Raw genomic sequence first — 56,948 nt, forward strand, 5'->3', positions numbered from 1 at the left:
GATGCCGTCGGGCTGGCGGCCTTCTGCGTGATCGGTACCCAGATCGCGCTGTCGATGGATGCCAACCCCATGATCGCGGTGATGATGGGCATCATGACCGCCGCCTTCGGCGGGCTGATCCGCGACGTGCTCGCCGGCGAGCCGCCGCTGCTGCTGCACCGCGAAATCTATGCCTCGGCCGCGTTGGCTGGCGGCATCGTCTATGTTCTGTTCGCCCATTGGCTGGAGTGGTCGATTGCCGCGGTGATCCTCGGGTTCACCGTCACCCTGGCCGTGCGCGGGCTGGGTATTCGCTATCACTGGCACCTGCCGTCGGCTAACCGCTGAGGGCCGTGCCGGATTCACTACACGCTTGACCAATCACGAGTGCTTCATGAGCAACGCCGTCGAGATCTACGAACTCGAGAAGACTTACGAAGGGGGCACGCATGCCCTCAAGGGCATCGAGCTTGCCATTGCCGAAGGTGACTTCTTCGCCCTGCTGGGGCCCAACGGGGCGGGCAAGTCGACCACCATCGGCATCCTCTGTTCACTGGTGAACAAGACCGCCGGCAGCGTGCGGGTGTTCGGCCACGACCTCGACCGGGATCGGGCCTGGGTGAAATCCCAGATCGGTGTGGTGCCGCAGGAATTCAACTTCAACCAGTTCGAGCCGGTCGAGGAAGTCGTCATCAACCAGGGTGGCTTCTACGGCATGACCCGCAAGGCGGCCAAGAAGCGCGCCCACGAGCTGTTGAAGCAGCTTGGTCTCTTTGAGAAGCGCGAGGGTATGGCCCGAGCGCTGTCGGGCGGCATGAAGCGTCGGCTGATGATCGCCCGCGCGTTGGTGCATGGCCCGCGCATGCTGATCCTCGACGAGCCCACGGCCGGCGTGGACATTGAACTGCGCCGCGGCATGTGGGACTTCCTCACCCAGATCAACAAGCAGGGCACCACCATCATCCTGACCACGCACTACCTCGAGGAAGCCGAGGCACTGTGCCGGAATATCGCGATTATCAACGAGGGCCGGATCGTCGAGCACTCCTCGATGAGGAACCTCTTGGCCAAGCTCTCGCAGGAGACCTTCGTGCTTTATGCCCGCGAGCCGGTCGAATCGCTGCCGGAGATGCCGGTGGTCGGTTCGCGACTGGTCGACGAGGAGACTATCGAGGTCGATCTCACCCGCGGTCAGGAACTGACCGGCGTGTTCGACGTGCTGCGCGGTCACGGCATCGTGATCGAACGCATGAAGAACAAGACCAACCGTCTCGAGGAGCTGTTCCTGCGCCTGGTGCAGGACGACGATGCCGCCATCAACGCCGAGGAACGTCCATGAGTATCCGTTCGCAAAGCGATGCATTCGACCACCAGGGGCCGGGTGAGAAGGCGGTCGGCCTGACGCCGCGCGGGGCGTGGAATGCCTTCATGATGCTGCTCACCCGCGAGATCCTGCGCTTCGGCCGGATCTGGGTGCAAACGGTGCTGCCGCCGATGATCATGACCGCGCTGTACTTCGTTGTCTTCGGTCACCTGATCGGCCCGCGCATCGGCGAGATCGACGGGGTGCCCTACATCCAGTACCTGGTGCCCGGCCTGATCCTGATGTCGGTGATCACCCAGAGCTACGCCAACTCGGTCTCGTCGTTCTTCGGCGCGAAGTTCGCGCGTCACGTCGAGGAACTGCTGGTCTCGCCGATGCCCAACTGGCTGATCATCGTCGGCTACGTCGCCGGCGGCGTGGCGCGCGGGCTGACCGTCGGTGGGGCGGTGACGCTGGTCGCGCTGCTGTTCGCCGAGCTCTCGGTGCACAGCGTGCTGAACCTGTTTGGCGTGGCGTTGATGACCTCGATCCTGTTCGCCCTGGGCGGGCTGATCAACGCGGTCTACGCCACGCATTTCGATCACATCTCGATCGTGCCGACCTTCGTGCTCACGCCGTTGACCTATCTGGGCGGGGTGTTCTACTCGATCAACATGCTGTCGGAATTCTGGCAGCAGGCCTCGCTCTACAACCCGATCCTCTACATCATCAACGGCTTTCGCTACGCAATGCTGGGCATCTCGGACGTGCCGGTGTGGAGCACCTACGCCATCCTCGCCGTAGGGATCGTGATCGCCTACCTCTACGTGCTGCGCCTGTTCCGCAATGGGATTGGTCTGCGGGGGTGAGGTAGCAGCACCATCAGCCCCACCCCTCGAAGGCGGCGGGGCAATCCAACGCCACAGGATCGTCATTCCCGCGAAAGCGGGAATCCAGCCAACGAAGCCGCGACATTCTTGGCTGTCAGTAACCCAGGAAGACGCACGGTGGCCCCAAAGGAGGGGGCGGGAGGATTGGTCTCGCTGCCTTCGAGGCGACAACATGATGGATTCCCGCGTCCGCGGGAATGACGGGGCGGTGTGGTTCGGGTGTGAATATCGCGGGCATCCCAGCGTGAGCGATTCGCCAGATTCATTGGCCCGGCGACTTCCCCAGAATCGTCATTCCCGCGCATGCGGGAATCTAGCGAAAGAAGCCGCGACATCCTTGGCTGTCAGTAACGCATGAAGACGCATGGTGGCCCCAGAGGAGGGGCAGGGAGAGCGGGATTGACCTCGCTGCCATCGAGGCGACTCCGTTATGGATTCCCGCGTCCGCGGGAATGACGGGGTGGGGTGAGGTGGTTTGGGTGTGAATGCCGCGCGCATCCCAGCCTGACCGAGTCGCCAGATTCATTGGCCCGACGCCTCCCGCAGAATCGTCATTCCCGCTTAAGCGGGAATCTAGCGATCGAAGCCACGACATGCTCGGCAGACAGCAGCTCAGCCAAGGCCCACGGTGCCCATGCTAGAGGCGGTTGGCCGTATTGGCTGCGTAGGCGTCTGCTATGGATTCCCGCATCCGCGGGAATGACGGGTGCTGAGTATGCGTCATCGGGAATGAGGCGGCTTGTCGGCCCATTTGCAGAGCATTCGCCGCCGCGATGTCGGTTCAACTCTGTCCCAAACGCCCCTCGATGGTGCCGGCCAACACCCGCGCATGGTTATGCTCACGGTCCTTGGCGGCATAGAGGAGGGTGACGGGTCGCTCGGCGGCAATCTCGGCCAGTCTCTCGACTTCCTCGTTGCCTTCAAGCTCTTGCCGATAGCGCTCGGTGAATGCCTCGAACCGGTCCGGGTCATGCCCGAACCAGCGGCGCAGGGCGCCGGACGGGGCGACATTCTTGAGCCACTCGTCGTGGTCAAGATCCTGCTTTTTTACGCCTCGTGGCCAGAGCCGATCGACCAGTACCCGATAGCCGTCGTCGCGCTCGGGCGGATCAAAGACCCGTTTGGTTTGCAGGCGGCCCATCGCTTGATCACTTAGGGCCGAACAGCCACCAGAGGATCAGGCCGAGGATCGGCAGGAACAGGATGATCACGATCCACAGCGCCTTCATGCCGGCCGAGGCCGAGCTCTGCGCAACCTTGATGATCGCGTAGATATCCAGGAAGAGGATGATCAGGCCAAGCAGGCCACCGTAGGGAAAATCGAGCATCGCTATCTCCTTGTGTCGTCTAAGGGATGATCAGAGTACGCCGGCGCGGCGCTTCTCCAGGTAACGTTGATGGTAGTCCTCGGCGGGCCAGAAGGCCGAGGCCGGCACGATCTCGGTCACGATTGGGCGACCCAGCGTGGCCTGGTGTTCGTCGCGCACTCGTTCGGCAATTTCGCGCTGGTTGTCGCCACGCGTGAAGATCGCCGAGCGATATTGCGTGCCCACGTCCGGGCCCTGTCGATTGGGCGTGGTCGGGTCGTGCATCGAGAAAAATGCCCGGGTCAGCGTTTCGAAGTCGATCCGGTCGGGATCGAATCTCACCTCGACTGCCTCGGCGTGCCCGGTGCTGCCAGTACAGACCTGTCGGTAACCCGGGTGATCGACCTGCCCGCCGATATACCCCGAGATCACATCGATCACGCCGGGCAGCTGACGGAAGCGATCCTCCACGCCCCAGAAGCATCCCGCGGCAAAGGTGGCGATTTCGGTTTCCTGGATCACGGTCGGACCTCCGGTTTGTTTACCATCCGGTGACAATAGCGCATCCGCCGTCGATTCGAGCCAACCGTGGAGTACACCCCGTGACCAACGCCGACAACGGCATCCCTCATCCATCGTCCTTCGTCTCTCTGGCCGACTGCCTCGACTGGGTCGAGCCGCGGTTGCTCGAGGCCCACCAGCACCATCTCGAGCGTGGCGAGCCGGCCGAAATGCCGTGGTGGCCGGCCGGCTACGCGCACGATGCCGAAGGGCGTGCCTTCGAGATCGCCGTCGGTGCCGTGCTCACCCAGAACACCAACTGGAACAACGTCGAGAAGGCGTTGGCCAACCTGCATGCTGCCGAGGTGCTGGCCGCAGATCGCATCCTGGCCCTCGATGACGAAACCCTGGCCGAACTGATTCGTCCTTCCGGCTTTTTTCGCATCAAGACCCGGCGCCTGCGCGCCATGACCGAGGCCTGGCAGGGCGCCGGGGGCCTCGATGGCCTGCAGGCGCGTCCCACCGACGAACTGCGCGAGTGGCTACTCGGCATCCACGGCGTGGGCCATGAAACCGCCGACGACATCCTCCTCTACGCGCTGGAACGCCCCGTCTGGGTAATCGACACCTACACTCGCCGGTTGTTCCATCGTCTCGGCTTCCCCGACACCGCGGCGCGAAAATATGACTTGCTGGCCGACGACCTGCTCACACACACCCGCGAACCTACCGCCACGCGTCTTGCTCGCTGGCACGGCCTGATCGTCGAGCACGCCAAGGCGCATTGCCGGGTAAAACCGGCCTGTGGTGAGTGTCCGTTGCTTGAGCAATGTGCTCATGGGAATAGGTTGGAAGAGGGCGGATGACTGTCAGAGGGGCGGATTGACTCGGGTTGGCTTGGTGCCGCTATTTAGAAAAGCTGGCGTGCGTAGTGTTTGGTGCAATCTTTGAACTCCCTGGATTCCCGCTTCCGCGGGAATGACGGCGTGGGGGCTGTCGGGATGCGGGGCTTTCGATTCTTCAGCGGGGCCGGGGCCATTAAAACGGGGCCCTCAGTCGGAACAACGACGCATGACGGTTGAGGGGGAGCGCTCGTCCTCTGCCGCTCGTCGCCTAACGATGCCCCAAACATCGTCATTCCCGCGCAAGCGGGAATCCAGAGAACGAAGCCACCAAAACGCTGAAGCCAGCCCAACGTCACTCGCGTGGGCGCAGTAAGACCAACCCCACTACAACCAAACCATCCGCCCCAACTCGTACGGATGCAGCAACGCCTCATGGGCCGGGACAATCCGTAGTCGATAATCGACTTCTCCCGCGAGGTCGGCGGGCAACTCAATCCGATGTCGCCCGCGCGCCTGCTCATCCACCGACTCGACCAGCTCGCTCACGACTACTCGCCGAGAGGCCCCATCACCCAACACCGCCTCACAACGAAGCGAGTGGGGCGGCAGGCCCGGGCTGGCGGTCTCGATGTGAATGCTCAAGGATTCGCCTTGCTGCATGACCGAGTCGGGTGCGCTGATCACCTTCCCCTCGACACCCGCCCAGTTGTCGGCAAGCGCCTGCTCGAACTCGGCCCGCGCTCGAGCGGCGCGATAGTTATCCTGTGCAAGCAAGCGGCCCCCATCGATCGCCCGCCGGTAATGACGTTCGGCGTAATCGCGCACCATGCGCGAGGCATTGAACCGCGGCAGGATGGTGGCGATGGCATGTCGCTGCCAGGCAATCCATTCAAGCGGCAGTCCTTCGGGGGCATTATCGGCAGGCGCCTCTCGGCGATCGAACAGCGGGATCACCTCGGTCTCGAGCAGCGTCAAGAGGTCATCGGCCTCGCGCACGTCGCGGTCGGCCGCCCCCGGCGTCGGTGAAATGGACCAGCCATTGGCGACCCCCTCGCGGTGATCATGTCCCTCGGCCCACCAACCATCGGCCACGGACAGGTTCAGCACGCCGTTGATACCCGCCTTCTGCCCGGAGGTGCCGGAGGCCTCCATGGGAAACTCCGGCGTGTTCAGCCAGACATCGCAACCGGCTACCAACCGGCGCGCAAGCCCCATGTCGTAGCCCTCGATCAACAGCACGTGCCCGGCAAAGCGCGGGTCAGCGCTCAGGTCATGGATCTCCTTCAACAGCGCCTGGCCCGGCTCGTCGGCGGGGTGGGCCTTGCCGGCAAAGACGAAGACCAGCGGCCGCGGGCTGGTCTCGATCAGGCGGGCAAGCCGTTCGCGTTGCCGAAAGAGCAGGCTGGCCCGCTTGTAGGTGGCGAACCGCCGCGCGAATCCCACCATCAGGAAGTCGTCTACCGGCTGATCCAGTACGCGGCAACGTTGCTTGAGGCGCACATGAGCCTCGCCGAACCGCTCCGATTGGCGCTGCAGGCGTGCCTTCAGGTCATCGACCAGATGCGCCTTGGCCGACAGGTGCATGGACCAGAGGCGCGCAGGATCGATGCGCTCGACCAGCTCACCGATGCCCGCCTCGTGCAGATGGTCTCGCCAGTCGCGGCGAGTGGCGTCGAACAGCCGGGTCAGGTCCCGGTTGAGGAAGGTCTCGACATGAACGCCATTGGTCACGTGCGTGAGCGGATTCTCCTCGGCTGGCACCTCGGGCCAGAACGCTTGGCTCATCTGCGCGGCAACCGTGCCGTGCACCCGGGAAACGCCGTTGTGCTGACGTGAGCCACGCAGGGCCAGGGCGGTCATGTTGAAGTGCTTGCCATCATGGGCCGGATCGGTGCCCAACGACAGCACGTCCGATGCATCGACACCCAGATCGGTCAGAAACGGCTGGACATGCGCCTCGATCAGATCCGGGGCGAATGTGTCGTGCCCGGCAGGTACTGGCGTGTGGGTGGTGAACAGGGTCGCGGCGGCCACGGCGTGACGGGCCGGTTCGAACGCCAATCCGTCCCTGGTGAGCTCCCGCATCCGCTCGAGAATCGAGAAGGCCGCATGCCCCTCGTTGATATGCCAGGCCGACGGCGTGATGCCCAGCGCCCGTAAGGCGCGCACGCCGCCCACACCCAGCAGCATCTCCTGCTCGAGCCGACGGCGGCGGTCTCCGCCGTAGAGTCGATGGGTGATCTCCCGGTCCGCGGCCGTGTTATCGGCCACATCGGTATCCAGCAGGTACACGATCACCCGCCCGACCCGCACCTCCCAGACCTTCGCCGTCACCATCCGTCCCGGGAATTCCACGCGCACCTCGACGGGCGCGCTGCCCCGAGTGGCTGGCCGAATCGGCAGGTGGGAGAACTCCAGATCCTCGAAGCGCGGGTGCTGGCGGCCCTCGGCATCGATGCACTGCTGGAAATAGCCCTGCCGGTACAAGAGCCCCACGCCGACCAATGGTACGCCCAGGTCCGACGCCGCCTTGCAGTGATCCCCCGCCAGAATCCCCAGTCCGCCCGAATAGATGGGCAACGACTCGTGAAAGCCGAATTCCGCGCAGAAATACGCCACCGCCTCGTCCGTGCCGATCACCGAGTCCAGCGCACCGACCCGCTGATCGGCGCAGTGCTCCTCGAACCCCCGCCAGGCCGCCGCCAATTCCGCCAGAAACGCCGAATCGTCCGCCGCTCGATCCAGAGAGGCTTGCGGCACCAATTGCAGGAACCGCACCGGATTACCTTCCACCTGCGCCCAGGTGACCGCATCTACGCGATCGAACAGGTCTCGCACCGCCCGTGAGCGGCTGTAGTGGAGATTGCCTGCCAACTCGTTCAAATGCGTGAGCGCAGGCGGAAGGGAAGGACGAACTTCCATGTGGCGAATGGTGGGCACGGCACGCGTTCTCGATGTGGTGGTTGGCAGAGTGTAGTGCGGCTTTATGACGCCTCGGTAGCGGTCGTCGACGTGGTCGCGGCAAGGAGGGAGAGGTCGGCTGGATGACGAAGCTAAAGTTTCCGCGAGTGGCGCCGATACCTTCCACGGATGCCAGATCCGGGAGTCGAGACCAACCGGCCCGAAGCCCGAGAAAAGCCGAAAAGGCATCCAGCGAAGATCGGATGAAAATCGAGGCTAAAGTTTCTCGCAACTCAGCCGATAAGCTCAGCAAGGCGACCTGAAAGGCGTCTTGTCCAACAAAGGCCAAGGGCCGGAATTTACGCAACGTCGTAAGGGGTTATCATCATGGCAAGTGTCATTAACACCAACATCTTCTCGCTGCAGGGTCAGAACGCACTGCGCGACACCAACAACCAGCTGCAGACTTCCCTGGAGCGTCTGTCCACCGGCCTGCGTATCAACAGCGCCAAGGACGACGCGGCCGGCCTGGCGATCACCAACCGATTGACCACTCAGATCCGCGGCTCCGAAGTGGCGGCTCGCAACGCCAACGACGGTATCTCCATGGCACAGACCGCCGAAGGCGCGATGGGCGCGTTGACCGACACCATGCAACGCATGCGTGACCTCGCAGTTCAAGCAGCCAACGCTACCAACAGCAGCAGTGATCGGGAAAATCTCAACACCGAATTCCAGCAGTTGAAGGATGAGCTCGGTCGGATCATCAACAACACCGAGTTCAATGGCCAGAAGATCTTGGCAGGTTCACTTCAGAGTGGGGCAAAGTTCCAGGTTGGGGCAAACACTACTGCCGATAACCAGATCAGCTTCGCTATCGGGAGTCTCGGAGGCTTGGGCTCAGGGATCGGTAGTGTCCTAGCCGATGCTGTTAGCATCGGGAGCGGTGCCACGTTTACAAACATCATGAGCGCCATCGACAACCTTGACACCCAAATCACCACGGTGGACACCACGCGGGCGAAACTGGGTGCGGTGCAGAACCGCTTCGAGGTGACCATCGACAACCTGAACAACTTTATTGTCAATGAGTCGGCTGCCCGCTCGCGGATCCAAGACGCGGACTTCGCCAAGGAGACCGCCAATCTGTCCAAGGCCCAGATCCTGCAACAGGCCGGCACTTCGGTCCTGACTCAGGCCAACCAGGCGCCGCAGTCGGTGCTTGGTCTCCTGGGCTAACATCCCCAAAGGGAATTAGATGAGCCGGTGATCTGAGTATCCCGGCTCATCATTAGAGCGGTTGGGATGGACCCCGCCAGTCACACACTTGAACCCAAGTCGTAAAAATTTGAGTTTGTGTATGCTGTAGCCGCTTGATGCTTGAGGACGAACCCATGAGTTCGATCAACCAGATTTCCATGACGGGCATCCCGTCCGCGATGAGCGGACCGGATGCCTTTTTGTCTTCAGAAAGGGGAAAATCGACCCTGATGGAGTCGAAGGTTCCGACGGCCGCTCCAGCGGAGCTGCCGCCGAAGCCCTCGTCCGCCCCGTCACCTGTCGAGGTTGCGCGCTCTAAAGGCGCCGATGCCCAGGCAGATGGGGAAAGAGACAAGTTAAGAGAAGCCATCGAGGCCATCCAGGAGAAGTTGAAGCCCGGTCCCAGGGCACTCGACTTTTCCGTCAATGACAAACTGGGGGACGTGGTGGTCAAGGTGGTTGACCCGTCCAACAAGCAGGTGATCCGGGAAATCCCTCCCGAAGAGATCATCGCGATGCGTGAACGTCTTCGCGAGTTCAGCGAGTTGAATCTTTCGGACGTTCTGCCGGCAGGCAGCCTGCTGTCAGACATTTCTTGATTTGAGGTGCGACCATGGCAAGTTCCAGCGGTCTTTCCATTTCCGGCGTTGGTAGTGGCCTGGACATCCAGGGCATCGTCAGCCAGCTCGTTCAGGCAGAGGGTGCTCCTCGACGCAATTTGCTCGCCAGCCGCGAGGCGTCCTATGAGGCCACGCTGTCGGGGCTGTCGAAGCTGAAGAGTGCAGCCTCCGAGCTGAGCTCCGCTGCCTTCGATCTGCGCAGTCTGGACACCTTCCGCTCCCGCGCGGTGACGTCCGGCAACGAGGACATCCTGACGGCCACGGCCTCGCCGGGAACGGCGCTGGGGAAATACCAGGTCGAGGTAGGGCAGCTTGCGACGGCGCAGAAGCAGGCCTCGGCCGGCTTTGTCGATTCGACCGCAACGGTGGGTTCGGGGCAGCTGACATTCGATACCAGCAGCAGCTCGTTCAGCGTGGCCGTGGCGGCAGGCGACTCTCTGGCCACCATTCGCGACAAGATCAACGGCGCGAGTGGCAATGACTCGGTGCAGGCCTCGATCCTGAATGTCGACGACGGTGCCGGCGGCACCGAGGCTCGGCTGGTGTTCTCCGCGCGGGAGACGGGTACGGCCAATGCGGTGACCGTGACGGCGACCGATGACGACGGCAACAACACCGATGCCGCCGGTCTCTCGCGGCTGGCATCGGCCAACCTGACCGAGCTTACCGCTGCGCAGGATGCTCAGGTGACGATCGACGGGCTGTCGGTCACCAGCTCCACCAACCAGGTGGACGGGGTAATCGAGGGCATGACCCTGAACCTCAACCAAGCCCAGCCCGGCACCAAGGTGGAAGTGGCCGTCGAGGGCGATAATGGCCCGGTGCTCGAGGCGTTGAATGGCTTCGTCGAGAAGTACAACTCCCTGAACAGCACCTATCGGAACCTGACCGCCTACAATGCGGAGACCGAGCAGGGCGGCGTGCTGCAGGGCGATGCGACCGCGAATGGCATCAATCGCGGTCTACGCTCGCTGCTGGGGGGCAATATCGGCACGGGCACTATCGACAACCTGTCCAAAATCGGCATCCAGATCGATTCCGAGGGTAAGATGACCCTGGACGAGTCGGTGGCCGAGAACGCCCTCAACAATGACAGTCAGGCCGTGAAAGACTTTCTTGCGGACCCGGCCGACGGCGTGTCGCAGCAGGTGGACGAGCTGCTCAAGCCGTACCTGAGCTTCGACGGTATCTTCGACAACCGCACGGACAGCTTGAACCGCTCGATCGACCGCATCGATGACCAGCGGGCGGCGCTGGATCGGCGGATGGAGAATTACCAGGAAAGCCTGACCAAGCAGTTCACCGCCATGGACAAAATCGTGCAGAACATTCAGTCCTCCGCGAGCTATCTGAGCCGGATTGGCATCGATGTGGGCTCCTGAATCCTGAGAAAATCCGGGGAATGATGGCCTCAAGTTTTTACTCGACTGGCCGATCAACTTGAGTAGAGCGAAGAACGTGGATCAACGCTTCTCTCGCTCAGTGCGACAAGCCAGATAAAAGAGATTTCAGGAGACAACCATGCGAGCGAATCCCTATGCGCAGTACCAGTCCATCGACCTTGAGGCGAAGGTCGAGTCGGCATCGCCGCACGGTCTGATCGGGATGCTGTACGAGGGCTTTCTTACGCGGGTGGCTCAGGCCAAGGTGGCCATGCTCGCGGGTAACTTCGAACAGAAGGGCATCAACGTGACCAAGGCGCACAACATCCTTGGTGGACTGAAGGATGGCTTGAACCCGGAGCAAAGCCCGGAACTCGCCGAGCGTCTGGGCGAGTTGTACGATTACTGCCAGCGTCGTCTGCTTGATGCGAGCGCGCAGCGTGATGCCGCGGGCTTCGACGAGGTTTCATCGCTGATCCGCGAGATCAAGGAAGCCTGGGATGCCATCGAGCCAGAAGTGTCCCAGATGGCCCAGGCGAGCTGAAAGGATCGTGCCGACTAGTCGGGGTTGACCTCCGCCGGGCGCGGGTTGACGTTGGGGTCCACGCCGACCGGAGGAAGGCAACTGATGGCAAACGCATTGTCGATTGAATCATCCATCGAGGAGCTCGACGGGTTGGGGGACTCCCTCGACCAGATCGCGTCGAGGATCGAGGCGGGTGATCAGGACGAGACTCTGAGCGAGATGGCCGAGGGCCTCGATCAGGCTGAGGCGCAGATCGCGGAGCTCGTGGTCGAAGCGGAGTCGCGTCAGCAGCTCGGGGACCCTAGGCTGGTGGCACTCAAATCGGACTGGCTCAATCGGTTCGAGCGTTTTTTCGGGCTTGTCGAACGTACGCGCCGCCAATTGAACGGTGAGGCGGAATTGCGCCTATCCCGACATCGGGCCTCGGATGCCTATCTGAAGAATCAGGCATCCTGATCTGCAGAGACACCATGCTGTTCAGAACACAGAAAGGGCCGCCGTCCATCGAGGATGGCGGCCCTTTTCGTATTAGGTTGGGGCCGCAGGGGTGTCGAAGGCTAGCCGCGCTTCCTGAAGAAAAGCCTCAAGCTCGTCTCGGGCCGCCGGGGCGCAGTAGTTCAGGTATTGCTCGCAGAACGGGATACCGTCCGGGATCTCTAGTGCCACGAACAGCCGTACCATCTGTTTGATGCGTTTGACATCACCAGGGAACTGCTCAAGGTGGCGGGTCAGGGCGGTAATGCCGGCTTCCGCGTCATTCTCCAGTAGTGCTAGCCGCGCGGCCATTCGCCAGTGGGTGGGATTGATGCTTGCAGCGGTCTGTAAGGTCGCTAAAGCATCAGTTGGTCTGTGTGCTTCGATGTTGATATGTGTAAGGCGCAGCAGCGTGTGTTCGATTAGCACCGCATCGTGTTCCGGATCGGCCCACTCGAGTGCGATGGCATGCATGTCTGCAGCGGTGAGCAGATCTTGGCTAAGTTCTGCCGCAAGCCCTCTTGCATAACCGGCGTAAGGACGGGCGACGTCGCTCTCTCGATGGTGTTCCAACGCCTGTGCGAGAGAACCGAGGGCCTCCAAGTTGTTGGTTGAGAAGTGACGTTCAATCTGCCTCAGCGAGACGCGTGGGGAGCGCTTCTGTTGGTTTCGCTTCCGGTCTTTCTCTAGCAGGCGTTCGATGCGGTCGTCATAGGCGGTTCGGGCTTCTCTCATGGCCGGGGTATCTGCGCCATCGTGACGGCATTCCAGCCACCTGACGCGCTCCGGTTCGCCATGTTCCATGTAGCGTTGTGCTATTTCCTCTGCATTCGCTAAGTCGGATAGTTCGAGTTCCCGGGTAATTACCCGTTTTTGGGCCAGCTCCAATGGGACGATCAGGCGTCGCGCCTCTTCGCGAATGGCGTCGTAATAGCGACTGGCTAGTTCCTCTGCTTGCTGTCGGTCGAGTGCAAAGAAATCGTGCGGTAGATCGGTCCGCATGATGGCCCGAGTCGCAGCCCGTTGGGCCAAGTGTGCCGCCCTTTTAAAGCGTCCTTTGAACAGCCGGTCGATGGCCTGCATGCGGCGCTTGTGGCGCTTCTGACGGCCGGGGTGGATCAAATTGAAATATGCCTGATTGGATTCCAGACCTAGTTGCGCGAGATTGCCAACCTTTTGCAATTCATCGCGGATATTGGACAGGCTGTGGTTAAGAGCCTGGAGCGTCGCCTTACGAGCCTCTTTTGTCACGCCCTCACGTATCTGATCTAGCGGTTTCCGGTCGAAGGCCTGCTCGGGAATTGCGATGGTGTCGAGCGGTTGATGATTGACGTCTTTGATGACCGCTGCATTTGGACTTGGATTTATGAAGTCCACGGTGGTGGCTTGCTGGGCTATTTCGGCCATTGCTCGAATGCCGGCATAGTAGTCTGGAGTGGTCCAGGTGGCCTCTCCGGAGTTGGTCGTTACTGGCACAGCGCTGAAGTCCATCAGCGGGCCGGCGGCCGCCTCACTGCTGCCGCTGGCATGTGTCTGTCCGTCTGGTGCGTGGCACAGATCGAGGCCACAAAAGATCAACTCGCTGAATCCCATGAAGACGGCGAGCTGAGCTGCCATGTGAGTCACTGTCGGGCCGCTCATCGAGATCGACCGCCCGGTGTTGATCGAGTCGTCCGCCCACGGGACGATCGGGCCAACGCAAAAAAGGCTGTGAGGCCAGCGATTGACTATGGCTGGGTATGGATGGCTGCTGGTCACAAGGATCGTGCGGTCGGAGAAGTCAAACATTTGACGACTGACTGTCAGACTTATCGGGAATGGGTCAACGGTGACCACGAGGTCCGGGTTGATGTCTGCCTCGAGTAGCCGCGCGCTCACTCGCGAAACCGCGATCAAGAATAGGGCGTCTCGGTTTTTGAGGAGCCACTCGATTTGGCTGTCAAGTGACGGGCCGCCAGCGATAATGACCGCCCGTCGTCCGACGAAGAGCTTCTCAAAGGAGTCGATGCCACCTTGGAAATTGGGTGCTGAGAGGATGTGGGGCTCAATGAACGGCGCCACGTTGAGTTGGGCTGTTGTGCGAAAACGCTCGGCCGTCAGGTGTGCATCGAAGTGGGCTGTGAGCTCGACGTATTGTGGGTCGGTGCCGTCGAGCGCGCCAAGCGAGCGTTCCAGTATCACTCCATCGATTCTGAAATAGGCAGGCAGCTGCAGCAGGGCGGCTTGCTCCTGCCATTCGTCGAAACTCACCAGCTGGACGAAATCGTCACAGAGTGCGCTGATGGCTGGGTTTTGCCGCAGCGTCTGGAGGATGTCCTCGGGCTCGATGACGAGCCAGCGGCTGCCCCGCGGCATCGGGGCATGTTCGCGTATGTAGCGCAGCAGCTGGCCGGAATCACTACCGATGATGATGTACAGCCGATCTTCCTGGTGCAGCCGATCGCCGAAGTGCTCGGCAAGAACCGTCTGGGCACGGCTCTTGCTTTCCGAGCAAGCGGCCTCCGGCGCGGCATCTTGCTGCGTACCGAAGTGCCGCGCATTGATGGATGGCAATATCCAGTCGCCCTGCTGCGTCTGGAGCCATTCACGGGAAGACTTCAGGCTGTCCCGGTAGTCGGGAGTTGTTGTCGACGAGCGTTCGGCGGTCGTCATGTATGGTTGTCCCTGTGCTGATCGTTCAGTGCGGTCGGACGCCGGCCGGGACGGGCCATGTCCGCGGTCCGGTCCGAGGTCAAGGATACATAACCCGCCGTTGGGCAAGGGAACACTTAAGGAACACGACGAGCGATGTTTGAGGATAAATCGATTCTGATCACCGGGGGCACCGGATCCTTCGGCCAGCTCATGGTCTCCACGCTGCTGGAGCAGCACAGTCCGCGTCGAGTGATCGTCTATTCGCGGGACGAGCTCAAGCAGTTCGAGATGCAGCAGCGCTTTACCGACTCGCGCATGCGTTTCTTCCTCGGCGACGTGCGCGATCGCGAGCGCTTGCAGCAGGCGATGCAGGGGGTGGACTACGTCATCCATGCAGCCGCCCTCAAGCAGGTACCGGCGGCCGAGTACAACCCGACCGAGTGCATCAAGACCAACGTGCACGGCGCGGAGAACGTGATCCAGGCTGCCCTGCAGAACGATGTTCGCCGGGTGGTCGCCCTGTCGACCGACAAGGCGGCAAACCCGATCAACCTCTACGGAGCGACCAAGCTGGCCTCGGACAAGCTGTTCGTCGCCGCGAACAACATGGCCGGCGGCCACCCGACGCGCTTCTCGGTGGTCCGGTACGGCAATGTCGTGGGCTCGCGCGGTTCGGTGGTGCCGTTCTTCCGTCGCCTGATCGCCGAGGGTGCCGATCACCTGCCGATCACGCACGAGGACATGACCCGCTTCTGGATCACGCTGCAGGAGGGTGTCGATCTGGTCATCGATGCATTCCGCCGCATGCACGGTGGGGAGATCTACGTCCCCAAGCTGCCGTCGGTGCGCATCACCGACCTGGCTCGCGCGTTGGCACCCGACCTGCCGCAGCGAATCGTGGGCATTCGCCCCGGAGAGAAGCTCCACGAGATCATGTGCCCGGCGGACGACTCGCACCTGACCCTGGAGTTCGACGACCACTTCGTCATTCGGCCGACGATCACCTTCACCGGGCGTAACAACGACTTCGAAACCAATGCGGTAGGCGAGACCGGCCGCCCGGTCGAGATCGGCTTCGAGTACAACTCGGGCAGCAACGATCACTTTCTCGACGAGGACGAGATTCTCGCCTTCAACGAGAGGGCGGGCGTGTGATCCCCTACGGCCGTCAGGACATCCGCCAGGAGGACGTCGACGCGGTCGTGGAGGTGCTCCACTCGGATTTTCTCACTCAGGGGCCGGTGGTGCCGCGCTTCGAAGAGGCGGTGGCCCGGCGGGTGGACGCCCGTTACGGGGTGGCGGTCAACAGCGCCACCTCAGCGTTGCATGTCGCCTGCCTGGCGCTCGGGCTGGGCGAGGGCGACTGGCTGTGGACCACGCCCGTGACCTTCGTGGCCTCGGCCAACTGCGGTCTCTATTGCGGGGCGCAGGTCGACTTCGTCGACATCGACCCGGCCACCCACAACCTCTCTCCGCAAGCGCTGGCGGTCAAGCTCGAGGCCGCCGAGCGTGAGGGGTGCCTGCCGAAGGTGCTGGTGGCCGTGCACCTCAGCGGCCAGCCATGCGACATGGCGGCAATTCACGAGCTGTCCCGGCAGTACGGTTTCCGCATCATCGAGGATGCCTCGCATGCCATCGGCGGCCGGTACCGTGAAGAACCGATCGGCAACGGTCGTTACAGCGATGTCAGTGTGTTCAGTTTCCATCCGGTCAAGATCGTCACCACCGGCGAGGGCGGCATGGCCGTCACCAACGACGAGGCGCTTGCCGAGCGCATGGCCCTGCTGCGCAACCACGGCGTGACCCGGGATCCGGATCGCATGACGCACCCGCCGGACGGCCCCTGGTACTACCAGCAGGTCGAGCTGGGCTTCAACTACCGCATGACCGAAATGCAGGCCGCATTGGGACTGTCGCAGATGAAGCGGCTGGATGCGTACGTGGCCCGTCGTCACGAGCTGGCCGAACGCTACGACCGCCTGCTTGCCGGCCTGCCGGTGATCACGCCATGGCAGCACCCGGACGGTTATTCGGGTCGGCACCTGTACGTCATCCGTTTGGAGCTCGACCGCACCGAATTTGGTCATCGGGCGGTGTTCGACTCGCTGCGGGAGCAGGGCGTCGGCGTCAACCTGCACTACATCCCGATCCACCTACAGCCGTGGTATCGGCAGTTCGGCTTCGAGCTGGGCGATTTCCCGCAAGCCGAGCGTTATTACGCCGAAGCGATCAGTCTGCCGCTGTTCCCGACCATGACCGAGACGCAGCAGGACCAGGTGGTCGCTGCGCTCAAGGAGGCGCTCGCTGCATGAGAGTGGCCGTCATTCCCGCGCGCGGCGGCAGCAAGCGCATCCCGCGCAAGAACATCCGACCGTTCTGCGGCAGGCCGATGATTGCCTGGTCGATCGAGGCGGCGCTGTCCAGCGGCTGTTTCGATCGGGTGATTGTTTCCACCGACGATGACGAGATCACGGCGATGGCCGAGCGCCTTGGGGCGGAGGTGCCGTTCCGGCGTCCACAAGCCTTGGCCGACGACTACACCGGCACTGTTCCGGTGGTCGCTCACGCGGTCGAATGGCTGCAGGAAAACGGCTCGGCACCCGATGCGGTCTGCTGCCTTTATGCCACGGCTCCCTTTGTCCGTGCGACCGATCTGCGACGGGGGCAGGAGGCCCTGGAACAGTCGGGTGGCGATTACGCCTTTTCCGTGACCAGTTACGCTTTCCCCATCCAGCGCGCCCTGCGGATTACCGACGCCGGTCGAGTCGCCATGTTCCAGCCCGAATATGCCACGGCCCGTTCTCAGGACCTCGTGGAGGCCTGGCACGACGCCGGTCAGTTCTACTGGGGGCGAAGCGAGGCGTGGCTCGCTAACAGGGCGATCATGACAGCCGATGCCGTCCCGGTCGTCCTGCCGCGGGAGCGCGTGCAGGACATCGATACCCCCGAGGACTGGCGCCGGGCTGAATGGCTGTTCAACGCGATGCAGGCCGAGTCGGGCGAGGGGCGATGACCGATCGGGAGGCCATCGTCTTTCGCACCGATGCCTCGGTGCAGATCGGTACCGGACACGTGATGCGCTGCCTCACGCTGGCTGACGCACTCCGCGATCAGGGGCGGGAGTGCCACTTCATCTGTCGGGAACATCCCGGCCACCTGGTCGAGTCCATCCGATCACGTGATTTTCCGGTGCATGTCTTGCCGGTTCCCGACGAGACGCGTGAGCAAGACGTGACACTAGAACCTGCCCATGCCATGTGGCTGGGCGTCCCGTGGGGTATCGATGCCGAACAAACCGCCAACATCCTCCGTCGGCTCCATCCGCGCTGGGTGGTGGTTGACCACTATGCGCTCGACGCTCGTTGGGAGGCGTTGGTGGTCCCACAGGGCAGTCGGCTGATGGTACTGGACGACCTGGCCGACCGCTCTCACGAGGCTGATGTGCTGCTCGATCAGAACCTGGGCCGCCAAGCGGATGATTATGCCGCTCTCGTGCCCGAGCGTTGCCGGCCCCTGATCGGGCCGCGCTATGCGCTGCTGCGCCCGGAGTTTGCCCGTCTGCGCGAGGAAAGCCTGCAGCGCCGGCAGTCGCCGCGTCTGGAGCGGCTGCTGGTCAGCATGGGCGGCATGGACAAGGACAACGCCACCGGCAAGGTACTCGACGCGCTTCGCGCCGCGCCCCTGCCGCCTGATTTACAGATCGACGTGGTGATGGGCGGTAACGCCCCGTGGTTACGACAGGTTCGGGATCAGGCTACCGCCATGCAGCGGCCGACACGGGTGATGGTCGACATCCCCGACATAGCGCAGCGGATGGTCGAGGCGGACCTGGCCATCGGTGCGGCGGGCAGCACCTCCTGGGAGCGTTGTTGTCTTGGCCTGCCGGCCGTGATGGTGGTGCTGGCCGAAAATCAGCGGCGTATCGCCGCGGCATTGGCCGCGGCCGGTGCCTGCATCTGTCTGGACGATGCAGGCGCGTTGATGGAGCTTTCCGAGCGCTGGAGCGCATGGACCCAGCCGGGCACGCTGCGCGCCATGTCCCGGGCCAGTGCCTCGATTACCGACGGCGAGGGGGCGGGAAGAGTGTGTCAGCAGCTGAATCAGGAGGCGTGATGTCGAACGAATCGGTTTGCAGCCTGAGGCCCATGCATGCCGGGGATCTGGATCGGGTCCTCGCGTGGAGGAATCACCCCGAGGTCCGTCGATACATGTACACCCAGCATGTCATCGGCCGGGACGAGCACCAGGCGTGGTTCGAGCGTGCCCATGCCGACCCGAGCAAGCACCTGCTGGTCTTCGAACGAGAGGGGCAGCCCGGCGGGTTCGTCAACGTGACGATCGTGGACGAGGTCGCCCGGCGGGCGGAATGGGGTTTCTACTTGGCGCCGGACGCTCCCCGGGGGAGCGGTAGCCGGCTCGGAGAACAGACGTTGGCTTACGTGTTTGGTGACTTGAAGCTGCACAAGCTCTGTGGCGAGGCGCTGGCCTACAATGAGCGCTCGGTTCGCTTTCACGAACGCCTCGGCTTCCGGCAGGAGGCCCGGCTGCGTGATCACCATTTCGACGGCAGCCGCTATCACGATGTGATCGGTTTCGGGTTGCTGGCAGCGGAATGGTTACGGGAATCAGGATCTGAGGTCCGATGAGAATGCCAAGTATTGAAATCGCCGGTCGCCGCATTGCGGTGGACGAACCGCCCTATGTCATCGCCGAGCTCTCGGCGAACCACAACGGTCGCCTCGACACCGCCCTCCGGATCATCGACGAGGCCAAGGCGGCCGGGGTCGATGCGATCAAGTTGCAGACCTACCGCCCGGATACCATCACGCTCGATAGCGACAGTGCCGACTTTCGCATCGAGGGAGGTCTGTGGGACGGACGCACCCTCTACGAGCTGTACGAAGAGGCCCACATGCCCTGGGAGTGGCACCAGCCACTGTTCGAGCACGCTCGCAAGCTCGGGATTACCATTTTCAGTTCGCCATTCGACGCCACAGCGGTCGACCTGCTGGAGGATCTCGGTGCGCCGGCCTACAAGATCGCCTCGTTCGAGGCCGTTGATCTGCCGCTGATCGAGTACGTCGCGCGCACCGGCAAGCCGATGATCATTTCCACGGGCATGGCCGATGCAGAGGAAATCCGGGAGGCGATCGATGCCGCCCGTAGCGCGGGCTGCGAGCAGCTCGCCATCTTGCACTGCGTGAGCGGATATCCCGCCCCGCCGGGAGACTACAATCTGCGCACCATCCCCGACATGATCGAGCGTTTCGGTCTGGTCACTGGCCTGTCCGATCACACCATCGCCAATACCACCGCCATTACCAGCGTCGCACTTGGTGCCTCGATCATCGAAAAGCATTTCACCCTGGACAGGAACGGCGGTGGTCCGGATGACAGCTTCTCCTTGGAGCCTGCCGAGCTCAACGCCCTGTGTCGGGATGCCCGGATCGCGTGGGAAGCATTGGGAGAAATCGACTATGGCAGGAAGTCCAGCGAGCAGGGCAACGCGCAGTTCCGTCGGTCGCTTTACTTCACAAAGGACCTGCGTGCCGGGGATACGGTATCAGCCAATGCCGTAGCAAGCGTGCGGCCGGGATTCGGTCTGGCCCCTAAGTACCTCCACGAGGTGATTGGCTGCCGGGTGTCCCGCGACGTGCAGCGGGCCACACCGTTGGACTGGTCGGTACTGGAAGGCGGTGGGCCAGAGTAATTCCGGTTCGACGGTTCCCCGGTCGGCGAGTTGTAGCGACTCAGTCGGTTTGTCTTGCTGCCACGTCGGCAATGTGCGGCATGGCCACATTCAGGTCTCTGGCTTGCGACAGCGCCCGCTCCATCCGCTGCGGCGCCGACCGGCCCATGCACTGGTGCCTTGGATCGCCGTCGAAGCCTTTCACCATTCCGTTGATCAGGTGTTGGTGATCAAAGGTCTTGCCTACCTTGGCCTCCTGCAGGGCAATGACGTCCGCCGCAATGTCGCGGGCCAGTTGCTGGTGGTTGGTCCACAGCTCCTCGACGTCGCCGCCGGTCTCGAGGCCGGCGATGTTGGTGGTCAGGATGTAGACGTTCTTGATCACGAGTTCCTCGAGCATGGCATCGGCGTCGTCCACGTGGTGCGCGGGGATGTCGAGGGATTGCATGGCCGCGACCAGGGCGTCGGCCCTGGGGCCGTGGACCGGCGAGGAGATCAGCGGCTTGACCGGCTTGCCGGGTTTCTTCTCGAACCAGATCGAGGCGACGGTGGGCGTCTCGATGCCGTGCTTGCGCCAGTCGTCGGGCAGCAGTTCGTTCTGGATCAGCACCAGGCGGTCGTACCACGCGCCGGGGATCTGCTCGAGCACTGAATCGAGATCTTTCTCGCCGACGGCGACCAGCGACCCGTCGAGGAAGGGACGGGCGGACAACGCGGCCTGGATGTTGGTATCACGGCCGATGGGAAAGACCGGGTGGCCGGTCTTCAACAAGCCGTGGGCCAGCACACCGCCGATCTCGCCGGCGCCGATCAGGCCCCATTCGGTGGCAAACGGTTGCGACATCGATCTCTCCTCAGTCTTGTTCGTCTTCGTCGGGGATCAGCAGTTGCCCCGCGGTGAGTATCTTTTCCAGCAGGATGCGCGCGCTGGCGTTGCTGGCACGCTCGGCGAGTGCCTCGCCCGGGACGTGGACGTGTTGAGTCAGCAGGCGGGCGAGCGGCAGCGATTCGGCGTCTAGCTGGTGGCTCTGCCCGTCGATGCACAGGTGGCCCGGGTCGTCGCCCCCGGAATCGGCCACGGGTTCGAGCAGCAGCCAGCGCGAGGCCGGGGTGCGCTGCAGCTCACTGATCTCGTGCAGGTGGTCGAGGATGCCGACGATCTCCTCCTCGTGGTAGCGCGGGTAGAGGTCGGCGTGGTCGACCGGGCGCTCGGTCAGCGTCTCGGCGATCAGGCGATCGAGCTGGTTGGCATCGGCCGTCATCGCCTCGAGCACCCACTCGCGCAGTCGCTGGCGCGTGGCCGGTTCGAGTTCGCCGGGGTTTTCGTTCACGGCAAGATCCGGATCGCGGTAGCGCTCTTCGGCGGCCAGGGTGGCCAACCGATCGCAGACGCCGCCGACGAGATCGGCCTGCGTGGGGGCGCGGAAACCGATCGACCAGGTCATGCAGTCGTCGAGCGCGACGCCGTGATGGGGGATGCCGGGCGGCAGATAGAGCATGTCGCCCGGCTCGAGCACCCATTCGTCCGTCGGGGTGAAGTCGGTCAGGATCCGTACGTCCAGCCCTTCGCGGTAGGCGGTGTGCACCGGCGGGTTCTCGATCTGCCAGCGGCGACGGCCGTGGGCCTGAAGCAGGAACACGTCGTAGTCGTCGATATGCGCGCCCACCGAGCCGCCCGGCGGGGCGTAGGAGATCATCAGGTCGTCGATGCGCCAGTCGGGCACGAAGCGAAACCGCTCGACGACCTCCATCAGCTCGGGCACCAGCTTCTCGCAGTCGGTGACCAGCAGGGAATAGCCGTCGTCCGGCAGGGCGCGGAAGTCGTCCTCGGTGAACGGGCCCATCTTGAGTTGCCAGTCACGCTCGTCGCCGTGCTCCAGGATCAGGCGCGACGGCGCATCCGCCTCGCAGGCCAGCCCGGCCAGTTCCTCCGGAGAGATCGGCGTCTCGAAGTCGGGGAAGGCGCCGCGGATCAGCACCGGCTTTTTCTGCCAGTAATCGCGCAGGAACGTCTCGACGGAGAGTTCGCCGAGGACGTGGTCGATGGAGGCATTCGTCGAACCGGTCATGGCCGTATCCCTGCAGTTGGGTAAGTGGGATCAAGTCTAACGGATATGGCGGGGTGGGGGAGAGTGCCTTCCGGCCGATGCTCGGAAGGCAGCCCGAAGGCTCGTTATTCCCGTGAATATGACCAAACACCCGTCATTCCCGCGGAAGCGGGAATCCAGCGATCGGAACCATGGGTGATGGGAGCCATGGGGCTCATGGATGGCTGCCATTCGAAAGGGGCTGCGGGCGTTGGGCCGGTGAGTCTTGCCGACAACGTGGCTGTGGATTCCCGCTCCCCGCTTTCGCGGGGACAGGCTTCGCGGGAATGACGTATCCGGTGGTATCGGTGGCGCATGGGGGCGAGGTTCTGTGATCATTTCTACCGCAGCACGAAAAACGGCATACACGAGTGCCCGCCATTAATGGCTTCGCGCCCGTTATTGCGGAAACTGGTGACTCACTTTCTTAGCCTTGAAACTGGATATGGCTACCAACTCGTCATTCCCGCGGAACCGGGAATCTAGTGATCGAAGCCATTCGGCTGGTGGATGGTTGTTAAGCCTAAGGGGGGAGGGGCGTTGAGCCTGTGAAATGTGCCGACAACTTGGTTGTGGGTTCCCGCTTTCGCGGAAATGACGGATCCGGTGGTTCCGGTGGCAAAGCAAGGCGCGAGATAGTCAGGCCGGTTCGGCCACGGTACGAAAAACGGCGCACCCGGAGGCGCGCCGTTAATAGTTTTGCATCGGCCCCTTGTCGTGGCGTTACTTTACTTCTCCAGCCGGTTCAGCCCGATCGCCCGCATGATGTATTTCTCGTACAGCGGCTCGGATGTGCCCTTCTTCATCTTGCGGATGAAGTATTTCTCGAAGGCGATCTTGGCCAGGTGTACCCAGCGACCGGCGGCGAACCAGTTGACGTTTCGCGGCGGGATCTGGGGCAGGGCGATGAAGGCCGCGCCTCGGTCACCGAAGTCGGCCAGGCAGATGGCCTGCCAGGAGCCCTTGGAGTTCGGTTCGCCCTCGCCGGTGAGCTCGGCTTTGATGTTGTGCACGATGGCCGTGACCATCGACTCGATCATGTAGCCGGTCTTGGGCGCACCGGTGGGAACCGGGGTCTTCTCGATCGGCGGGATGGCGATGGCAACGCCGGCAGCGAAGATGTTCTTGTACTTGGGGTTGCGCTGGTAATCGTCGACCTGCACGAAGCCGCGCGGGTTGCACAGTCCCTCCACGTTCGCCACGCAATCGACGCCGCGGAAGGCAGGCAGCATCATCGAGTGATTGAACGGCAGGGCGTGGGTCTGCTTGATCTCTCCATCCTCGTCGAGCTCCTCGACATGCATGGTGTCCTCCTCGACCCGCATGGTGCGGGCGTTGGTGATCCACTTGATGTCGTGGGAGCGCATCTCCGATTCGAGCATGCCCTTGGAATCACCCACGCCGCCCAGCCCCAGGTGGCCGATGTAGGGTTCGGCGGTGACGAAGGTGATCGGCACCTTGTGGCGCAGTTTCTTCTTGCGCAACGCCGAGTCGAGGATGAAGGCGTATTCGTAGGCCGGGCCGTAGCAACTCGCACCGGGCATGGCGCCGACGATCACCGGCCCCGGGTTCTCGACCAGCCGCTTGAAGTCATCGTAGGCCTGCTCGGCATGATCGATGGTGCAGACCGACTCGGTATGCCCGCCGTGCGGGCCGGCGCCCTCGACCTCGTCGAACATCAGCTTCGCGCCGGTGGTAATGATCAGGTAGTCGTAATCCACCGTCTCGCCGTCGGCCAGCTCCAGGCGGTTTCCCTCGGCATCGATGCGCTCGACCGATTGGGCGATGAAGCCGATGTGTTTGCGTTCGAGATAGGGCGCGATCGGGAAGGTGATGTCGTCACGGTTGCGCCAGCCGACCGCCACCCAGGGGTTCGACGGCACGAACTGGAAGTAGGGTTCGGCGTTGATCACCGTGATGCGATGCTCGTCGCCGAGTGCCTCGCGGGCTTCGTAGGCGGCGGGCAGGCCACCGATGCCGGCGCCCAGAATGACGATGTGTGCCATGACGTGCTCTCCCTGTTCGTGACGATCGTTTTGCGATCGATACCGTTGTTCCGATTGTTCCCCCGTGGCCCGGGAAAAACAAGGGTTGGTCTACAAGGATTGCAATTTGCGCCTATCGTGGGAGCACAACGTCATGGTTTGTCTTGGATTTTTCGGTCGAGTCGAATATTAGTATTCAATAATCAGGTGGTTTCCTCGCCGCGCCACTGGCCGAGCTGTTCGTGCTTGAAGGCGACGATCGACGACGGCGCCGGTGAGAGTTCCACCCAAAGTCCGTGGTGTCCGGGCCAGCGCTGGTCGAACCAGTGCCGACCGTTGCCCATCTCGATGAAGATCCAGCCGCCCGGGGAAAGGTGGTCGGCGGCCTGGTCGAGCAGGCGTTCGACCAGTGCCAGGCCCTGGTCGGGGGCGAACAGGGCGCCGGCCGGTTCGTGGTGGTATTCGTCGGGCAGGTCCTCGGCCTCGTCGGGATCGACGTAGGGCGGGTTGCTGACGATGAGGTCGAAGACCAGCGGCTTGTCGTCGGCATCCAGGAGTTGATCGAAGCCGTCGGACTGGATCAGCTCGACGCGATCGGCGAGCTGATAGTCGGCGATGTTGTGCGAAGCGACCGCCAGGGCGCCGAAATCGATGTCACTGCCGACCACGTCGGCTTGCGGGAAATGCTCGGCCAGGGCGATGGCGATGCAGCCCGAGCCGGTGCCGATATCGAGCAGTCGCTGCGGCGTGGGGCTGCGGGCCAGCAGTCCCTTGAAGTCGTCGCGGATCAGATCGCCGAAGGGCGAACGCGGGATCAGCACGCGCTCGTCGACGTAGTAGGGCTGTCCCAGGAACCACGCCCGATTGAGCAGATAGGCGGTGGGTGTGTGGTCGAGGCAGCGCCGGCGGATCAGCTCGACCAGGGTGCTGCGCTCCTCGCTGGTCAGGCGCGCCCGCCACCAGTCATGCCCCAAATCCGGCGGCAGCCGCAGGCCCTCGAGCACCAGCCAGGCGGCCTCGTCCAGGTAGCTGTGGGTGCCGTGGCCGAGGAACACGCCGTGCTCGTCCATGCGGCTGGCGGCCCAGCGGACGAAATCGAGGATGGTCTCGAGGTGGTCGTGGTTGCCCAGCGTTTCGGGTCGGGTTCCGGGGGCGGCATCGGACGGGTCGTGGACGTGGCTCATGCGGTGGCTCATCGGGAAGTGGTATTGGGAAAGGCGTATTGAGTAACTGGTGGTCTGGCACAATAGTACCCTTAGGAACCTCTGCGCGAATCGATGGGGCCTCTGGCTCGCGGGTTTGTTCGCAATCGAGGCGCCGGACCGAAGGCGGGCTCGCTGCCCGTCGAGGGCCGGTAACGGCGAGTGCGTGCAATCCCGCTAGCCCCGCCAGGGCGGGCTGCCAAGGGCCCATCTGCGGCGTTGCCGCGCTTGTGAATGGCGACGGCCATTCACTGCGCGCCACGCCTTGCATCTGGACTTTGGGCGGTCCGGCAGAGACACCATCGATTCGTGCAGTGGTTCCTTTACACCGACCGATGCCGGGAGACTCCCCGGCCCTCACCCAAGGCGATCACCCAGGCCACCACGAGGCGATATGACAAGCCCAAGCAACAATGTGAAATGGCAATCGCGCCTGTGGGCGCGCATCCAGTACGTCCTGCCACACCACCTGATCTCCGGGCTGGTGTTCCGGGTGACGCGTTGGCGCGCGCCCTGGACGGAATGGCTGATCCAGCGCTTCGTCAAGGCATTCGGGGTGAACCTCGGCGAGGCGGCCAAGACCGACCCGGCCGATTACCCGACCTTCAATGCCTTCTTCACCCGGTCGCTGGCCGAAGGCGTCCGGCCGATCGAGGGCGAAGCGCACGAGTGGATCAGCCCGGTCGACGGACGGATCAGCCAGATCGGTCACATTCAGTCGGGCAATATCTTCCAGGCCAAGGGCCGGGCCTATACCGCCACCGAGCTGCTGGGCGGTGACAAGTCGTTGGCCGAGCCCTTCAAGGACGGCTCGTTCGCCACGCTCTACCTCTCGCCCTCGGACTACCACCGCATCCACATGCCGGTGACTGGCACGTTGCGCGAAATGATCCACGTGCCGGGGCGGCTGTTCTCGGTATCGACCGGGACGGTGGCCGAGGTGCCGCGCCTGTTTGCCCGCAATGAGCGCCTGGTCTGCCTGTTCGACACCGACGACGGGCCCATGGCGATGGTGCTGGTCGGGGCGATCAACGTCTCGGCCATCGAGACCGTCTGGGCCGGGCTGGTCACGCCCTCGCCGCAGCGCCAGATCGGTCGCTGGAGCTATGGCGGCGACACCGGGCTGTCGATTCGCCTCGAACGTGGTGCCGAAATGGGGCGCTTCAACATGGGCTCGACGGTCATCCTGCTGACCGCCAAGGGCGTCGAGTTCGATACTGCCTGGCAGGCGGAGATGCCGATCAAGCTGGGGCAGCGGTTGCAGGTGGGTGAGTCTGCTGACGAGGTGAAGGCTGAGGGCTAGAGATCGTCTCGATATCTCGTCGTGGTGCGGCTGGCTTTAATCAGTTTAGCGGCTCGTTCGGGAGTCGTGCCGTGGTTTCCTGGATTCCCGCTTTCGCGGGAATGACGGTTTTGGTGCCCACGATTACGATTGTAGGGCAACGAGCAGCAGGCCCAGATCGTAAAGAATGCCTCGTCATTCCCGCGAAAGCGGGAATCCAGTAATCGCAGCCGCCCGTGTTTTTGCAACCCGCGAGGCGTTAAAGAACCCCTAAACCCGCCGCGCGGAGAACGGCAGCGCGGCGTCGATGTCCTCGGCGCCCGTCAGCCACATCAATAGCCGGTCCACGCCCATGGCCACGCCGCTGCACTCGGGCAGGCCGTGGGCCAGGGCGGCGAGAAAGCGTTGCTGGCTGGGCGAGGGCGGCCGAGTGTCGCTCACCCCCAGGCGGCGTGCCTGTTCCGCCGGATCGGTGAGTTCGTGGTAGCCGTTGGCCAGTTCCAGCCCGCCGCCGTAGATCTCGAAACGGGCCGCGGTGGTGATCTCCTGTCCCTCGAACGATCCCGTCTCGAGGCGCGCCATCGCCGCCTGGCTGGCCGGGTAGCCGGTCACCACGGTGAGGGCCGCCGGGTCGAGCCGCGGTTCGATCACCAGGCTCATTAGCAGGTCCAGCCAGTCGTCGCGGGCCATGTCGGCCGGGTCGGCGACATCGATGCCGTGATGCCCGGCGGCCTGAGCCAGGGTGTCGCTATCGGCGTGGTAGGGGTCGAGCGCGCAGTAGCGGCGAAAGAGCGCGCCGTAGTCTCGGTGTTCAATCGGTGCCGGCGACTGCCCAAGGGCCTTTCTTGCCGACTGGATCAGCTCGAGCGTGGTCGTGATCGCCGGCTCGAGCGTGGCGCCGTTGTCATACCACTCGAGCATAGTGAACTCGGGGTTGTGCCGCCGACCGGCCTCATTGGCACGGAATACCGGCCCGAGGTAGTACGCTCCGGAAAGCTCAGGATAGGCGGCGAGCAGGCGCTTCATCGTCAGCTCGGGCGAGCTGTGCAGGGAACCGGCCGGGGTGCCGTCGGGGAGAATCGCTCGGAAGAGGGCGATGTTGGGTTCGAAATCGGGGCTGTCAATCAGGACGGGGGCGTCGATCTCCAGCCAGTCACGTGCATCCAGTGAGTCGCGCAGCAGTCGCTTGAGTTGCGCGCGCTGGCGGAGCGTGTCGAGACTGGCGCCGGGGCGCCATGCCTTCTGCTCCGGGGCAGTCACGTCGCGGCGGATCAGTTCTTGACGCGCGAGAGGTATTCGCCGGTGCGGGTGTCGCAGCGCAGCACCTCGCCTTCCTCGATGAATAGCGGCACCTTGACCACAGCGCCGGTCTCGAGCTTGGCCGGCTTGGTGCCGCCGGTGGCGGTGTCGCCGCGCAGGCCCGGATCGGTCTCGACCACTGCAAGCTCGACGTGGTTGGGCGGCAGCACCTGGATCGGCACGCCATTGAACAGGGTGACCTGGCACATGTCCTGTTCCTTGAGCCACTGGGCCGAGTCGCCCACGGCATCCTTGGTCGCCATGATTTGCTCGAAGGACTCGGGGTCCATAAAGTGCCACTCCTCGCCGTCGGAGAAGAGATACTGCATTTCCTGCTCATGGATGTCGGCTGCCTCGAGGGAGTCGCCCGACTTGAAGGTGCGCTCGATGGTCTTGCCGGTCTTGAGGTTCTTGAGCTTGGTCCGGTTGAACGCCTGGCCCTTGCCGGGCTTGACGAACTCGTTCTCGACGATGTTGGCCGGATCGCCGTCGAGCATGACCTTGAGGCCGGCGCGGAATTCGTTGGTGCTGTAACTAGCCATGGGAACCTGCAAGTTAATCGAAGTCGTTGGAAATGGCCGCGATCATACCCGATAACCCGTCATCGTCCCAGCCCGCCGCGCGGCCTCGTCAAGACGCCGATTTCGTCGAGCTGACCACGCCGCTGGTCGAGTCGCAGATCGACTCCGCCGACCCGGACGATCCGGTCGCGCGCCAGTTTCGAGTCGATCCGCGCGAGGCGCTCGAGGTGCCTGGTTTCGATGCCGATCCGGTCGGTGATCTCGCCGCCAATGCCGTGCCCGGCGTGCTGCACAAGTATCGCGGCCGGGCCCTGCTGGTGTTGACCGGGGCCTGTGCCGTGCATTGTCGCTACTGCTTTCGGCGCCATTTCCCCTACGGCGATCAGCGACTCGACGAGGATGCGCTCGAGCAGGCGCTGGATTATCTCGCCGCCGACCCGGAGATGACCGAGGTGATTCTCTCCGGCGGCGATCCGCTGGTGCTCAGCTCTCGGCGTCTGGCGACCGTGATCGAACGGCTCGCCGCCTTGCCCCACCTGCGCCGTCTGCGTATCCACAGCCGCATCCCCACGGTCTCGCCCGAGCGGATCGACGAGTCGTTATGCCAAATGCTGGCGGGCTTTCCCGGCCAGGTGGTGCTGGTCGCGCACGTCAATCACCCGGGGGAACTGGGGCCGCAGAGTGCCGCGGCATTCGGCCGGCTGCGCGAGGCCGGGGTCACCCTGCTCAACCAGGCGGTGCTGCTCGAGGGGGTGAACAACGACAGCGACGTGCTCGCCGAGCTGTCCGAGGCACTGTTCGCCCAGGGGGTGCTGCCGTACTACCTGCACCAGCTCGACCCGGTCGCCGGTGCCGCCCACTTTGCGGTGGATGCCGAGGTGGGTCGGGAGCGGATCGAGGCCTTGCGTGCCCGTCTGCCCGGTTATCTCGTGCCGCGGTTCGTGGTCGAGCAGGCGGGTGAGCCCAGCAAGACGCCGATCAGCTGAGCGATGGCGGTCGTGCCGATGGCGCGCCGGATGTGGATTCGAGCGGTGGCATTGAATACAGTATGATCGGCGTTCGATCCCGTGTTGGCGGGACGCATGGAGGCAATGTCCCGTTAGGGAAGGTCTGCACGAATACCCAACGCCTCTGCGGGCCGGCAGGCGTCCAGGTGCAAGGCGCAGCGCGCCGCCCAATGGCCATCGCCATTTGCAAGCGCTGCAACACCACAGATGGGCGCCTGCCGGCCCGCCCTACGGGACTTGCCGGCTACCCGCCCTCGGCGTTACCGATTCTCGCCGGGCCCGCGGGATAGCGTTGGGTCCGCCTTCGAATCGGCGCCTTGATGGTGAACAAGCCGGTAAGCCAGAGGCCTTGGGTATTCGTGAAGACCTTCCCTTGGGACGAGACAAGGAGTTCGTCGATGGCCGATTTATCTCAGCCACCCCAATCACCTGCCGTGGATGATCTCGAGACCCTGCTCGAGCGGGTCGCGATCGTCTCTCCGACCGAGGCGGCCAGTCTGCTGGCCGGCTTTCTCGGTCGGACGGATCTGGAAGAGATCAGTGACGAGGCCCTGAGTGGCCTGATTGCCCGGCTCGAGCCACAGGTCGAGCGCACGGCGAAGGCCTTGCGCCGCAGCTTGAGACAGAGCCCGCTGCCGATTTCGGCCCGGGCGCGTGAGCAGCTCTCGGCATTGTTCACCTTGTATCGAGCGGCCCAATCGCTGGCCAACCTGCGGTTGGGCTTGGCGCAGAGCGTTGATGCCGGTCAGGCGCGGGCGACAGCTCATCGCCAGCGGGTCGAGTGGGCCGCGCGCCTGATCCTCGATTGCTATCAGCTCTACGTGGGCGTGCCGCAGCCGCTGTACGTCGACCTGCACCAGTTCGCCCGGGCGGCCTGTCGGGACCTCGAGGGGTCACAACCCGAGGCCTGGAGCGCGGTGCGCGACGTCTACGTGGCGGTGTTGCTCCTGGGGATGGTCAATCCCTATGCGCTGACCGTCGAGGAGATGGCGGTGCTCTATCCCTGCCTGCGCGAAGTGGGGCGGGCGGTGGAGATTACCGCCGAGCGGCCGACGGGGTCGGCGCGCTTCGTCGACATGACCGGTCGACTGGCGCCGCACATCGCCATCAGCGGGGGGAGGGCCAACCCGGACGGTGCGGTGTACGTCGGGGTGGATGCGCTGTATCGACGCGAGACCATCGAAGGGCTCGATGCCGAGTGTCGGGTGGCCCTGCGAGGCTTCCTGCGCCGGCTGCAGTTTTTCCTGAGTTCGCGCGAGGCGCGCCGCCACGATCACTTCGATCGGAAGATTGGCGAGCGATCGTTGATTACCATCGGTTTTCACAGCGTGCATCACCGGCTGCTCGATGACATGCTCTACAGTCTGCGCGCCTCGCAGCACCTGACCTTTTCTGGGCTGGACTGGGAGGGCCTCGAGCGGCCGGTGCATGGCCAGGTCAAGGACGGGCCGAGCATTCACGATTTCAAGCTCGAGATCGATTCGGGCAGTCGCGATGATGTCGACTGGGAGGCCATGCCGGATGCCGAAGGCCGCCCGGCGACGCCGCGGCTCAACGAGCCGGCGACCTGGGACGTGGTCAACCTCTCCGAGCGGGGGTTGCGGCTGCACTGGCGACTGGCCGACAACAGCCGGGCGGCGGTTGACGAGCTGATCCTGATCGAGCGCGATCCGGACGAGGAAGTCGGCGGCCTGGCGGCCGTGATCGGGGTAGGCGTCATCCGCTGGGTGCGTCACCTCGATGAAGACAATCGCACGATCGACATGGGCGTCGAGCGCCTGCCGGGTGACTGGATGGCCTATTTCGCCCATCCGGCCGAGGAGAGACCGAATACGGCCGGAACCTGGCCGGTGCTCGCGCGCATCGACGGCGACCGGATCGATCAACTGATCCTGCCGCCGGATCTCGCCGATCGCGGACGCCGCGTGACCGTGATCCGCGAGCAGGGCGAGGACACGCACATCAACCTGGAGCGTATCGTGATGGTGGGTTCCCATCTGGTCGTGATGGAGACAAGCCCTGACAAGGGAGGCAATTCGTGACGCCAGTCGAAACCGTCGAAAACACGCCGTTTTCCATCCTGCACATCATCGGCTCGGTCAACGACTCGATTGCCCTGCGCGGGGAGTTGCGCAATGCCGGCCTGCAGGCCTCGGTGCACAATGCCGCCGATTTCGATGCCGCGCGCCACGAAATCACCCGTACCCCGGTCGACATCATCTACATCGAGTACGGCGCGAATGCCCTCGAGATGCTGACCGCGATGCGCGAACTGGCTGCCCGTGAGCCGGTGCTGGCCGGCGTGCCGGTGGTCGTCTATGACGACATCGGCGGGATCGAGGAGACCGAGGCATTTCTCGAGGCCGGGGCGTTCTCGGTGATCAGCCACGAGTCGCTGGTCGAACCGCTGCTGATGCGCGCCGTGGCCTTCGCGTTGCTCTACCAGGATCGCGAGCGCAAGGCCGCCCAGCTGGCGAAGTCCGAGTTGCGCTGTCAGAAGCTGATCGACGGCTCGTCCGAGGCGGTCGCCTACCTGCAGGACGGACTGCACATCTACGCCAACCAGACCTATCTCGACCTGCTGGGCTTTGCCGATATCGAGGAGTTGCGCGAGGAGCCGATTCTCGACCTGGCCGCCGGCGATTCGGCCCAACGCCTGAAGGCCTTTCTCAAGACCGAGGACGCCGAGGAGACCTTCACCCTCAAGACCAACGGCGGTCACGAGATCGAGGTACGGATCCACAGCACGGCCGCCTCCTTCGATGGCGAGCCCTGCCTGCAGATCTTCGCCACCCAGGTGAAGGAGGACGTCGCGGACATCTCCGAGCAACTCGAGTACTTCGCGCGACGCGACCTGCTCACCGGCTTGTACAACCGCAACTACCTGTTCGAGCAGATCGAGGCGCGCCGCGCCGAGATCGTCAACGGTGACGAGGAGGAGACCGGGGCATTGCTGCTGCTCGAGATCCTCAACCACGACGAGATCAAGCGTCATGTCGGTACCACCGGCATGGACAACCTGCTGACCGAATTCGGCAAGAAGGTCGAGGAGCGGGTCGGTGGGCAGGGTCTGGTCGCGCGCCATGGCGCATTCTCCTTCCTGATCCTGCTCGGAAGGCTCGACCGCCACCGCACCGCCGAACTGGCCGAGGCGCTCAACGAGCTCGCACGCGACTACGTCTATACCCAGGGCACGACCTCGGTGACCGTCTCGACCTCGGCGGGCTACCTGGTGCTCGACGAGAACTCCCCGCCGAACGCCTCCGAACTGGTCGACCGGGTGGAGCGTTCATCCAACCGCGCCGCCCAGGAAGGCAAGTACCAGGCACGTCTGTACGAGCCTGATCTCAAGACCGCCTCGGAACGCGAGCAGGACGAGGCTTGGGCGCGCAAGATCAAGACGGCCCTGCGCGAGAGCCGCTTCTCGCTGGTGTTCCAGCCGATCGTCTCGCTGACCGGGGATCGCGAGATCAGTCGCTACGAGGTGTTCGTGCGGATGCTCGACGAGGACGGCAGCCTCATTTCGCCGGCCGAGTTCCTCTCGCAGGCCGAACGTGGCGAGCTGATCCAGTCGATCGACCGCTGGGTGGTGCTCTCGGCGGTCAAGCAGATCCACAACGGCGTGAAGAACGGTGAGAAGCCCAAGCTCTACATCCGCATCAGCGACGCCTCGCTCCACGATCCCGAGTTCACCAAGTGGCTCACCCAGCGGTTGCAGATGACCCGGCTGCCGGACACCTTGCTCGCCATCCAGGTGTCGGTCGACAAGGCCGGTCACGCCCTGCGCCACCTGGCAGACATGCAGCAGGCCCTGCAGCCGCTGGGCGGCGAGCTGATCCTCGACGGCTTCGGGTCCGGCGACGACGGTTTCCGCATCCTCGATCACCTGCCGGTCTCGACCATCAAGATCGCCCGGCCGCTGTTGGAGAATTTCGCCCAGGAGAGCGCCAACCAGGAACGGGTTGGCGAGGTGGTCAAGCACGCCAAGGACGAGGAGATGGCGGTGATCGTGCCCAACGTCGAGAATGCGGCCAGCCTGCAGATCCTCTGGCCGATGGGCGTGGATTTCGTTCAGGGCGACTTCATCCAGGCCCCGCAGGAAAGCCTCGAGTTCGATTTCGCGCAGTTCTGATTCGCGGTCGCACAGGCCATGACGGTAAGATGAGCGCGCCCCGGACGCTGTCCGGGCATGCCGCGCTTAGCCCTCCGTTGCACTGAAAACCGCCGAGAACCGACGCCGTGACCGACGCCGACCAGCCGCTTGCCCCGCCACTGCCGACCACGCAGTCCACAGACCGGATCCTGGTGCAGGGTCTCGAGTTCGAGACCATCATCGGCATCCTGCCCGCCGAGCGGGAAACGCCACAGCCGCTGCGGGTCGATCTGGTGCTCGAGGTTGAATCCTTCCGGCAGGCCGTGATCAGCGAGCACATCGACCAGACGGTCGATTACGCGGCCGTCTCGCGGCGTGTCATGGAGATCGCCCGCGAGGGCCGTTTTCAGCTGGTCGAGACGCTGGCCGAGCGCTGCTGCCAGGCCTTGTTGGCCGAATTCCCGGTCCGTCGCGTCACGATGCGCGCGCTCAAGCCGCACGCACTGGCCGAGGCAGCCGGCGTGGGCGTGGAGATTACCCGTGAGGTGGCCACCGGGGAGGGCGCATGAGTCCCGGTTCACGCCAGGAAGGATTCGAGCTCCCGGCCCCGAGTCAGGCCGACCAGGCCAAGAGCCTCGAGCTGATCGAACAACTCGTCGAGCAGATGCGCGACGGCCCCATCTCGTTTGCCGATTACATGGCCACGGTGCTGTATCACCCCACGCTCGGTTACTACGGCAGCGGCCAGGTCGCCTTCGGCGCCGGTGGCGATTTCATCACCGCCCCGGAACGCTCCCGATTCTTCACCGCCGGGCTGGCCTACGAGTGGCACCAGGCTCGGGCTGCTGACCTGGGCGGCGAGATCCTCGAGATCGGTGCCGGTTCGGGGCGTCTGGCGATCGATCTGCTCGAACGGCTGGCTGCCGACGACGCGCTGCCCGAACGCTACACCATCCTCGAGATCTCCCCGGCACTCGCCGAACGTCAGGCACGGAACCTGCTCGAATCGCTGCCGCCGGCGGTGGTCGAGCGCGTACGCTGGATCGATGCCTGGCCGCAACTGGATTGGTCGGGCGGCATCCTGGTCGCAAACGAGGTGCTCGATGCCATGCCGGTGGAGCGCTTTCGCTGGTGGCCGGGCAAGCCGGAAACCGCCGAGCGACTGATGGTGGGTTTCGACGGCCAACGGTTCGTCTGGCAGGAACAACCGCCCGACGCACCGCTGCAGGCGGCGGTCGAGGCGATCACCGCGCGCATCGAGCGTCCGATCGTCACGCCACGAGAGACCGTGCTGGCCGAGTACAACCCCGATCTTGCCGACTGGTTGGGCGAGATGCGCGGCGCGCTCGGCAATGGTGGCGAGACCTGGGTCTACCTGTTCGACTACGGCAGTCATACCGCCGATATTTACCGCGGTGACCGCGACGAGGGCACGCTCAAGTGCCACTATCGGCACCTGGCTCACGAAGACCCGTTCGTCTACCCGGGACTGCAGGACATTACCGCCTGGGTGGATTTTCAGGCGGTCGAGCAGGCCGCGCGCGCGGCCGGGTTCGCGATCGACGGTGAGCGCAGCCAAGCCCAGTGGCTGCTGGGCACCGACGTTCCCCGGCTGGTCGAGCGGGAACTGCAAGCGCACGACTCGCTGACCGATCAGGCCCGCCTGGCGCAGGAATTCCGCGAGTTGGTGATGCCCACCGAGATGGGCGAGCGCTTTCGGGTGATGCGACTGCGTTTGGATCAGGTCGACGCAGACGTCCCGTCGAGACGTTGAATCGCGCCCGACTCCCCGTGTTCCAGCCAGTCCAGGAGCGCCGGCATGACCGCGCAGGGCGGCTGGCGGTCCTCGGTCAGCTCGCCGGGGAAGCGCGCGTGGCGCAGGCGGCTGTTGACCGCGCCGGGGTCGAAGCCGGCGATCCACACCGTCGGCGTTTCCGCCGCCCATTGACGGATCATTCGCTCGACCCCGGCGTGCGCGATGTCGTGGGCGCTGCCGTAGGCCTCGGTGCCGCGGTCGGTGAAGAACAGCACCCGCGCTCGGTCGGATTGCTCCAGCAGCGGCCACGCACTGCGGGTCAGGGCGAACGGCGCGGTCAGGTTGACGTGCAGGCTCTCCTGGAACTTCATCAGATCGGCCTGGGCGAGCGGCGCGAGCTCGCCGGCCGTACCCATGGCATGAACCAGCATGTCCAGACGGCCGTAGGCCTGCTCGATTCCGTCGACGAGTGTCGCGTAATCCTCCGGCGCGGCGCCCGAAAAATCCACCGGCTGGATCACGGGCGGTTCGCCGCGTGCCTCGGTGGGCACCTCGGGGAGCACCCGCTGGTTGATGTCGTCGGCAAGCCTGTCGAGCTGATCGAGCTTGCGGCCCAGCAGGATTACCGTCGCGCCACGGGCGGCCAGCGTCTGTGCGGTGGCGGTGCCCAGCGCACCGGTCGCACCATTGATCAGTACCACCTGGCCGGCGAACGAGGTGTCAGTCGACGGATTGGCGGCCGTTTTGGAGGAAGGGGAGTCGGTCATCGGGATATCTCGGGAGTGTGAGCCCGTGATGATCGGGCTGGAGGATCGGGTTACCAGGAGGCACGCCAGGCAAGCCACCATTGGCGCACGGGACTGATTTCAACGCGGCCGCCGGTGAGTTCCGCGGGCGTTTCCTGCATCAGCCGCAAATGCTCGCGGTCGATCGCGCGCAGGATGCGGAACAGGCGCGGCGGTCGGCCGCTCGCCTGCCAGTCGCTTAACCCTGTGCGAATGGTGTCGAGTTCGTCGCGGAACAGTGCCTCACGCTCCGTGGGGGCGGGCTCGCGGTACAGGTCGGCCTCGTCCAGCCCGAAGCGATTGAGGGTGTCCTGCGGCAGGTAGACCCGTCCGATCCGCGCGTGGCGCCCCAGCAGCCGCGCGCGATCAAGTCGGCCGTGCCAGCGCCCCAGCCGGGCAGCGGCCTCGGTCTGCTCGTCGGGCAGGTCCAGCAGGCGACCGTACAGGGTGAACAGGCTGGCGTAGCGCGCGTCGAGAAAGGCCTCCAGATCCGCCTCGGCGGCAAAGCCTTCGTATTCGAGCTCGATGCGCGCCGCGCCGAGCCGCTCCTCCAGCCGGGCGATCAGCGGCGAGTCCTCGCGGCGGGCTTCCTCGCCCAAACCGATCTCGTCGAGCCCCGCGGCCAGGGATTGGATCACCGGATGCTCGGCGTGCCCCTGGGTCATGCCCAGCAGCGCCTCGCGCCACCAGTCGAGCTTGGCCATGGCGACCTGGGGCTCGCTGACGGTTTCCGGGATTTCTGCCAGCGAGACATCCAGCGCCCGCAAGGCCGTCACCGCTCGCTGCCGGGCGGGGGAGAGCTTGAGGCTGGCAAGCCGGAAGGCACTGCCCACCGGGCGGGCGAGGCGCTCGCATTCGGCGTCTGCCAGATGAGGCTCGACCGACGGGCTGGTGGATTCCGCGTTCATGGGCTCGGATTCTAACAGTTCCGTGCCTCTTCCCCGGGTTCGTCCGTCGCGGGACGGACCGCGATGTGCCCTCAAGAAATTGTCCGCTCGACCGATATACGATGAGGCGCCTGTCCTGTTGCGCCATCCACTTCGAGCAAGGTGCCAACCAATCATGAGTCAGCCCAGCATCCTGCGTCGCCTGAAATGGTCCTTTGTCGGCATGGGTGTCGTTATGGGGGCGATCTTCCCGGTATTCGCCTCGTTCTTCGTCGAGTTCCGTGAGGGCATGCTGGGTTGGTTCGTGGTCGGCTGCCTGGGCGCGGGCCTGACCGTGGGGTTCGTCAACTACGGGCTCGCCCACCTGATCCTGCTGCGGCGAATGGGGGCACTGGCACGCCTGGCCGGGGCGGTGCGTGACGGCAATCTCACCGAGAAGTGCCAGATCGTCAGCCACGACTCGCTCGGCGAGATCGTCGCCAGCGTCAACGGCATGATCGACCAGTTGCATGCCCAGATGGGTGACCTCAATCGCAGCAGTGATTCGCTCTCCGCCGCGGCCGGCAGCCTAGATGAAAGCGTTTCCAGCGTGATGACGGCGCAGGGGCGCGTCCAGGCGCAGCGCGAGCGCACCCTGGGCGAGGCGCACGAGGTGGCAGACGGCGGTGGGCGGCTGGTCGAGGCAATCCTCGAGGCCGGTCAGCAGGCCGGCGAAATGCAGTCGCGCGCGGAACAGACACGCCACGAGGTCGGCGAGAGTGTCGCCTCGATCGCCCGTTCACAGGAGCGCGTCGAGGAAACCGCCGCGCTGATTACCTCGCTGGTGGCCGCCCGTGATCGGATCAGCGGCATGACCGCAACCATCGATGCCGTCGCCCAGCAGACCAACCTGCTGGCACTGAATGCCGCGATCGAGTCCGCCCGTGCCGGTGAGCACGGTCGCGGTTTCGCCGTGGTAGCCGACGAGGTGCGCAAACTTGCCGGGCGCAGTGGCGAGGCGGCCCGAGAAATCGGTCTGGTGATGGATTCCCTCGGGCGCGACGTGACAGCCGCCGACGAGAAGATGCAGGAGGCCAGCCGGTACTCCACGGATGCCGAGCGGTCGTTGCAAACCGCCTCCGGCGGCTTGTCTGGGATGCTCGAGTCGGTGGCCGACACGGTCAAGCTCACCGAGGAGGCGGCCGGCTACGGGCAACGTCACCAGACGGCGATCGGGCAGCTCACCGCGGATCTCAATTCGCTGATCGAGGTGGTCGAGCGAAATGCCGAGACCATGCAGTCGGCGAACCAGGCGGTCGATTCGGTCAACCGCGAGGCCGATCGCCTGGCGAGCCAGGTCTCGCGTTTCCGGTTGTAACCGGCCGGACGACTGGCCTCAGCCGCGGCCGGTGATAACCCGCCAGGCGATGCGAATCGTCGCGGTCGCCCACGCCACGGGCGAGCGCGCGGTCTCGGTCCGAAACCAGAGAGAGGGGTCGACCTGCCGTTCGCGCAGGATCTGCTCGACCCGCACGATCGTCAGCCGATAACGCCAGCCGGCCAGCCACGGGCGGCCCAGCGGGGCTGCGCCCTGCAGGATGCCGCGGATGCGTCCGGCAAAACGTTCGTTGAAGCGCCGGAAGGCGAAGTCGACCCGTTGGTCGTTCCAGTGGGCCTCGGTCACCCCCAGTTGTGCCAGTTCGTCGGCCGGCAGCCGCAAGGCGTGCCCGGACTGGCGGTCGGCCGCCGCGTCCAGCCAGCCATCGACCAGCAGCACGGCGGTGATCAGTCCGTCGACACGGGACTGGTCGGTCGGGGACAGGCGATCGAACCACGGCGGGTGAAAGGCGGTCAGCCGCTCGCGGTAGAAGGTGACCAGTTCACCCATGTTCTCCGGCGTGTTGGCCGGTGCCAGTGGGGCGTTGAGCTGCCGGGCGTCGACGGGCCAGCTAAGCAGGGAGGCGACTCGCGGGATCATTTCGCGTCTACCGCGTCGGGGCTCGCTGCGTTTTCTGCCGACCGAGTCAGGAGGACGGCGATGTCCTCGGGCCGATCGATCACCACCGTGGCCCCCCAGGTCTCGATGGGGCGCTCGCCGTCGAGATAGCCCCAGCGCCCGGCGACGGTGGGCATGTGGGCGGCGTTGCCGGCAATGATGTCGCGCTCGTGGTCACCGATGTACCAGATCGCTGCCGGCGGCAGGCGCAGCTTGCCGGCCGCGAACAGCAGCGGGTCCGGGTGGGGCTTGGCACGCTTGAGGTCGTCGCCGCAAACCACCACCGCCGGCGTGATCTCCAATGCCTCCAGCAGGCGTCGCGTCAGCTCGCCGGGCTTGTTGGTGACCACGCCCCAGGGCAGGGCGCGTCGCTCGAGCGATTCGACCAACGCCTCGAGCCCCGGGAACAGGCAGGTGTGCACGGCCAGGTCCTCTGCATAGAGCGCCAGGAACCGCTCACGCAGCCCGTCGTAGGTGTCGTGCTCCGGGGTGATGCCCAGCCCGATCCCCAGCAGCCCGCGCGCGCCGTTGGAGACGTGCGGTCGGATCTCGTCGAACGGCATCGGCTCGATCCCCTGCTCGGCGCGCACGCGATTGAGCGCGGCGGCCATGTCGGGGGCGGTGTCGAGCAGCGTGCCGTCGAGATCGAACAGGATCGCTTGAGGGGCGGAGAGGGGCATCAAGATTCCTTAACTGTCTTTCACAAAGGCCATTAGGTAGTTCACATCCAGATCGCGATCGTGGAGTGAAAACTCACGGGTCAGCGGGTTGTAGACGATGCCGGTCGAGGCGATCGGCTTGAGGCCCGCCGCCCGACCCATCCGTGCGAGCTCCCCCGGGCGGATGAAGTGGCGGTGATCGTGCGTGCCGCGCGGCACCATGTTGAGCAGGTATTCGGCGGCGACGATCCCCAGCAGCCAGGACTTGGCGTTGCGGTTGAGCGTCGAGAGGAACACGTGGCCGCCGGGGCGTACCGCCTCGGCAAGTGCGGTGATGATGCGGCCGGGCTCCTCGACGTGCTCGAGCATCTCCATGCAGGTGACCACGTCGAATGCCCCGGCATGTTCGGGGGCGAAGCGCGTGATGTCGGCCACCTGGTAGTCGATATCGAGATAGTCCGGCGCATGGTCGCGGGCGACGTCGATGACGTCCTCGGCCAGGTCCAGCGCGGTGACGGCAGCCCCGCTGCGGGCCAGTGCCTCGGCGAGGATGCCGCCGCCGCATCCCACGTCCAGCACGCGGCTGTCGCCGGCGTCGCTGTAGCGCTCGACAAAGGCCATGCGCAACGGGTTGATCGCGTGCAGCGAGGCGAACGGGCCGTCGCTGTCCCACCACTGCCGGGCGAGGCGGTTAAAATGCGCCAGCTCGTCGGGCGAGGCGCTGGAGGAGCGGTCAACGGTGTCGATGGTCGAGGTCATCGCGGTGTTCCCGGCGGGTGCAGGCAATTGAGGGGGCGGGCGGCGAGCGATCACGTTTGCGGCTTGGCGCGCAGGATCCGCTCTCGCCAGCGGTTCGCCCGGTCGATGATGGCCCGGCAGTCCAGCCCACGCAACTGCCCGGCGCGCAGTCGTGCGCGACCATCGACCCAGACGTCGCTCACCTGCCGTCGCGAGGCGCTGTAGACCAGCGTGGAGATGGCATCGTAGACCGGTTGGGTCTCCGGCATGTCGAGATCGACGGCGACGAGATCCGCTTGCTTGCCCGGTTCGATCGAGCCGATTCGCTGCTCGAGCCCGAAGGCGCGTGCGCCGCCCAGGGTCGCCATGTGCAGGGCCTGGTGGGCGCTGACTGCCGCGGCATCGCCGGCCACGGGTTTGGCGATCAGCGCGGCAGTGCGCATCTCGTCGAACATGTCGAGATCGTTGTTGCTTGCCGCCCCGTCGGTGCCCAGCCCGACGTTGACGCCGGCCTCGAGCAACCTGGCCACCGGGCAGAAGCCCGAGGCGAGCTTGAGATTCGATTGCGGCGAGTGCAGCACGTGGGTGCCGGTCACCGCCAACCGGGCGATCTCCGCGTCGGTCAGCTGGGTCATGTGCACGGCGACCAGGCGCTCGTTGAGCAGGCCCAGCCGGTCGAGCCGCGCCAGTGGTCGTTCGCCGGTGGCGGCGAGGGCCGACTCGACCTCGTGGGCGGTCTCGTGGACGTGCATGTGCACGGGCAGATCCAGTTGGTCGCTCATGGTGCGCACCCGCTCAAGCGCGGCGTCGCCGACGGTATAGGGCGCGTGCGGGGCAAGCGTGAACTCGATGCGCGGGTGGTGGCGCCAGTCATTGACCAGATCCACACCCTTGGCCAGCGCCTCCTCGGCATTGGCCGACCAGCGATTGGGCGCGTCGATCACCACGATGCCGAACACCCCGCGCAGGCCGGCGGCCTGCACCGCCTCGATTGCCGCCTCGGGGAAGAAGTACATGTCCGAGAGCGTGGTGGTGCCGCTGCGAATCATCTCGACGGCGGCCAGCATCGTGCCGTCATGGACGAAGTCGTGACCGAGCATCTGCCCCTCGACCGGCCAGATGTGTTCCTCGAGCCAGGTCATCAATGGCAGGTCGTCGGCCAGCCCGCGCATCAGGCTCATCGCCGCGTGGGTGTGGCCGTTGACCAGCCCCGGGATCAGGGCGTGGGTGGGCAGGTCGACCCATTCGATGGGTTCCTCGGTTGCCTGCTGGCGTTCACGAGCCTGCTCGCGGGTCAGGATGGCTTCGATGCGGCCGTCGCGAATCCACACCGCGTGGTCTTCAAGCACCTCGTCGCGCGGGGCGACGGGGATCAGCCAGCGGGGGGCGAGGATCTGGATGGGGTGGTCGGTTGCCATGACGGGGAGCTGCGTGCCGTTAGAGGGTGAATAAAGCGGTGTTCGATGGCGTCAAAGCTTAGGGGAACTCTGCACAAATGCCATACCGCTCTGCGTGCCTTGAGCCGGGCAGGTGCAAGGCGTTCGTCCGCTGCGGACGAGTGGTTCTCTTTCCAAGGACGACAACGTAGCAAATGTCCGGCTCAAGGCTCGCCCTGCGGGGCCTGTCGAGCCGTCCGTGCTCGGTGTTGCGTCGTCTTGACGTGGCCACCGGCACGCCGGCGCCGACGCGCCTTGATCACGAACGGCTCGACAGGCCAGAGTGGCATGGTATTCGTGCAGAGTTACCCATCATGCCGCGCCGTGGCGGCCTTTGTCGAAATCGATTCGATTCGTGATATGCTCCATGACTTGCCCCTCCGAATCCGCGCCAAATGATTTTGGCCTGTGACGTCGTTGTTCGTCGAGTGGGCACAAAACGCGATGGATTCAATGCGCTCGTCGTTCCGGGGAGCGCTTTTTTGGTTTTGTATCGCCCGGAAATTCCGGGCGAAATCGGTTTTCGAGGAACGCCGTGAGCGACTTTCTGCTGCCCACCTACAATCGACAGCCCGTCCGTTTCGTCCGGGGCGAAGGCCCGTACCTCTGGGACGAGTCGGGCGTGCAATACCTCGACGCGGTCAGCGGCATTGCAGTGACCGGCCTGGGACACGCCCACCCGGACATCGCCGAGGCCCTGTGCGACCAGGCCAAGACCCTGATCCACACCTCCAACCTCTACGGCATTCCGTGGCAGGAGCGCCTGGGCGAACGACTTGCGGCACTCTCGGGCATGGAGAAGGTGTTCTTCGGCAACTCCGGCTCGGAGGCCAACGAGGCGGCGATCAAGCTCGCCCGCCTGCACGGTCGTCGCCGCGAGATCGACACCCCGAAAATCGCGGTCATGGAGCACAGCTTCCACGGCCGCACGCTGGCCGCGCTGGCCGCGACCGGCAACGCCGCCATTCAGAAGGGCTTCGAGCCGTTGCTCGATGGCTTCGTGCGCGTGCCCTACGGCGACATCGAGGCGCTTGAGCGCGTCGCCTCGGACGAGACCATCGTCGCCGTGCTGCTCGAGCCGGTGCAGGGCGAGGGCGGTGTCCGCCCGGCGCCGACGGGCTACCTGGCCGCGGTACGCGCGCTGTGTGACGCCCAAGACTGGCTGATGATGGTCGACGAGGTACAGACCGGCATCGCGCGCACCGGGCGCTGGTTCGGCTTCCAGCACGAGACCGGGGTGCGGCCCGACGTGATGAGCCTGGCCAAGGGGCTGGGCAACGGCGTGCCGATCGGCGCCTGCCTGACGGCCGGCCGGGCCACCGACCTGTTCGGCCCGGGCAGCCACGGTTCGACCTTCGGCGGCAACCCGCTGGTCTGCCGCGCGGCGGCGACCGTGCTCGAGGTGATCGAGCGCGACGGGCTGGTCACGCGGGCGGAGAAACTGGGGCGGTCGATCGCCGATCGTATCCGCGACGGTCTGTCCGACCTGGCCGGCTGCCGCGAGGTCCGCGGTCGCGGGCTGATGATCGGCATCGAGCTGGACCGTCCGGCCGGCGAGCTGGTCGGCCGGGCGCTGGAGCAGGGCCTGCTGATCAACGTCACCGCTGGCTCGGTGGTGCGCCTGCTGCCGCCGATGATCCTGAGTGAATCGCAGGCCGACCTGATCGCCGATCGGGTGATCGGCGTCATCCGCGACTGGTACGCGGCCAACTGAGTTTTCGGGGCTTGCCCAAGGTTTAGACCCGGGCGCGCTCCTCAACCGACAGAATCGATATCGTTATGTCCACACGTCACTTCCTGAGCCTGTTCGATCTCACCGCGGACGAGTACCGCGCCCTGTTCGATCGCGCGGGGCAACTGCAGGCCGCCCGCGAGCGCGGCGAGCGCCCCAACACGCTTGAGCGTCGCGTGCTGGGCATGATCTTCGAGAAGGCCTCCACCCGCACCCGGCTGTCGTTTGAGTCGGGCATGGCGCAGTTGGGCGGTTCGGCGATCTTCCTCTCGCCGCGCGACACCCAGCTCGGCCGCGGTGAGCCGGTCGAGGATTCCGCCCGCGTGATGTCGCGGATGGTGGACGCCATCATGATCCGCGCCAACGACCACGGCATGGTCGAGACCTTCGCCGCGAACAGCCGCGTGCCGGTGATCAACGCGCTGACCGACCGCAGTCACCCCTGCCAGCTGTTGGCCGATATCTACACCTACCAGCGTCACCGCGGCTCGATCGCCGGCAAGCGCGTTGCCTGGGTGGGCGACGGCTTCAACATGTGCCACTCCTACATCAACGCCGCGCGCACCTTCGACTTCGACCTGGTCGTCGCCGCGCCCAAGGGCTACGAGCCCGACCCGGAGGTAGTCGAGGCGGCCGGGGATCGCGTCGCGCTGGTGGGCACGGCCGCCGAAGCGGTCGAAAACGCCGATCTCGTGGTGACCGACGTCTGGGCCTCGATGGGCCAGGAAGAGGAGCGCCAGCGCCGCCTGAGCGACTTCCACGACTACCAGATCAACAACGAGCTGATGGGCCGGGCCAAGAACGATGCGCTGTTCATGCACTGCCTGCCGGCCCACCGCGGCGAGGAAGTCACCGCCGGGGTCATTGATGGCCCGCAGAGCGTCGTCTGGGACGAGGCCGAGGCACGCATGTTCACCCAGCAGGCGCTGGTCGAATTCCTGATCCTGGGCGAGTTTCCCAAGGGCTGAACTACCGAGGCCACCAAGCCCCTCTCGAGAGACCGGTTTCCCCTTCGCGGGGCCCGGTCTTTTTTTTCGGACTATTCTCCTGGATAGCCGTTGCCCAACCGGTCGGGCGATGCCGTCGCCTGTCAACGCTGGGTTCGCCATGTCATCGTCATTCGCTCCGGCCGGGCAGCGAGGGTGGCGCATCCGGTGATGACTTTCGGCGGGCTGACTGGCAGGCAACTTCTCGGGGGTGGAGTCATGCATATTGCAAAAGCGGACGTGCCGGTCCGGATCGATGTACCCGGGGCCACGGTGCGCCAGCAGACGGGCTTCGGTGACGTGAGCGGCTACGGCACGATGGGGGCGGAATACTTTTCCTTTGGAGCCGGCGCCGACATCACCGAGTTGCTGCATGGTCTCGAGGGGGATCTTTGTCAGAGCCCTCACTGGGGTTACGTGGTCAACGGCGCGATTACCGCGCTGTACGCCGACGGCGAGGAGGAGACGTCGCACACCGGCGATCTCTTCTATTGGCCGCCGGGCCATAGTGTCCGGGCCGAGGAAGACACCGACATCGTGATGTTCAGCCCGCAGCACGAGCACGGGCAGGTGATCGAGCACGTCGCCGGAAAAGTCGGCGCCTGACCGGCGGTCACCGACAGGCCCCGCCAGGCGGACACCATTCGCCGGGCGGGGTCATTTCATGTTCGGGGTCGCGACCGGTATCCTGCTCCCATCGTCAACCCCGCCCCAAAGCGGCTTCGGAGACCATTCGTGAGCGACAGCAAGGACACTGCCCTCAACGCCACCTGCCAGCCGAGCGGCGAGGCGCGGGTGCTGGTGCAGGGACTGCGTGATGCCGTCCCGTACATCCGAGAGCACGAGGATCATGTCTTCGTGGTCGCCTTTGGTGGCGAGGCACTCGACGAGCCGGCCAGCTTCGAGCGGCTGATCCGCGATCTGGTGCTGATCGCCGATCTCGGCGTTCGCCTCGTGCTGGTGCCGGGTGCCCGTCCGCAGATCAACCGCCGTTTCCAGGAAGCCGGTTTCGACGAGCGCTTCCACCAGGGACTGCGCGTCACCGAGCCGGAGATGATCGACCCGCTGACCGAGGCGGTCGGTGCGGTGCAGTTCGACGTGATTTCCTGGCTGTCGGCACGCCTGAGTCTGGCCTCGGGTTCCGGGCTGGCCCAGCGGGTGCTGACCGGCAATTTCGTCACCGCGCGCCCCATGGGCGTGATCGACGGGGTGGATCTGGGCCATACCGGTGCCGTGCGCCGGGTGGACGTCGACGGCGTGCGCGATGCGCTGGGCGACGGTTCGATCGTGGTGCAGTCGAACATCGGCTATTCGCCCACCGGCGAGCTATTCAACCTGCGTGCCGAGGATGTCGCCGAGAGCATGGCGGTGGCCCTGGGCGCGGACAAGCTGATCTTCCTCACCGACCCGCTCGACGACCTGCCCACCGCCATGAGCCTCTCGGAGGTCGAGGGGCTGCTTGAGCGCCAAGGTGACAATCTCTCGACCGAGTTCCAGTTGCATCTGCACAGCGCCGTGCGCGCCTGCTCGAAGGGTGTGGATCGGATTCACCTGGTCGATCGCGAGGTCGACGGGGCGCTGCTGGTCGAGCTCTACACGCGTGACGGCTGTGGCACGCTGATCACCAGCGAGCCCTACGAGCGCATTCGCCCGGCCACCCTCGACGACATCGGCGGCATCCTTGCCCTGATCGAGCCGATGGAGCAGGCCGGCGTGCTGGTGCGCCGCTCGCGCGAGCAGCTGGAGCTGGAGACCGATCGTTTCGTCGTGATCGACCGCGACGGCGACATCATCGCCTGCGCGGCGCTCTATCCCTTCCCCGAGGACGGCACCGCCGAGCTCGCTGCCCTGGTCGTGCATCCCGCCTATCAAAGCGGCGGTCGGGCCGCGCGCCTGCTCGGCTTCATGGAAAGCCGGGCGCGCTCGCTAGGCCTGAAATCGCTGTTCCTGCTCTCGACCCAGACCATGGCCTTCTTCCGCGAGAAGGGCTTTGCCGACGAAAGCCTGGATCGACTGCCCGCCGAGCGGCGCGCCTTCTACAACCTCAAGCGCAATTCGCGGATCTTCCGTAAATGGCTGTAGCCCGATCATGTCGAGAATGGGTGCAGTAGCCTCGCTGCCGGTCGTCGTCTGTCGCCCCGAGGGGGACAGCCCGGCGGCCGGGCGCCTGCAGGTGTTTGCCAAGGAGTGGGGGCTGGACTGGGTGGATGCGCCCGGTGACGCCCCGACCCGATTCACGCTGGCGATTCAAGATGGGCGCATCGGCCTGATTCCTCCCCTCGACCGACCGGATCTGGGTTCACACCCGCTGGTAATCGACTTCGCCGCCGATCCGCGGTTCGTCCGGCCATTGGCGCGCAAGGATGCCCTGGCGCGGGCGACCGGCTGGAAGGCGGGGTATCGCCCGCCGGTGGTGGATCTCACCACCGGGCTGGGGCGTGATGCCTGGGCGCTGGCCAGTGGAGGCTGTGAAGTGACGGCCGTCGAGCGCCACCCCGTGGTCTGGCTGCTGCTGACCGATGCCCTCGACCGGGCGATGGCCCAACCGGCGTTGGCGGCAATCGCCGCTCGGATCCATCCCGTCTTCGGTGACGTGTTGGGAGAGCATCCCCCGGCGCTCGTCAGCGGTGAGGAGACGGTCTGGTACCTCGATCCGATGTTCCCCGAACGCAAGAAATCCGCGTTGGTGAAAAAGCCCATGCGCATCTTCCATCAACTGGTGGGAGAAGACCCGGACGCTGCGGCCCTGTTTGCCTGGGCCCGACGCCAGCCCGGCGCCCGCTGGGTGGTCAAGCGTCCGCCGGGCGCGCCCACCATCGATGCCACCACCCCGGATATCGATTACCGCTCCGGGAGACTGCGCTTCGACGTCTACCTGCGGTGATCCAAGGCTCGGGTCAGGCCTCGTTGTTGGTAGCCGGGACTGCCGTCCCATCGAAATAAACCGCGCTCTCCTCGTCCGATGAAGTGTCACGTCGCCTTGGATCCTCGTAACCACCTATTCGTTTCGCCTTGGGTGCACATTTGAATTAAGGCATATGCCTATACCCTGACGTCGGCGACAGGGTATCTGCTCGAAATGGGACGCAAAACCTCATGCTCCTAGTAGGAAATTACGGCCTATCCGGTCGCCACCACCAGTGAACTAATTCCACTTGGGCGCTGTCTATTACCGCGCCTGTCCGACCGTCGCCACTTTTAGGGCACAACGGCTTCGGCCTGCTGTTGATCGAGGCGGCACGGAACGCATTGCCGAAAAGGAATATACATCCTGGTGACGGTTCGTGGTCGGTGATGGCGTTATACAAAATAGAAGCGTTAATGGCGGCGCATTGCTGTCTTGTGAGAAAACTTAAGCAATGCGCTATTTTTGGCCGTCATTGCAAAATTCAATGGGATTTTTGTCATGTCAACAACAGAGCGTGCAATTGATATTGTTCGTGACCTTGCGATTTATCATGAGGACATCTCGATTGATGTTTCGCATGCACTGATGAGACTGGCGGCAAATTATAGGCCGCATGGCCCCCTGATCAAGCAGAAGATTTTTGAGTACGAGGCGAAGCATCAAAAGCCATTCTATCTAAGCAATGAAAAAAGGCTTGATCTTTGTATCGGCCAGTCTGCGGTCGGCAAGTTGCATCACGAAGGCAAACAGCTGAAGGCTCGCCAGGGCTACGTGAAGGGAGAGGTAAATGCGTTTTCTGTAGAGACCTCCGACCAGGCAGTTGCAGTTGGCAGCTATGTCGAAGATATGAAAGCTTTCCTGGCAGCCTGCGGCGAAATGGCTGACAGTGTGCTTGTCAAGTTCGGGGATGAGGCGCTGGATAAGGCCGAAATGCTGCTCGGACCGGTTTTTGTGAAAAGTCGCCCGATTGGTGGGCAAGGGATTGTCCTGAAGCTGAACACCGCGCGCCACTGGGATAACTTGGACCCATCTGATTTCCACCTGTGGGGAGAGAAAGATGACAATGTCGTCTGGCGGGGGCAGCCAACCGGCACCCACGAGAATCGAAGCCTGCCCTGGGACGATAACGTCCGATTGAATTTTGTAAAAAACTACTCGGCCAATTACGACGTCGGATTCTCCAAGCTTGGCCCGCAGGGTGACAAAATTTGCGAGCCTTTTGTTAAAGGTGTTCTTGGCAAGAAGGAACAGCTGAAAAGCAAATATGTCGTGAGTCTGGAAGGGAATGATGTTGCTACCAATTTGAAATGGATACTTGCATCAAACTCTGTTCCAATCATGCCGCACCCCACATTCGAGAGCTGGTTGCTGGAGTCGCAGCTCATCCCCTATGTCCACTATGTGCCGCTTAGTGATGGCCTCGATGACCTGGATGAGGTCTATGCATGGTGTTTGAGTAACGACGAACATTGTCGCCGGATCGCCGAAAATGGAAAGCGGTACATGGAGATGTTTTTTGATGAAGCGAATGAGAAAGAGATGTGTCGGATGATTTATAAGAAATACAAGTCGATGGTTGAAGGCTGATTTCCGTCCTCTGGTTATGGGGCATGTTTTTTGTTTTATTGGTGGTTCCGGACGTAGCGCCCCCCGCTGACTGATGAAAATCGCAATTGCAGCAACGGGATACGTGGGTCTGTCAAATGTGCCGCGTTGCTGGCGCAGCATAACGAGGTGACAGCGGTTGATCTGCTCCAGGGAAAGGTAGCGCCGATCGAAGATGCCGAAATCAGCGATTATCTGGCGAACAAGCCGCTGAACCTCAAGGCAACACTCGACCCTAAGGCTGCCTATCAGGACGCGGACTTCGTGATCATTGCCACCCCGACGGACTACTGCCCCAAAACCAACACCTTCGATACGCGTAGCGTAGAGGGGGTGATCGAGTCCGTGATGTCGATCAACCCGGGGGCCGTGATGGTGATCAAGTCCACGGTGCCGGTGGGCTTTACGGCAGAGGCTTCAAAGCGATTCGACGGGAAACCTGATTTTCTCGCCGGAGTTCCTGCGCGAAGGACAGGCGCTGAAGGACAACCTCTACCCCTCGCGTATTGTCATCGGGGAGCGATCGGCGCGGGCGGAAACGTTTGCACGTCTACTGCAAGAAGGCGCGCTCCAGACGGATGTGCCCACGCTGTTTACGGATAGCACCGAGGCGAAAGGCATCAAGGTTGTCGTCTACGAGCCGGTGCTGGATGAGGCCGAGTTCTTTGGGTCCGAGGTGATCAAAGACCTTGAGGTGTTCAAGCAGCGCAGTGATTTGATTCTGTCGAATCGCTTGACCCCGGATATCCACGATATTGCCGATAAGGTCTACACGCGGGATCTGTTTAACAGTGATGCATAGGGCGAAAGCGATTGCCTGTGTGCGTGTGCCTCGACGGCCGTTTGTGGCTGTGACCGCAGTGCGTTGAATCGCCCTCGCTGCAACGACACGCTGGCGTTCGGGCGGAACCGTTCACCGACGGAATTCGTGCGTTGGCGTCGCGATAATCTGTGTTACCGATGCATCGGCTGGTCTCAATTCGACCAGCAACCGCTGGTAGCCACTGTCGCTGATCGTTCCTGGGTGCCGCTGGCACCCAAGGATACGAACCGGGCAGCGGGTTCGGTACACCGCCAGACGTTGCGCCCTGGCTTAACGTTTCCCGAGGCGTTCGCAGCACCATGTTCTGCGTCGGTCGAGCCTGTTCATTCGCCGCGCGCCTGTTCGTTCATCTCCCGCCGATATTTGTCGGCGAGCTCACGTTTTTCTGTCTCGGTGAGTACCTTGCCGGCTTGCTGAAACACCTGATGCTCTTCCTCCTCCAGGTGGTGAAGGACGATTTCGCGCAGCTTTTTGGCATGCATCAACCACGCTGGGGAGCTTGCTTCCGTGTTTTCGAGGGTTTCGAGGGCCTCATCGATCTCGTGATGTTCCGCGATGCTATGCCGAGCCTGCTCCTGCGTCAGATCAGCGTTCATCAACGGAACGTAGAAATATTTTTCCTCGGCATTCTCATGGTGGACCAGCGCGTCGCGTGTCTCACGAAGGAGCTTCTCACGACGCTCGCTTTGGCCGTGGGTCGCCGTCAGCTGATCAAGCAGGTCTCTTTGGACATCGTGATCGCAGCGCAATGCTTCAAAGATATTCATCTGTCTCCTCCTCGCATTTTTCACGGGTTGCCGTGTTTCATAGGCTTTTGACCATAGTCGCCTCTTATCCCGAAAAGCAATGCCACCTGTGTCCCCGGGATGACGACTCTCAATCCCAACATCCGCGCCAACTTGGTCTACCGTTGTGGTCACTAATTAAGACAGCAGGTATGCAGTATGCAATGGTGGCAAGGGCAATCCGTGAGAGCGTTTTGTGCTTCGCCTACCCGTCAGGGCGGTTACGTGATCAGACCATTTCTGGCCTTGCTGGTTGCCATCTTCTTGGCTGGTTGTGATCTGCCGCGGGATATCGAGGGAACCGAAGATCGGGTTCGCGACGGGGTCTTGCGCGTCGGGGTGATTGATGGCGCCGCTCCTTGGGTAGCGTGGCACTCCGGTAAGCCGCGTGGCGTCGAGGTGCAATTGGTGCGTGAACTCGCCGAGCGAATCCATAGTGATATCCAGTGGGTTTCCGGTTCGGATACCGAACTTTTTCGAGCGCTCGCGGCGTTCGAACTGGACTTGGTGATCGGAGGCATCGACCGCTCCTCTCCCTGGCGCAAGGAAGTGGCGTTTACTCGTCCTTACCACGTCAGCCGGATCATGGTGGGGTGGCCAACGGGGCGGTCTGCGACTCGTGAGCTCGATGGGATCCGCATTGCCGTGCAGCAACACACCTCGGCGGTGAGGAAGCTGGAGGATCGTGGTGCCGTGCCGGTCGCCTTGCGTGGGCAGCCCAGCGAGCCTTTGCCGGTTGCCGCCGAAGAATGGCAGATCAGCGCCTGGGGCCTCCGAGCTAGCCCGCCCGTGCTGGATACCCATAAGCGGGTATTTGCATTGCCGCCCGGCGAAAACGGTTGGCTGCAAACCGTACAGCGCTTCTTGTTCGAAAGGCGAGCCGATGTGCCGGCGATGATTCGTTCTCAGTTATCAGTTGCAAGCCCGGAATCACGCATCCGACCATCATTGTCAGAGGTGGCCTCGCGATGAACACACTCACCAGCCGTGTCGAGCTTCCCCCTGAGCTGGAAAAGACGCTTCGTCGAGCGTATCTGCTGGAAGGCATTACCGTCATTTACGGCCTGACCGTGGTGGTGGTGATGTACCTGGCGATGGGGTCTAGCCAGGCGATGAAAGCGGCCTGGCTGGAGGACACGATCAGTCTTGTACCCGCGATCGTGGTCCTCGTCGGGCTGCACATGCGCAATCGTCCGCCCACCGAGAAATACCCCTACGGCTTTCATCGCGCCTTGGGGATCTCGTTCCAAGCCGCTTCGATAGCCCTTTGCGTGGTAGGGCTCTATGTCGTCTATGACTCCGGAACAAGCCTTCTCGCGCAGGAGCACCCGACAATCGGGACGCTCGAAGTTTTTGGACATGCGGTTTGGCTTGGCTGGTTGATGTTGCCGGCGCTCATGTACAGCGCACTCCCCGCGAGTCTGCTTGGTCGAATGAAGCTTGAGCCCGCCCGCGCATTGCATAACAAGGCGATGATTGCCGATGCCGCCATGAACAAGGCGGATTGGATGACTTCCGCTGCGGCGGGGGTCGGCATACTGGGTATCGCGTACGGCTTCTGGTGGGCCGATAGCGTGGCCGCGTTGGTGATCGGTCTCGATGTGCTCAAGGATGGGGTGACTCATCTGAGAACCAGCGTCTTTGACCTGATGGATCGGCGACCTAACACCGTGGATGGAAAACCCTCTGACCTGCCGCGAATGGTTGAGGAACGGATTGCGGCGTTGCCGTGGGTGCGCCGGGTCGACGTGCGCATGCGCGAGGCGGGGCAGGTATTTTTCGGTGAGGCGTATGTCGAGCCTGTCGATGATCGCTCGCCGATCGAACGCACGGCCGAAGCGATCGAGTGCGCCAAGGGAGTCGACTGGCGGATGCACGACCTGACGGTGGAACTTGTGCGGTCGTGATTGTTTCCGATCAGTGAGGGTATGTCCGACTTCAGCTGGGCTGTCCCGGAACGGAGCGTAACGACCAAGCCACTCCGGAGGTGACACCATGACCAAGAATCACGGCAACAGCATCAAAGACGATGAGCAGTACGAAGCCTTGCGCGACGAAGGCATGAGCAAGGAAAAGGCGGCGCGCATTGCGAACACCGAGCGCTCCAAGGCCGGCCGTCGGGGCGGCAAGAGTGAACGCTACGAAGACTGGAGCAAGGCATCCTTGTATGACAAGGCCCGGGAAGTGGGTATCGAGGGCCGGTCAACGATGGACAAAGGTGAACTGATCCGAGCCCTGAGGCGTTAGCGTACCCCTCATTGGGCGAATGCGAATGAGGGTTCAGGCCTCGGTGCCGGTCGCCGGGTCGTCGAGGTTGAGCGTCAGGTGCTCGTCGGGGATGCGATCAGCACCCCAGGTGCGGTGCACCATGTCGATCACTTGATCGAGTGAATCCTGCGGCACGGAGGCGAGTTCGCCGTGCTCCAGCGGGTCGTAGTGGAAGATGTACAGGCGCGAGGCGAATTCCTCGAAGGGCAGGGAGGATTCGCCGAAGCGTTCGCCATTGCCGGCGGTGCTCACCTGAACACCGTCACCCCAGTTCTGGCCGCTGTCGTTGTTGGGGTTGTAGAAGTACACCCGCATCTCGTCCTTGGGATCGAGCGTCACCCGCAGCAGGGTGATCGCGTGCCAGCCGATGAAGCGCGCCGCGCTGTCGGTCGCCGCGATGCCGATCGGCTGCGGGTGGATCAACGGCTGGTTACCGTTGTAGTAGGGGTGATAGCTCGCGTAGAAGTGCCGCAGGAAGTCCTCCAGCGCCTCGAGCTTGCCGGTGGCGACGTCCACGTTGATGCGAAAGCCGCGTCCCGACCACCAGCCGTGGAATTCCGGGTTGATCCAGCGGTGCGGGTCGCCCTCGCGACCGATGCAGCGCCGCCCCATCTCGGCGTAGATGCGGTCCAGATGCGGCACGACCAGCAATGACACGGGGTCGAGGTCGATCGGCAATGTCGTCGCGACACCGCTGAGCGAGGCCATCGAGGAAATCGGCTGGCCCTCGAAGTGGATGATGATCTCGTCGTCGCGCGCCGCCCAGGCCACCATCTGCAGCATGTAGTCGGGGTCGTTGTAGGCCCACATCGACAGGGCGCGGGCCGACTGGCAGGTGGGGTTGTTGCCCTGGCCCACGCCCAGCGGTTGGCCCAGCATGCAGAGCACGCCCTCCAGCAGGCGGGTGCGCGGCGGGACGGTTTCACCGAAGGCGATCGCGAGGCGTTCGCGTGACCAGGCCGACAGCGGCAGGCTCAGCTGTCGCCAAAGGGCCGGGGCCACCGGCGGCTGGTAGAGAATGCCGCGTTCGAGCATCAGGGCCAGGCCGTAGATGGCCTGGGCCGTCTCGGGAAACACCGACTGGTCGATCAGCGCGTGCACCAGCTCGCTGTAGCAGAGCAGGCAGTCCCGCCCGGTCGACGACAGCCCCATGGCCTCGGAAAGCAGATGATCGCCGTGGTCGGTCAGGTGACGGAGCAGGGCCGCGTGGTAGGGCGAGACCAGACCGGTGTCGTGCATGGCGCGCGCGAAGCCGGTCGCCTCGTTCTGCCGTGCCACGGCATCCATGCTTTCCAGTCGTTCCTGGTAGACCGGCACGCCGGGATCTTCGCGGCAGGCCTGGGTCGGGCCGAACAGGCTGCTGACCAGCCGGTCGGCACCCTGGCCGCTACTGCCCAGGTCGATGTCCGGGCTCCCCTGGCAGATGGCGATCTGCGTGATCATCTGCTTGACCGGCTCGGTCTGGATCGGCCGCTGCTGCAGGATCCGCCAGATCTCGTCGATCAGCTGATCGACGATGTGCTCGTAACCGATCCCCTCGGCCAGGTGGCCAAGCAGGGCGCGTGACAGCTGGGACAGTCGCCCCTGGGTCTCGCGCTCGGCTTCGGTGGGCGGCATGAACAATCGTTGCAGGTTGATCGCCAGCACCTGGGTCAGGTGATGGTGGGCATTCTCGGCCGACAGCCGCGGATGCGGGTAGGCCTCCCGGGCCACCGCGAGCATGCGCAGGTCGCTCAGGGCCTCGATCACGACGGTATCCGCGTCCGCGCTGCCCAGCGCATGGGCGGAAAGCGACGGAATCAGCGTTTCAGGATAGGCCCAGTCCGAGCCGTTGAAGGTCCCGGCACTCTCGATGGCCTGAGCGCGCGCCTCGATGGCCGCCGGGCCTCCTTCCTGGAGCAGGACCCGCTTGGCCCCGTCCAGCACCCGGCGCAGCCGCGTGGGCTTGGAGAATTCGGGTGCGGAATCGAGGGCCTCGACCGCCGCGTCGAATCGTTGCAGGAGTCCGGGCAGAAGGGCCCCGGACGCTTGTTCGTCGACTTCGCTGATCACTTGGGAACCTCTACACGAATCGATAGTGTCTCTGCGGGACCGCCAAGGGTCCAGATGCAAGGCGCGGTGTGCCGTGAATGGTCGTTGCCATTCGCAAGCGTCGCAACGCCGCAGATGGGCCCTTGGCGGCCCGCCCGGTCGGGGCTCGCGGGTTTGCCCGCACTCGTCGTTACTGGCCCTCGACGGGCAACGAGCCCGCCTTCGGCCCGGCGCCTTGATTGCGAACAAACCCGCGAGCCAGAGGCACCATCGATCCGTGCAGAGGTTCCCTCGCGCTCCTCGTGCCCAGGATATGGCGCGGGATTATACATAGAAGTCCAGATCCTCCTGGCGCTTGAGCAGATCGCGCATCGTGTGCGGATCGTCGCCGAAGAAGTAGATCAAGCCCCAGTGCGTGCCGAACGCCGTGCGCTTGGTGACGGTCTCTTCCAGTGGTGGGGTCAGTTCATGCGACTCGAAGTAGGGGTGGTCCTCGGTCTCGGCCGGCATCTCCAGCTTGCTGACAACGCGACGGCGCGGGTAGACACCGAAACACCCGGCCACGCCTTTGGCATCCACGACTTCCTTGGGGAAGAATGCGGTGATCTCCTCCTCGGTGGTCTTGGGGTCGAACGACAGGATCAGGCCCTGGTAGGCGTTGAAGCCGTAGGCACGCTCCAGCAGCTCGAATACCTTGAAGCCCGGCGGGCGATAGGCCACCTCGCCGAAGTACATCTCGCCATCGTTGGTGACGAAGTATTCCGGGTGGATGAAGCCGAACTCGATGTCGAAGGTCTTGATCAGCTTCTCGATCTGGGCGGTGATCTGCTCACGGTATTTTTCCAGTTCGGGGGTGGCCGGTACGAAGACCGAGTAGCCCAGCGTCACGTACTCCGAGATGTTGAGAAAGCGGATCTTGCCGTTGTGAATCCAGGCCTCGACCGCGAATTCCCAGCCATCAAGGTGGGATTCCATCAGTACCGGGAATTCCTCTTCCGGGATGGTATCGACCTCGTCGGGCGTGCGGATCACGCGGTGACCCAGGCAGCCGGCCTTGTCGAACGCCTTGAGGTGGATCGGGTCGTTGGGATCGCCGTCGAGCTTGAGCAGGGTCTGGTTGACCCGCTTGAGAAAGCGCACTACGTCTTCCTTGTCATGCGCCTCCTCGAATATGCCCACGCGAATGCCGCCAAGCTGGGCGCGACGTTTCATCAATGCCTTGTCGCGCAGCAGCATCGACTGGCCGAACAGCTTGGGCTGGTCGAGCAGCACCGAGTTGATCGCCCCGGCCCATTCGACCGTTTCCTCGTAGAGTGGGATGGCAACGTCCACGCCCTTTTCCTGCAGGGTGTGCGCGATCTCCATTGAGCGATCGTTCAGCCGCTCGAAGTTCCATGGGATGTAAGGGATGTCGTGCTTCTCGCAGTATTCCTCGGCCCAGTCGGGTGCAACGACGACGTAGCGACGATCGAACGTTTCCGCGGCCTCGACGGCATTGAGCGACCAGCCCAGCAGCGCGACAAAACCTTTCTCGGGATTCTTCTCCATGGGGTACCTCTGATTCGGGCGAAATGGAATGTTGAGCCGACAACCGGCTTACCGGCACCTCCACCTGTGCCGCGCGAATCGGTAAAGCTGTGTGTGGCATAGAGCCTAGTCGACTGACGGTCGTTACGTGGTCGGGACGCCATGTGAATTCGGGAGGCGTCTCGGCGTGGTAGCGATGCGATCGGCGCCACTCCCACCTCGAGGCGGGTCGAGACGGATGGGATGATCGGGTCTAGCCT

The 56,948-nt window shown here is 63.9% G+C and carries 51 protein-coding genes and 1 pseudogene (1 of these 52 only partly in view); 32 read left to right on the top strand and 20 right to left on the bottom strand.

Annotated elements, in window-relative coordinates:
- The 3 genes in view from VWP12_RS05985 to VWP12_RS05995 are tightly spaced (at most 59 nt apart) and all read left to right on the top strand, a layout consistent with a single transcriptional unit that may run on beyond the window.
- Positions 1 to 327: the 3' portion of a trimeric intracellular cation channel family protein gene (locus VWP12_RS05985; protein WP_410473382.1), read on the top strand. It extends 282 nt beyond the left edge of the window; 327 of the gene's 609 nt are visible here — the last part of the coding sequence; its start codon lies off the left edge, out of view; the stop codon is at positions 325 to 327.
- A 46-nt stretch (positions 328 to 373) separates the two neighbouring features.
- Entirely contained in the window at positions 374 to 1,318 is a 945-nt protein-coding gene (locus tag VWP12_RS05990; RefSeq protein ID WP_410473383.1) for an ABC transporter ATP-binding protein, read from the top strand.
- Positions 1,319 to 1,377: 59 nt separating this feature from the next.
- Positions 1,378 to 2,151 carry an ABC transporter permease gene (locus VWP12_RS05995; protein WP_255410299.1) on the top strand — a complete coding sequence of 258 codons (774 nt, stop codon included), beginning with the start codon at positions 1,378 to 1,380 and terminating at the stop codon, positions 2,149 to 2,151.
- Positions 2,152 to 2,953: 802 nt separating this feature from the next.
- Here the strand turns inward: VWP12_RS05995 and VWP12_RS06000 are convergent.
- The 3 genes from VWP12_RS06000 to msrA are packed head-to-tail and all read right to left on the bottom strand — an operon-like array spanning position 2,954 to position 4,001.
- Complete coding sequence (locus VWP12_RS06000) at positions 2,954 to 3,313, bottom strand: DUF488 domain-containing protein (protein WP_410473384.1); 360 nt, start codon at positions 3,311 to 3,313, stop codon at positions 2,954 to 2,956.
- Positions 3,314 to 3,320: 7 nt separating this feature from the next.
- Positions 3,321 to 3,500, bottom strand: coding sequence for a PLDc N-terminal domain-containing protein (locus VWP12_RS06005; protein WP_125198410.1), 180 nt, complete (start codon positions 3,498 to 3,500; stop codon positions 3,321 to 3,323).
- Positions 3,501 to 3,530: 30 nt separating this feature from the next.
- Positions 3,531 to 4,001: a peptide-methionine (S)-S-oxide reductase MsrA gene (gene msrA / locus VWP12_RS06010; RefSeq protein WP_410473385.1), complete on the bottom strand. Its 471-nt coding sequence runs from the start codon at positions 3,999 to 4,001 to the stop codon at positions 3,531 to 3,533.
- Between the two features lie 209 nt (positions 4,002 to 4,210).
- Here msrA and VWP12_RS06015 point away from each other — a divergent pair, with 209 nt between their 5' ends.
- On the top strand, positions 4,211 to 4,846 hold the full coding sequence (locus tag VWP12_RS06015) for an endonuclease III domain-containing protein (RefSeq protein ID WP_410474949.1): 636 nt from the start codon (positions 4,211 to 4,213) through the stop codon (positions 4,844 to 4,846).
- 363 nt (positions 4,847 to 5,209) lie between these two features.
- On the opposite strand, the gene glgP is transcribed toward VWP12_RS06015, so the two are convergent.
- Positions 5,210 to 7,765, bottom strand: a complete 2,556-nt coding sequence (gene glgP / locus VWP12_RS06020; RefSeq protein ID WP_410473386.1) for an alpha-glucan family phosphorylase — start codon at positions 7,763 to 7,765, stop codon at positions 5,210 to 5,212.
- 348 nt (positions 7,766 to 8,113) lie between these two features.
- Here glgP and VWP12_RS06025 point away from each other — a divergent pair, with 348 nt between their 5' ends.
- The 5 genes from VWP12_RS06025 (at position 8,114) to VWP12_RS06045 (ending at position 11,970) form a co-directional block, all read left to right on the top strand.
- Positions 8,114 to 8,965 carry a flagellin gene (locus VWP12_RS06025; protein ID WP_410473387.1) on the top strand — a complete coding sequence of 284 codons (852 nt, stop codon included), beginning with the start codon at positions 8,114 to 8,116 and terminating at the stop codon, positions 8,963 to 8,965.
- A 155-nt stretch (positions 8,966 to 9,120) separates the two neighbouring features.
- Complete coding sequence (locus VWP12_RS06030; RefSeq protein ID WP_410473388.1) at positions 9,121 to 9,585, top strand: flagellar protein FlaG; 465 nt, start codon at positions 9,121 to 9,123, stop codon at positions 9,583 to 9,585.
- Positions 9,586 to 9,599: 14 nt separating this feature from the next.
- A complete protein-coding gene (fliD, locus tag VWP12_RS06035; RefSeq protein WP_410473389.1) occupies positions 9,600 to 10,988 on the top strand; it encodes a flagellar filament capping protein FliD in 1,389 nt (462 codons plus the stop codon).
- 139 nt (positions 10,989 to 11,127) lie between these two features.
- Entirely contained in the window at positions 11,128 to 11,532 is a 405-nt protein-coding gene (gene fliS / locus VWP12_RS06040) for a flagellar export chaperone FliS (RefSeq protein ID WP_410473390.1), read from the top strand.
- 84 nt (positions 11,533 to 11,616) lie between these two features.
- Positions 11,617 to 11,970 (top strand): hypothetical protein, encoded by a 354-nt coding sequence (locus tag VWP12_RS06045; RefSeq protein WP_410473391.1) that lies wholly within the window; start codon positions 11,617 to 11,619, stop codon positions 11,968 to 11,970.
- 72 nt (positions 11,971 to 12,042) lie between these two features.
- Here VWP12_RS06045 and VWP12_RS06050 read toward each other — a convergent pair whose 3' ends face one another.
- Positions 12,043 to 14,640 carry a 6-hydroxymethylpterin diphosphokinase MptE-like protein gene (locus VWP12_RS06050; protein ID WP_410473392.1) on the bottom strand — a complete coding sequence of 866 codons (2,598 nt, stop codon included), beginning with the start codon at positions 14,638 to 14,640 and terminating at the stop codon, positions 12,043 to 12,045.
- Between the two features lie 135 nt (positions 14,641 to 14,775).
- On the opposite strand from VWP12_RS06050, the gene pseB reads away from it, so the two are divergent.
- The 6 genes from pseB to pseI are packed head-to-tail and all read left to right on the top strand — an operon-like array spanning position 14,776 to position 20,332.
- Complete coding sequence (gene pseB, locus VWP12_RS06055) at positions 14,776 to 15,777, top strand: UDP-N-acetylglucosamine 4,6-dehydratase (inverting) (RefSeq protein WP_136866591.1); 1,002 nt, start codon at positions 14,776 to 14,778, stop codon at positions 15,775 to 15,777.
- Complete coding sequence (gene pseC / locus VWP12_RS06060) at positions 15,774 to 16,934, top strand: UDP-4-amino-4,6-dideoxy-N-acetyl-beta-L-altrosamine transaminase (protein ID WP_410473393.1); 1,161 nt, start codon at positions 15,774 to 15,776, stop codon at positions 16,932 to 16,934. Before pseB ends, pseC begins: the two co-directional genes overlap by 4 nt.
- Positions 16,931 to 17,635 carry a pseudaminic acid cytidylyltransferase gene (pseF, locus tag VWP12_RS06065; RefSeq protein WP_410473394.1) on the top strand — a complete coding sequence of 235 codons (705 nt, stop codon included), beginning with the start codon at positions 16,931 to 16,933 and terminating at the stop codon, positions 17,633 to 17,635. Before pseC ends, pseF begins: the two co-directional genes overlap by 4 nt.
- Entirely contained in the window at positions 17,632 to 18,735 is a 1,104-nt protein-coding gene (gene pseG / locus VWP12_RS06070) for a UDP-2,4-diacetamido-2,4,6-trideoxy-beta-L-altropyranose hydrolase (protein ID WP_410473395.1), read from the top strand. Before pseF ends, pseG begins: the two co-directional genes overlap by 4 nt.
- A gap of 32 nt (positions 18,736 to 18,767) precedes the next feature.
- A complete protein-coding gene (gene pseH, locus VWP12_RS06075; protein ID WP_410474950.1) occupies positions 18,768 to 19,268 on the top strand; it encodes a UDP-4-amino-4,6-dideoxy-N-acetyl-beta-L-altrosamine N-acetyltransferase in 501 nt (166 codons plus the stop codon).
- Between the two features lie 2 nt (positions 19,269 to 19,270).
- Positions 19,271 to 20,332 carry a pseudaminic acid synthase gene (gene pseI, locus VWP12_RS06080; RefSeq protein WP_410473396.1) on the top strand — a complete coding sequence of 354 codons (1,062 nt, stop codon included), beginning with the start codon at positions 19,271 to 19,273 and terminating at the stop codon, positions 20,330 to 20,332.
- Between the two features lie 40 nt (positions 20,333 to 20,372).
- On the opposite strand, the gene VWP12_RS06085 is transcribed toward pseI, so the two are convergent.
- From VWP12_RS06085 to prmB, 4 genes are all read right to left on the bottom strand, one after another.
- Positions 20,373 to 21,155 (bottom strand): hypothetical protein, encoded by a 783-nt coding sequence (locus VWP12_RS06085; protein ID WP_410473397.1) that lies wholly within the window; start codon positions 21,153 to 21,155, stop codon positions 20,373 to 20,375.
- A gap of 10 nt (positions 21,156 to 21,165) precedes the next feature.
- Positions 21,166 to 22,380: a cupin domain-containing protein gene (locus VWP12_RS06090; RefSeq protein ID WP_410473398.1), complete on the bottom strand. Its 1,215-nt coding sequence runs from the start codon at positions 22,378 to 22,380 to the stop codon at positions 21,166 to 21,168.
- A 746-nt stretch (positions 22,381 to 23,126) separates the two neighbouring features.
- Complete coding sequence (locus VWP12_RS06095; RefSeq protein WP_410473399.1) at positions 23,127 to 24,404, bottom strand: NAD(P)/FAD-dependent oxidoreductase; 1,278 nt, start codon at positions 24,402 to 24,404, stop codon at positions 23,127 to 23,129.
- Between the two features lie 182 nt (positions 24,405 to 24,586).
- Entirely contained in the window at positions 24,587 to 25,567 is a 981-nt protein-coding gene (gene prmB, locus VWP12_RS06100) for a 50S ribosomal protein L3 N(5)-glutamine methyltransferase (protein ID WP_410473400.1), read from the bottom strand.
- A gap of 412 nt (positions 25,568 to 25,979) precedes the next feature.
- On the opposite strand from prmB, the gene asd reads away from it, so the two are divergent.
- Entirely contained in the window at positions 25,980 to 26,888 is a 909-nt protein-coding gene (asd, locus tag VWP12_RS06105; protein WP_410473401.1) for an archaetidylserine decarboxylase, read from the top strand.
- Between the two features lie 249 nt (positions 26,889 to 27,137).
- On the opposite strand, the gene VWP12_RS06110 is transcribed toward asd, so the two are convergent.
- The gene (locus VWP12_RS06110; protein WP_410473402.1) at positions 27,138 to 28,127 is read right to left on the bottom strand and encodes an EF-P lysine aminoacylase GenX; all 990 of its coding nucleotides are present in this window, start codon (positions 28,125 to 28,127) and stop codon (positions 27,138 to 27,140) included.
- An 11-nt stretch (positions 28,128 to 28,138) separates the two neighbouring features.
- Positions 28,139 to 28,708: an elongation factor P gene (gene efp / locus VWP12_RS06115; protein ID WP_410473403.1), complete on the bottom strand. Its 570-nt coding sequence runs from the start codon at positions 28,706 to 28,708 to the stop codon at positions 28,139 to 28,141.
- A gap of 32 nt (positions 28,709 to 28,740) precedes the next feature.
- On the opposite strand from efp, the gene epmB reads away from it, so the two are divergent.
- The 5 genes from epmB to VWP12_RS06140 all read left to right on the top strand — a co-directional run bounded on the left by epmB (position 28,741) and on the right by VWP12_RS06140 (position 35,561).
- A complete protein-coding gene (epmB, locus tag VWP12_RS06120; protein WP_410473404.1) occupies positions 28,741 to 29,673 on the top strand; it encodes an EF-P beta-lysylation protein EpmB in 933 nt (310 codons plus the stop codon).
- 419 nt (positions 29,674 to 30,092) lie between these two features.
- Positions 30,093 to 31,736, top strand: a complete 1,644-nt coding sequence (locus tag VWP12_RS06125) for a hypothetical protein (protein WP_410473405.1) — start codon at positions 30,093 to 30,095, stop codon at positions 31,734 to 31,736.
- Positions 31,733 to 33,826, top strand: coding sequence for an EAL domain-containing protein (locus VWP12_RS06130; protein ID WP_410473406.1), 2,094 nt, complete (start codon positions 31,733 to 31,735; stop codon positions 33,824 to 33,826). Before VWP12_RS06125 ends, VWP12_RS06130 begins: the two co-directional genes overlap by 4 nt.
- Positions 33,827 to 33,933: 107 nt before the next feature.
- The gene (gene folB / locus VWP12_RS06135; protein WP_410473407.1) at positions 33,934 to 34,356 is read left to right on the top strand and encodes a dihydroneopterin aldolase; all 423 of its coding nucleotides are present in this window, start codon (positions 33,934 to 33,936) and stop codon (positions 34,354 to 34,356) included.
- Entirely contained in the window at positions 34,353 to 35,561 is a 1,209-nt protein-coding gene (locus tag VWP12_RS06140; RefSeq protein ID WP_410473408.1) for a class I SAM-dependent methyltransferase, read from the top strand. The genes folB and VWP12_RS06140 overlap by 4 nt, the downstream gene beginning before the upstream one ends.
- Here the strand turns inward: VWP12_RS06140 and VWP12_RS06145 are convergent.
- Both VWP12_RS06145 and VWP12_RS06150 read right to left on the bottom strand, forming a co-directional pair.
- Positions 35,528 to 36,310: an SDR family NAD(P)-dependent oxidoreductase gene (locus VWP12_RS06145; protein ID WP_410473409.1), complete on the bottom strand. Its 783-nt coding sequence runs from the start codon at positions 36,308 to 36,310 to the stop codon at positions 35,528 to 35,530. The two genes, VWP12_RS06140 and VWP12_RS06145, sit on opposite strands and share 34 nt — an antisense overlap.
- Positions 36,311 to 36,360: 50 nt before the next feature.
- Entirely contained in the window at positions 36,361 to 37,236 is an 876-nt protein-coding gene (locus tag VWP12_RS06150; protein WP_410473410.1) for a phytoene/squalene synthase family protein, read from the bottom strand.
- Between the two features lie 154 nt (positions 37,237 to 37,390).
- Here VWP12_RS06150 and VWP12_RS06155 point away from each other — a divergent pair, with 154 nt between their 5' ends.
- Positions 37,391 to 38,572 (top strand): methyl-accepting chemotaxis protein, encoded by a 1,182-nt coding sequence (locus VWP12_RS06155; RefSeq protein ID WP_410473411.1) that lies wholly within the window; start codon positions 37,391 to 37,393, stop codon positions 38,570 to 38,572.
- Positions 38,573 to 38,590: 18 nt separating this feature from the next.
- On the opposite strand, the gene VWP12_RS06160 is transcribed toward VWP12_RS06155, so the two are convergent.
- Genes VWP12_RS06160 through VWP12_RS06175 form a run of 4 tightly spaced genes read right to left on the bottom strand, consistent with a single transcriptional unit; the run spans position 38,591 to position 42,005 of the window.
- Positions 38,591 to 39,172 (bottom strand): hypothetical protein, encoded by a 582-nt coding sequence (locus VWP12_RS06160; protein ID WP_410473412.1) that lies wholly within the window; start codon positions 39,170 to 39,172, stop codon positions 38,591 to 38,593.
- On the bottom strand, positions 39,169 to 39,870 hold the full coding sequence (locus VWP12_RS06165) for an HAD-IA family hydrolase (protein ID WP_410473413.1): 702 nt from the start codon (positions 39,868 to 39,870) through the stop codon (positions 39,169 to 39,171). Before VWP12_RS06165 ends, VWP12_RS06160 begins: the two co-directional genes overlap by 4 nt.
- Positions 39,871 to 39,879: 9 nt before the next feature.
- Positions 39,880 to 40,608: a bifunctional 2-polyprenyl-6-hydroxyphenol methylase/3-demethylubiquinol 3-O-methyltransferase UbiG gene (gene ubiG / locus VWP12_RS06170; protein ID WP_410473414.1), complete on the bottom strand. Its 729-nt coding sequence runs from the start codon at positions 40,606 to 40,608 to the stop codon at positions 39,880 to 39,882.
- A 50-nt stretch (positions 40,609 to 40,658) separates the two neighbouring features.
- Entirely contained in the window at positions 40,659 to 42,005 is a 1,347-nt protein-coding gene (locus VWP12_RS06175; RefSeq protein ID WP_410473415.1) for a TRZ/ATZ family hydrolase, read from the bottom strand.
- A 553-nt stretch (positions 42,006 to 42,558) separates the two neighbouring features.
- Here VWP12_RS06175 and VWP12_RS06180 point away from each other — a divergent pair.
- The 7 genes and pseudogenes from VWP12_RS06180 to VWP12_RS06210 all read left to right on the top strand — a co-directional run bounded on the left by VWP12_RS06180 (position 42,559) and on the right by VWP12_RS06210 (position 50,056).
- Positions 42,559 to 43,737 carry an aspartate aminotransferase family protein gene (locus tag VWP12_RS06180; RefSeq protein WP_410473416.1) on the top strand — a complete coding sequence of 393 codons (1,179 nt, stop codon included), beginning with the start codon at positions 42,559 to 42,561 and terminating at the stop codon, positions 43,735 to 43,737.
- 65 nt (positions 43,738 to 43,802) lie between these two features.
- The gene (gene argF, locus VWP12_RS06185) at positions 43,803 to 44,723 is read left to right on the top strand and encodes an ornithine carbamoyltransferase (protein WP_410473417.1); all 921 of its coding nucleotides are present in this window, start codon (positions 43,803 to 43,805) and stop codon (positions 44,721 to 44,723) included.
- A 237-nt stretch (positions 44,724 to 44,960) separates the two neighbouring features.
- Positions 44,961 to 45,347: a cupin domain-containing protein gene (locus tag VWP12_RS06190; RefSeq protein WP_410473418.1), complete on the top strand. Its 387-nt coding sequence runs from the start codon at positions 44,961 to 44,963 to the stop codon at positions 45,345 to 45,347.
- A 129-nt stretch (positions 45,348 to 45,476) separates the two neighbouring features.
- Positions 45,477 to 46,823: an amino-acid N-acetyltransferase gene (argA, locus tag VWP12_RS06195; protein WP_410473419.1), complete on the top strand. Its 1,347-nt coding sequence runs from the start codon at positions 45,477 to 45,479 to the stop codon at positions 46,821 to 46,823.
- A gap of 16 nt (positions 46,824 to 46,839) precedes the next feature.
- The gene (locus VWP12_RS06200) at positions 46,840 to 47,625 is read left to right on the top strand and encodes a class I SAM-dependent methyltransferase (protein ID WP_410473420.1); all 786 of its coding nucleotides are present in this window, start codon (positions 46,840 to 46,842) and stop codon (positions 47,623 to 47,625) included.
- A gap of 522 nt (positions 47,626 to 48,147) precedes the next feature.
- Positions 48,148 to 49,236 carry a glycosyl transferase family 90 gene (locus VWP12_RS06205; RefSeq protein ID WP_410473421.1) on the top strand — a complete coding sequence of 363 codons (1,089 nt, stop codon included), beginning with the start codon at positions 48,148 to 48,150 and terminating at the stop codon, positions 49,234 to 49,236.
- Between the two features lie 73 nt (positions 49,237 to 49,309).
- A pseudogene (locus VWP12_RS06210) lies at positions 49,310 to 50,056 on the top strand (hypothetical protein).
- A gap of 344 nt (positions 50,057 to 50,400) precedes the next feature.
- Here VWP12_RS06210 and VWP12_RS06215 read toward each other — a convergent pair.
- Positions 50,401 to 50,844 carry a hemerythrin domain-containing protein gene (locus VWP12_RS06215; RefSeq protein WP_125198442.1) on the bottom strand — a complete coding sequence of 148 codons (444 nt, stop codon included), beginning with the start codon at positions 50,842 to 50,844 and terminating at the stop codon, positions 50,401 to 50,403.
- 243 nt (positions 50,845 to 51,087) lie between these two features.
- Here VWP12_RS06215 and VWP12_RS06220 point away from each other — a divergent pair, with 243 nt between their 5' ends.
- The 3 genes from VWP12_RS06220 (at position 51,088) to VWP12_RS06230 (ending at position 53,109) form a co-directional block, all read left to right on the top strand.
- A complete protein-coding gene (locus VWP12_RS06220) occupies positions 51,088 to 51,834 on the top strand; it encodes a substrate-binding periplasmic protein (protein ID WP_410473422.1) in 747 nt (248 codons plus the stop codon).
- Entirely contained in the window at positions 51,831 to 52,769 is a 939-nt protein-coding gene (locus tag VWP12_RS06225) for a cation diffusion facilitator family transporter (protein ID WP_410473423.1), read from the top strand. Before VWP12_RS06220 ends, VWP12_RS06225 begins: the two co-directional genes overlap by 4 nt.
- Before the next feature lie 88 nt (positions 52,770 to 52,857).
- Positions 52,858 to 53,109 carry a Rho termination factor gene (locus VWP12_RS06230; protein WP_410473424.1) on the top strand — a complete coding sequence of 84 codons (252 nt, stop codon included), beginning with the start codon at positions 52,858 to 52,860 and terminating at the stop codon, positions 53,107 to 53,109.
- Between the two features lie 33 nt (positions 53,110 to 53,142).
- On the opposite strand, the gene VWP12_RS06235 is transcribed toward VWP12_RS06230, so the two are convergent.
- Together VWP12_RS06235 and VWP12_RS06240 are read right to left on the bottom strand one after the other, a co-directional pair.
- A complete protein-coding gene (locus VWP12_RS06235; protein WP_410473425.1) occupies positions 53,143 to 55,182 on the bottom strand; it encodes a hypothetical protein in 2,040 nt (679 codons plus the stop codon).
- 303 nt (positions 55,183 to 55,485) lie between these two features.
- Positions 55,486 to 56,709 (bottom strand): acetyl-CoA carboxylase biotin carboxylase subunit family protein, encoded by a 1,224-nt coding sequence (locus tag VWP12_RS06240; RefSeq protein ID WP_410473426.1) that lies wholly within the window; start codon positions 56,707 to 56,709, stop codon positions 55,486 to 55,488.
- Positions 56,710 to 56,948 lie beyond the last annotated feature (239 nt).

It is taken from the genome of Guyparkeria sp. TX1, from assembly GCF_046523965.1.
Classification (GTDB): domain Bacteria; phylum Pseudomonadota; class Gammaproteobacteria; order Halothiobacillales; family Halothiobacillaceae; genus Guyparkeria.

Bases quoted from the DNA above. Each gene is read 5' to 3' on its own strand.
- VWP12_RS05990 (WP_410473383.1), top strand. From the start codon at position 374: ATGAGCAACGCCGTCGAGATCTACGAACTCGAGAAGACTTACGAAGGG.
- VWP12_RS06000 (WP_410473384.1), bottom strand. From the start codon at position 3,313: ATGGGCCGCCTGCAAACCAAACGGGTCTTTGATCCGCCCGAGCGCGAC.
- VWP12_RS06005 (WP_125198410.1), bottom strand. From the start codon at position 3,500: ATGCTCGATTTTCCCTACGGTGGCCTGCTTGGCCTGATCATCCTCTTC.
- VWP12_RS06015 (WP_410474949.1), top strand. From the start codon at position 4,211: ATGCCGTGGTGGCCGGCCGGCTACGCGCACGATGCCGAAGGGCGTGCC.
- VWP12_RS06025 (WP_410473387.1), top strand. From the start codon at position 8,114: ATGGCAAGTGTCATTAACACCAACATCTTCTCGCTGCAGGGTCAGAAC.
- VWP12_RS06030 (WP_410473388.1), top strand. From the start codon at position 9,121: ATGAGTTCGATCAACCAGATTTCCATGACGGGCATCCCGTCCGCGATG.
- fliD (WP_410473389.1), top strand. From the start codon at position 9,600: ATGGCAAGTTCCAGCGGTCTTTCCATTTCCGGCGTTGGTAGTGGCCTG.
- fliS (WP_410473390.1), top strand. From the start codon at position 11,128: ATGCGAGCGAATCCCTATGCGCAGTACCAGTCCATCGACCTTGAGGCG.
- VWP12_RS06045 (WP_410473391.1), top strand. From the start codon at position 11,617: ATGGCAAACGCATTGTCGATTGAATCATCCATCGAGGAGCTCGACGGG.
- VWP12_RS06050 (WP_410473392.1), bottom strand. From the start codon at position 14,640: ATGACGACCGCCGAACGCTCGTCGACAACAACTCCCGACTACCGGGAC.
- pseB (WP_136866591.1), top strand. From the start codon at position 14,776: ATGTTTGAGGATAAATCGATTCTGATCACCGGGGGCACCGGATCCTTC.
- pseF (WP_410473394.1), top strand. From the start codon at position 16,931: ATGAGAGTGGCCGTCATTCCCGCGCGCGGCGGCAGCAAGCGCATCCCG.
- pseG (WP_410473395.1), top strand. From the start codon at position 17,632: ATGACCGATCGGGAGGCCATCGTCTTTCGCACCGATGCCTCGGTGCAG.
- pseH (WP_410474950.1), top strand. From the start codon at position 18,768: ATGCATGCCGGGGATCTGGATCGGGTCCTCGCGTGGAGGAATCACCCC.
- pseI (WP_410473396.1), top strand. From the start codon at position 19,271: ATGCCAAGTATTGAAATCGCCGGTCGCCGCATTGCGGTGGACGAACCG.
- VWP12_RS06085 (WP_410473397.1), bottom strand. From the start codon at position 21,155: ATGTCGCAACCGTTTGCCACCGAATGGGGCCTGATCGGCGCCGGCGAG.
- VWP12_RS06090 (WP_410473398.1), bottom strand. From the start codon at position 22,380: ATGACCGGTTCGACGAATGCCTCCATCGACCACGTCCTCGGCGAACTC.
- VWP12_RS06095 (WP_410473399.1), bottom strand. From the start codon at position 24,404: ATGGCACACATCGTCATTCTGGGCGCCGGCATCGGTGGCCTGCCCGCC.
- prmB (WP_410473400.1), bottom strand. From the start codon at position 25,567: ATGAGCCACGTCCACGACCCGTCCGATGCCGCCCCCGGAACCCGACCC.
- asd (WP_410473401.1), top strand. From the start codon at position 25,980: ATGACAAGCCCAAGCAACAATGTGAAATGGCAATCGCGCCTGTGGGCG.
- efp (WP_410473403.1), bottom strand. From the start codon at position 28,708: ATGGCTAGTTACAGCACCAACGAATTCCGCGCCGGCCTCAAGGTCATG.
- epmB (WP_410473404.1), top strand. From the start codon at position 28,741: ATGGCCGCGATCATACCCGATAACCCGTCATCGTCCCAGCCCGCCGCG.
- VWP12_RS06125 (WP_410473405.1), top strand. From the start codon at position 30,093: ATGGCCGATTTATCTCAGCCACCCCAATCACCTGCCGTGGATGATCTC.
- VWP12_RS06140 (WP_410473408.1), top strand. From the start codon at position 34,353: ATGAGTCCCGGTTCACGCCAGGAAGGATTCGAGCTCCCGGCCCCGAGT.
- VWP12_RS06145 (WP_410473409.1), bottom strand. From the start codon at position 36,310: ATGACCGACTCCCCTTCCTCCAAAACGGCCGCCAATCCGTCGACTGAC.
- VWP12_RS06150 (WP_410473410.1), bottom strand. From the start codon at position 37,236: ATGAACGCGGAATCCACCAGCCCGTCGGTCGAGCCTCATCTGGCAGAC.
- VWP12_RS06155 (WP_410473411.1), top strand. From the start codon at position 37,391: ATGAGTCAGCCCAGCATCCTGCGTCGCCTGAAATGGTCCTTTGTCGGC.
- VWP12_RS06160 (WP_410473412.1), bottom strand. From the start codon at position 39,172: ATGATCCCGCGAGTCGCCTCCCTGCTTAGCTGGCCCGTCGACGCCCGG.
- VWP12_RS06165 (WP_410473413.1), bottom strand. From the start codon at position 39,870: ATGCCCCTCTCCGCCCCTCAAGCGATCCTGTTCGATCTCGACGGCACG.
- ubiG (WP_410473414.1), bottom strand. From the start codon at position 40,608: ATGACCTCGACCATCGACACCGTTGACCGCTCCTCCAGCGCCTCGCCC.
- VWP12_RS06175 (WP_410473415.1), bottom strand. From the start codon at position 42,005: ATGGCAACCGACCACCCCATCCAGATCCTCGCCCCCCGCTGGCTGATC.
- argF (WP_410473417.1), top strand. From the start codon at position 43,803: ATGTCCACACGTCACTTCCTGAGCCTGTTCGATCTCACCGCGGACGAG.
- VWP12_RS06190 (WP_410473418.1), top strand. From the start codon at position 44,961: ATGCATATTGCAAAAGCGGACGTGCCGGTCCGGATCGATGTACCCGGG.
- VWP12_RS06200 (WP_410473420.1), top strand. From the start codon at position 46,840: ATGGGTGCAGTAGCCTCGCTGCCGGTCGTCGTCTGTCGCCCCGAGGGG.
- VWP12_RS06205 (WP_410473421.1), top strand. From the start codon at position 48,148: ATGTCAACAACAGAGCGTGCAATTGATATTGTTCGTGACCTTGCGATT.
- VWP12_RS06215 (WP_125198442.1), bottom strand. From the start codon at position 50,844: ATGAATATCTTTGAAGCATTGCGCTGCGATCACGATGTCCAAAGAGAC.
- VWP12_RS06225 (WP_410473423.1), top strand. From the start codon at position 51,831: ATGAACACACTCACCAGCCGTGTCGAGCTTCCCCCTGAGCTGGAAAAG.
- VWP12_RS06230 (WP_410473424.1), top strand. From the start codon at position 52,858: ATGACCAAGAATCACGGCAACAGCATCAAAGACGATGAGCAGTACGAA.
- VWP12_RS06240 (WP_410473426.1), bottom strand. From the start codon at position 56,709: ATGGAGAAGAATCCCGAGAAAGGTTTTGTCGCGCTGCTGGGCTGGTCG.